Genomic DNA, 56,258 nt, shown 5'->3' with positions numbered 1-56,258 from the left:
AACAGCGGCAGTACGTGGCGCTTGACCTTGGCCACGGCACTGGCCAACGCGTCGCCTTCATGCCGGGCAGACGGAGCGAGGGTGTCGTTCACTTGTGGATCTCCCACTAATTGTTTTTGTGCGGGTCGAAGTTGTCTGACATGACAGTGGCACGGAGCATATGCGCAGCGAGGTTGTACGACAAGACGGTAAATGTCGCTTAAACAGCAAAATACAAGCTGATAGATGGCAATATTGTGTCGATCATGATGAAAACGCTTTTAACAGCCCTGTACCGTGCAAAGAAAAAACAGGCAAAAAAAATTTTTGGTGATTAACTTGTCGTACAAGCAGCCTTGACCCGGAAACCTCATGAATACTTCCCCAGCCAAACGCAGCCACAGCCGCGCCCACGACCTGGTGTCGAGCCTGACTCAGCAGATTCTGCTGGGCACCTTCAAGCCGGGGGACAAGCTGCCGTCAGAGAACACCCTGGTGCGCGAGCATGGCGTCAGCCGCACCGTGGTCCGCGAAGCGCTGTCAAAGTTGCAGGCCTCAGGCCTGGTGGAGCCGCGCCATGGCATCGGCACGTTCGTGATGGAACGCCAGGGCCAGGCGGGTTTGCGCGTGGGGGCAGAGAACGCCGCAAGCGTGCGTGACCTGCTTGAGCTGCGCATCGGCCTGGAAGGCCAGGCGGCCGCCCTCGCCGCCGTGCGCCGCAGTGACGAGCACCTGGCACGCATGCGCAAGGCGCTGGATGACTATCAAGACCTGGCGGCAGCCGGGGACAGCTGCATCGAGGCGGACCGGCGCTTTCACCTGTTGATCGCCGAGGCCACCGGCAACCTGTATTTCAGCGAGATGATGGCGCAGCTGGGCAATGGCCTGATCCCGCGTAACCGCATGGCCCTGGCCGAACGCGCCGGGGCCAGGCTGGCGCGGCATGCGTACCTGGCCAACCTCGAGCACGAGGCGGTCCTCAATGCCATCCGCCGGCAGGACCCGGATGCGGCTCGGGCAGCAATCTGCCTGCACCTGTCCAACAGCCGGGATCGATTGTTGCCGGACTGATAACTGACAGGTATTGCGCTTTCCCTTGTGGGAGCGGGTTACCAGGTCAGGCAGATCTTGCCGAAATGCCGGTTGCTCTCCTGATAGCGGAACGCATCGACGATCTGCTCCAACTCGAAATGCTTGTCCACCACAGGCCGCAAGCCATTGGCATCGATCGCCCGCACCATCGCCTGCTGCTGCGCACGGCTGCCCACCAGCACGCCTTGCAGGCGGACCTGCCGCACCAGTGCCTGCACCAGCGGCAGCTGCCCGGCCACGCCGGTGAGGATACCAATCAGCGAAACATGCCCGCCGATACGCGCGGCGATCATCGACTGCTCCAGGGTCGCCGGGCCACCCACTTCGATCACATGATCGACGCCGCGATTGCCGGTAAGCTCACGCGCCTTGTCGCCCCAGGCCGGGGTGCTCTTGTAGTTGATCAGGTGGTCGGCGCCGAGCGCTTTCAGGCGTTCGAGCTTGGCGTCGCTGGACGACGTGGCAATGACCGTCGCCCCCGCCAACTTGGCGAACTGCAGGGCGAAGATCGACACGCCGCCGGTGCCCTGCACCAGCACCGTGTCGCCGGGCTTGAGGTGGTCATCACTCATCAACGCACGCCAGGCGGTGAGGCCCGCCGTGGTCAGGGTGGCTGCCTCGGCGTGGCTGAAGCCTTGGGGCGCCAGGGTGAAGGAGGTAGCCGGCGCGGTTACCTGTTCGCGGGCGTAGCCATCGATGCCGTCGCCAGGCACCTGGGCAAAGCCTTCGACATTGGCCTGACCGTCGAGCCAGTCGGGGAAGAAGGTGCTGACAACGTTATCGCCTACCTTGAACTCGCTGACGCCTGCACCGACCGCGACCACTTCACCGGCACCGTCGGCCATGGGGATACGCCGCTCGGTCGGGCCCCACATGCCGCTGACCACGGCGAAGTCATGATAATTGAGGGAGCTGGCGTGCAGGCGCACAGTGATTTCACCGGCCTTGGGTGCGAGGGCTTCACGGGTGCCGACTTCGACCTTGTCGTAGCCGCCGCCGGGTTGCACATAGATGGCCTTGCTGGTCATGACTGGGCTCCATTCAGAGAAAGACTGGGGTTCAGCATAGCCAGTGTCGGCCCTTTCGCGGGTAAACCCGCTCCCACAGGTATCGCACAGCAATCAGGCCTGCAGCGCTCCTGTGGGAGCGGGTCTACCCGCGAACAGGCCCCCACAGGCGACACATGAGTCAGCCCAAAAGCACCCGCAATGCCCGGCAATCGGCAGCATGCCAATCCACCAGCTCAGGCCACGGGTTGTCCGGCAAATTCACCAGCACCGTGCGCGCGCCAGCGGCCCGCCCACAGTCCAGGTCAAAGCGGTAGTCCCCGACCATCACCAGCTCGCTGGGCGCCACGCCCCAGGCACTGGCAATCTTCAACAGCCCATCCGGGCTGGGCTTGGGCTCAGCCTCATCGCGCCCGAGAATATGCTCGACCTGGAAACAGTCGGCCAGGCCGATGGCCTCCAGCGTCACATGCGCCAGCTCCCGCGCATTGCGGGTCAGGATGCCCAGGCGGCAACCGCGCCCGGCCAGCTCACGCACCAGCTCCACCGCCCCGGTGGCCGCTGTCGAGGCTATTGCCAGGTCGCGCTCGTGCTCCAGCAGCCAGGCATGTTTGGCTGCCGATTCCGCTGCCGGCAGCGCTGCCAGGTGGGTAAGAATGTCGTGCTCGGCCGGGATGTCCAGCGCCACACGGATGGCAGCGAAATCGTGCACCGCTACAGTCAGGGTGCCGTCCATGTCGAACACCCAGTTGCGGACTTGGCCCAGGCTCATGCCCAGTCCTTGCGGTGGCGAATCAGCCCTTCCTGGGTCGACGACGCCACCAACTGGCCGGCGCGGTTGAAGATGCTGCCGCGGCAGAAACCACGGGCATTGCCGGCCCACGGGCTGTCGGTGGCATACAGCAGCCACTCATCCGCACGCAGGTTGCGGTGGAACCACAGCGAGTGGTCGAGGCTGGCGATCTGCATGTCACGCTGCCACACCGACTTGCCATGGGGCAGCAGCGACGTGGTCAGCAGGCCGAAGTCGGAGGCGTAGGCCAGCAGGTACTTGTGCAGTGCAGGTACGTCAGGGAGTGTACCGTCGGCGCGGAACCAGGCGTACTTCACCGGGTCGCCGGGCTGGGGGTTGAACGGGTCGCGCTCGGTCACCGGGCGAATCTCGATCGGCTTGGCGCACAGCACCTTGTCGCGGATGCGTTCGGGCAGCTTGTCAGCATGGGCGCTGGCCAGCTCGACTTCGGTGGGGAGGTTTTCCGGGCCGACCACGTCGGGCATCTGCACCTGGTGCTCGAAGCCTTCCTCGTCGTACTGGAACGATGCGCTGCAGGTGAAGATCGGCTGGCCCTTCTGGATCGCCGTCACCCGCCGGGTACTGAAGCTGCCGCCGTCGCGCACGCGGTCGACCGAGTACACCACCGGCAAACTGGCATCGCCCGGGCGCAGGAAGTAACCGTGCAGCGAATGCACGTGGCGCGCATCTTCGACCGTCTGGCTGGCGGCCGACAGCGACTGGCCCAGCACCTGGCCACCGTACAACTGGCGGAAGCCCAGGTCCTGGCTGCGGCCACGGAACAGGTTCTCCTCGATTGATTCGAGGCTCAACAGGTCGACCAGGTCGTCCAACACATGACTCATCGGGGGTTCTCCTAGCAAGGCATCACAGCTCTACGGCGCTCTCAGGTGGGAAATGATACAGGGTTTGCCATTGACGCCGTGCATGGCGGCTCATTCAGTGCGCAGGGTCTGTTCCCAATGTGCGCGGTCGATGCGGTACAGCACATGGGGGCGCAACGGGTGGCCGATGGGCAGGCGGGGGTGGTCGAAGCTGCCATTGACGTCCTGGACCATGCCAATGGCCTGCATGACTTTCTGCGACGGCAAGTTGCTCTCACTAGTGAACGACACCACCTCCTCCACGCGCAATTGGGCGAAAGCACAACGCAGGCAGGTCCACGCCGCCTCGCTCGCAAACCCCAGGCCCCAGTGGCGCCGCGCCAGGCGCCAGCCGATCTCTACGGCGGGGGCGAACGGCGCGTCGAAATTGACATTGAGCAGCCCCGTCATGCCGATGAACGCCCCGCTGTCCTTGCGCTCCAGAGCCCACAGGCCAAAACCGTACTCATTGAAGTGCCCACGGATCCTGCCAATCAGCGCCGCGGCCTCCAGCCGTGTCATCGGCGCCGGGAAATAGCGCATCACCTGCGGGTCGGCACACATCGCGGCGAACTCGCGCAGGTCGTCATCGTGCCATTGGCGCAGCACCAGGCGTGCGCTTTCCAGGTGAAGGATGGGGGTCATGGGGCGAGCTCCGGTTGTGCGGTGGGGCATTTAACAGCGTAGGCGCGGCCAGGTTTTTCACGCAACCGGCAGCGCCCAGAATGCAATTTTCACAACCCCTTCACCGGCCCCCGACAGACGGCTGCGCACACTGCCCCAATCCACCGCCGCGCCATTGGAGTGACGCATGCAACCTGGCAACACCTTGGGCCATCCCGCCATTCACGCCCGTCGCAAGCGACGCATGTCACGCAAAGCCTTCGGTGCCGCATTTGGCTTGTGCATGGTCATCGCGGCTGTGACCACCTGGCTGGCAACGAGGACCCATATCGTGGACCTTGGCAATGAGCAACAGTTGAGCGAAAGCGGCCTGCTGCAGGACTGGGCCGACGGTGCGGTGATCGTGATGATCCGCCATGCCGAGCGTTGCGACAGCGCGCCCGGCCCGTGCCTGAACGACCCCACCGGCATCACCGTGGCCGGCAGCGAGGCCGCCACGCGCGTAGGCCAAGGGTTGAAGCAACTGGGCCTGAGCAATGCCGATTTGCTCGCCAGCCCTAAAGTGCGCACCCAGCAAACTGCGCACTTCATCCTTGGCCAGAGCGTACCCAGCGAAGCCTGGCTGGAAAGCTGCGACAACCAATTCGCCAGCGAAGCGCTGGCACGCAAGCGTGCAGGGCACAACCTTGTGCTGGTGACCCACAATGGCTGCATCGACCATTTCGCCCGCCAGCAGCGCGTGGCCGGTGGTGAACGCGAGAGCAATTTCGCCAGCGCACTGTTCGTCTCGGTGGACGCCAACGGCAAGGCGCGGATCCTTGGCCGCTTGAACGAGCCGGACTGGCAACGCGTATTGGCCAGCGCAGGGAAATAACTGGCAAGATCAGCGCTGGCCCCGATTGCGAACTCCCCATGCCGTTGCCGCTGATCTACCACGAAGACTACAGCCCGGAATTCCCCGCCGAGCACCGCTTTCCGATGGACAAGTTCCGCCTGCTGCGCGACCACCTGGTGGGCAGCGGGCTGACCACCGACCAAGCCCTGCTGCGCCCGGACATCTGCCCCAACGATATCCTCGCCCTGGCCCATGACCGCAGCTACATCGAGCGCTACATGAACGGCGAACTGTCCCGCGAGGACCAGCGCCGCCTCGGCCTGCCCTGGAGCGAGGCCCTGGCGCGGCGTACCGTGCGTGCGGTGGGCGGCTCGCTGTTGACCGCCGAGATGGCGCTGCAGCACGGCATCGCTTGCCACCTGGCCGGCGGCACCCACCACGCCCACCATGACCACCCGGCCGGCTTCTGCATCTTCAATGACCTGGCAGTGATCAGCCGCTACCTGCTTGAAGCCGGCCGTGTGCACCGGGTGCTGATCTTCGACTGTGATGTGCACCAGGGCGACGGCACTGCGCGCATCCTCCACGACACCCCGGACGCCATCACCGTATCGCTGCATTGCGAGCAGAACTTCCCGGCACGCAAGGCCCACAGTGACTGGGACATCCCCCTGCCACGCGGCATGGGCGACACGGCTTACCTTAAGGTTGTGGAAGATGCGCTGAACTACCTGCTGCCGCTCTATCAACCCGATCTGGTGCTGTACGACGCCGGGGTCGATGTGCACAAGGACGATGCCCTGGGTTACCTGCAACTCACCGACCAGGGTCTGGCAGCGCGTGACGAAATGGTGATGCGCCACTGCCTGGGCCGCGATATCCCTGTAGTCGGCGTGATCGGTGGTGGCTATAGCAAGGACCGCGAAGCCTTGGCCAAGCGCCACGGCATTCTTCACCACAGTGCGGCACGGGTCATGGGTTGTTCACAATGACTGTGGAACCGCTTGTGGATAACCTGCGGGAAAGACGCTGCAGCCCTTTGCCAGCCTGGCCTGCAGAACACTGATCATTTTTTGTACAGTACTTCTGCCGGCCCTGCTGCGCTAGAATGGGCGGCCTTTTCCACAGCCTGCGGCCCACCATGCCAGAAAAATCCCCCGCAACCCCTCCCCTGGCCGTCGTCATTGGCGGCGGCCCAGCCGGCCTGATGGCCGCAGAAGCCATGGCCCAGGCGGGCCTGGCGGTGGAAGTGTTCGACGCCATGCCATCGGTGGGCCGCAAATTCCTGCTGGCCGGCGTTGGCGGCATGAACATCACCCACTCGGAAGCTTATCCACAGTTCGTTTCGCGCTATGCCGAGCGCGAAGGCCAGATTGACGGGTTGTTGCGCGACTTCGATGCCGATGCGCTGCGCCAGTGGATTCATGGGCTGGGGATCGAAACGTTTGTCGGTACATCGGGCCGGGTTTTCCCCACCGACATGAAGGCCGCTCCGCTGCTGCGCGCCTGGCTGAAGCGCCTGCGTGACAATGGCGTAGTTATCCACACCCGCCACCGCTGGCTGGGCTGGAATGCCGACGGTAGCTTGCGGATCGCTTATCCACAGGGTGAGTTGCAGGTCAAAGCCGACGCCGTGGTGTTGGCCCTCGGTGGCGCCAGTTGGGCAAGGCTGGGCTCCGATGGTGCCTGGCAGCCCTTGCTGGCCGAACGCGCTGTGGATATCTCGCCGTTGCGGCCGAGCAACTGCGGTTTCGAAGTGGAGGGCTGGAGCCAACTGCTTGTGGACAAGTTCGCGGGCGCCCCGCTGAAGAATATTGCGTTGAGCGTACCGGGCATGGCGCCGCGCAAGGGCGAATTCATCCTCACGGCGCAAGGTGTCGAAGGCAGCCTGGTGTATGCATGGTCGGCGCAGCTGCGCCAGGCCATCGAGCATGAAGGGCATGCCAGGCTGTTACTCGATCTGCTGCCGGACAAGCCTGTGGACAAAATTGCCCAGGCGCTGGCCAAGCCGCGGGGCTCGCGGTCGATGGCCAAGCATCTGCACAGCCAGCTGGGGATCGATGGGGTCAAGGCCGCGTTGCTGCGGGAACTGACGGATCAATCGACCTTTGCCGATCCTCAGGCGCTGGCGCAGGCGATCAAGGCCTTGCCGATCACGCTGGTACGGACCCGACCGCTGGACGAAGCGATCAGCAGTGCCGGTGGCGTGCGTTTCGAAGGGCTGGATGAAGGGTTGATGGTGCGCCGGATGCCGGGGGTGTTCTGTGCGGGCGAGATGCTGGACTGGGAGGCGCCGACCGGGGGGTATCTGCTGACGGCCTGCTTTGCCAGCGGGCTTCGTGCGGGGCAAGCTGCAGCACACTGGCTGAACCCCTGAGGCAGACATCGTCCATTGTGGGAGCGGGCTTGCCCGCGAAGCAGGCAATGCGGTGCATGGCACGGGCTTCGCCCGCGTTCGCGGGCAAGCCCGCGCCCACAGGTCCCGAAACTAAGGCTTACGCTTGCGCGGCCCGCCGTTGAAGCTTGGTACTTTACGCACGGCCTTCACCGCCGGCTCACCAGCCCCCGCCTCGGCACTGTCCATCCAGCGCCCCAGCCCGCGCTTGGCGCTGTTTTCTTTCGGCTTCTTGGGCTTCTTCGGCTTCTTGATCACCTGGCCGCTGGCATCGGTCATCGGTACCCGGTGCTCGGGGATGAAGTCAGGCTCTTCATGGCGCGGCAAGGTCTGCCGGGTGAGCACTTCAATCGCCGACAGCATCTGCACTTCATCGGCACACACCAGCGAAATCGCCTCGCCCTTGTTGCCGGCCCGGCCGGTACGGCCGATACGGTGCACGTAATCTTCGGCCACGATCGGCAGGTCAAGGTTGACCACCAGCGGCAGGTCGTCGATATCCAGGCCACGGGCTGCGACATCGGTCGCTACCAGCACCTGGACCTCCCGCGCCTTGAAGCTGTCCAGTGCGCGCTGGCGGGTAGCCTGCGGGCGATCACCGTGGATACCGTCGGCATTCACGCCTTCAGACAGCAAGCGCTCGACCAGCTGATCGACGCCATTGCGAGTCTTGGCGAACACCAGCACCTGTTTCCAGCGCTGCTTGCGCAGCAGGTGCATGAACAAGTCGGCCTTGCGCTTCTTGTCCACAGGCACCAGCCACTGCTTGACGGTGGTCGCCGCGGCGTTGCGCGGGCTGACTTCGATGCTCAGCGGGTCGTTCAGGGCCAGGCCCGCGAGCATGCGAATCTGCTCGGAGAAGGTGGCGGAGAACAGCAATGTCTGGCGCTTGCGCGGCAAAGCGGCATATACGGACTGCAGCTCCTCGGCAAAGCCCAGGTCGAGCATGCGGTCGGCTTCGTCGAGCACCAGGGTCTGCACCTGGTTGAACTTCACCGCGTTCTGACGGAACAGGTCGAGCAAGCGACCGGGTGTGGCGACCAGCAGGTCGACACCACGGCGCAGGCGCATCATCTGTGGGTTGATGCTGACCCCGCCATACACCGCGTAGGTGCTCAGTGGAAGGTTCTCGGCATACTCGCGCACGTTGTTGTGAACCTGCTCAGCCAGCTCGCGGGTCGGCACCAGCACCAGCGCGCGGATCGAATTGCTGGCGACTTTCTCACCTTCCAAGGCCAGGCGCTGCAGCACCGGCAGGGCGAAGCCGGCCGTCTTGCCGGTGCCGGTCTGGGCCGCGGCCATCAGGTCGCGACCGGCCAGCACCGCGGGGATGGCCTTGGCCTGGACTGGCGTCGGGGAGGTGTAGTCCAGCTGCTGCAAGGTACGCAGCAGGGGTTCGATCAGGCCGAGTTGGGCGAAATTCATGGCAATACCGTCAGGGGGTTCAGCGAAGGCGGCAAGTTTACCGCATCGCCCCTGGCTACTTGCAGATTTCGCCCTTCAACCCCTGCTCGGGCGCCTTGCGCCACTGCGGCAGGCCGATCAGCACCACTGCGCCGATGATCACCGCCATGGCCAGGCATTCTTCCGCACCGATCTCTTCGCCAGCAAAGACGATGCCCAGCAACACCGCCACAGCGGGATTGACGTAGGCATAGCTGGTGGCAGCGGCAGGGCGCACGTTCTTGAGCAGGTACATGTAGGCGCTGAAGGCGAGGATCGAACCGAACAGCACCAGATAGGCCAGCGCGCCCCAGCCAGCAACGCTCGGCATCTGCGTCATGCGCTCACCCGACAGCACGCTGCCCAGCAGCAATACCGCACCGCCTACCAGCATCTCGGCGGCACTGGCCATCGGCCCCTGGGGCAATGGCAGGCTTTTGCTCCACACCGAACCGAACGCCCACGAAGCCGCAGCAAACAGGATCAGCGCCGCGCCAATGGGGCTGGCCTGCAGGTTCGAGCCGAGGTTGAGCAAGCCGATGCCGATCAGGCCGAGGAAGATCCCGGCCCACTCCAGGCGCGAATTGCGGTGGCCGAACAGCAAGCCGAACACCAGGGTGAACAACGGCACCGTGGCCACCGCCAACGCCGCTACGCCCGATGCCACACCCGCATGCTCGGCCACGGTCACACCGCCGTTGCCGCAGCTGAGCAGCAGAAAGCCGATGGCACCTGCCGCACGCCATTGTGGCCAGGTCGGAGCCGGCACCCCGCGCCAGCGCAGAAAGCCGTACAGCAAGCCGCCGGCGATCAGGAAGCGCACGCCCGCCATCAGCATCGGCGGCCATGACTCGACCCCAATGCGGATGAACAGGTAAGTGGAACCCCAGACCAGGTACAAGGCCAGAAAGGCGCCGACGAGCAACAGCGGAAAGCGACGGGAGGCAGGCATGGCAGGCAACTCAAAAAATCCGTTTTCGGGTGACCGAGTTTAGGGCTGTGTTCAAGCAAAGATAAGTTACAAAACCGCTCCAAATGAGCGGCACACTTTTGCTGCGCTGCTCAGGCGAACTTGGCCAAGGTTTCGCGAACTTTCGCCGCAGGCGTTTTCTGCAGACGGCACAAGAGTTCGTGGGAAAGTTGCTGGACGCCATGGCTCTGGCGCAACACACCGGCCAGGTGTTGCAGCAGGTTGGCAGCCATTTCGGCATCGGCCATGGCCCGGTGCGCGGTACCGGTGTCCGGCAGCCCGGCCCAGCGGGTCAGGGTACCCAGCTTGTGGTTCGGCGCTGCCGGTAGCAGGCGCCGTGACAGCAGCAGAGAACAGGCGAAGGACTGCTGGCGGCTACGGCCGATGCGGCCCAGTTCGTAATCCCAGAATTTCTGGTCGAAGGCTGCGTTGTGTGCCAGCAGCGGGGTATCACCGACGAACTCGGCGACCTCGTTCATCACCCTGTCCACCGGCGGCGCACTGCGCAGCATGGCGGTGGTGATGCCGGTCAGCCCGGCGACGAAGGCTGGCACCGGCACGCCGGCGTTCATCAGGCTCTGATAGCGCTCGACAATACGCCCGCGTTCCAGCATCACCACTGCCACCTCGGTGGCGCGGCAGCCGGCGCCGGGTGAAATGCCGGTGGTTTCAAAGTCGATTACAGCGATACGTTCCACAAAAAACCTCAGTGCTTGAGCAACAGCGCGCCTTCGATGGGCACATAGCGGGTGGCGGCACGAATCAGTGACAACGCCGTCAGACCGGGGACGCCATAAACCACAGCCTCAGTGCCGTGGCGCTGGATGACCCGCTCCAGCAGCAGGTCGAAGTCACCATCACCGGAGGCCAGTACCACCTGGTCGACCCGGCTGGCCGCATCGATCACATCAAGGGTGATGCCCACATCCCAGTCACCCTTCGCCGAACCGTCGCTGCGCTGGATGAAAGGCTTGAGGCGGACGTCAAAACCCAGGTTGCGCAGGATCTGCTGAAACTGCTGCTGCTTGCTGTCGCCACGGTCGATGGCGTAGGCCACGGCCTCGACGATCTCGCCTTCGCGGCTGACGTCCTTCCACAATGCGGTGTAGTTGAAGTGGCAGCCGTGGGCCTGGCGCACGGTGTAGTAGAGGTTCTGCACATCGGCGAACAGCGCGATCTTTTTCACCTGAGAACCTCATGGTCTGGAAGAATTCGCGGGCAAGCCCGCTCCCACAGGTCAAGTGCACACTTGGAGGTTGCACGTACCCTGTGGGAGCGGGCTTGCCCGCGAAAGGGGCGCAAAGCGCCCCTGAAATGCCGCCAGTATGCCAGACCGGTCAGACGAACGTATCGTCATCCGAGAAGAAGCCACCGTCATCGTTGCCGTAGTCGGTATCGGTCCAGCCGCCCTGGTCGTTGCCCCAACCGCCGTTGTCGGCAACCTGCTGCTGCCCGCTCTGGTCATTCCAGCCGCCGCTGTCACTGGCCGGAACTGGCTCTTCCTTGATCACCTCGACCACTTCCTCAGGCTGCGAGTGGTGATTGAACAGGCTGCTGATGCCTTGCGCCAGCAACACGCCACCGGCAACCCCCGCAGCGGTCTGCATCGCACCACCCAGGAAGCTGCTGGCACCGCTACGCGCTGGTGCGGCGCCAAAGCCGGGTTGTTGCGGTTGTGCTTGTGCCTGCACTTGCGGCTGCGACTGGGAGAAGCCCGGCGCGCTCGGCTCACGCCAGCCACCACCCGACGTTACCGGCGCGCTGGCGCGCTGCGGCTGAGCTGGCTCCGGATTGCGCGCACCGGCACCGAAGATGCTGGAGAGGAACCCACCACCCCCATTGCCACTGCTGGCACGTGTCGCCTCAAGCTGGGCCCGCGCTTGCTTGAGCTCGGCCTCCAGCTGCTTGTTCTGTTCGTCCAGGCGCTTGATCGCGGCTTCCTGAACCAGAATCGCCTGGGCCATGTAGTAAGGCGCCGCCGGCTGCTGGCGGACGTGCTCCTCGATCCGTGCCTGCGCCTGCGCGTCACGTGGCTGGCTTGGGTCTTCGGCTTGCTTGATGCGGCCGAACAGGCCGTCGATCAGGGTTTGTTCATCAGTGTTCATTGGGCTACCTCATGGGCTAGCAGGACATCGGACATGGCAAAGATGGGGCGCTCGGGCGAAGGATTCAATCACTGCACGGGTGAAACTTTTTTCAGCAAGTGACAGCTCTGGGCTAAAGTTAGGCCCCTGTTTTTACTGTCTTGCGATGTTGACTGATGAATCCGCTGAGCGTTCTGCGCGACTCCCTGTACTTCTTCCGCCGCCACCTGGCCAGCATCATCCCGCTGTGCCTGCCGCTGGTGGTGCTCGAAGCCCTCATCACCCAGCTGCTGTACCGCCAACTGGGCGACCAGGCCTCGCCGGCCTACGGCATGCTGGTCAGCCTGTTGTTCTACCCGCTGTACAGCGCGGCGCTGATCCTTTACCTGGACACCCGCAGCAACGGCCAGGACATCCGCAAACGCGACCTGTTCGCCCGCGCTGTGCAGCTGTGGCCGCAACTGGCCCTGCTGATCACGATCAGCTCGCTGCTGATCATGGCCGGCCTGGCGCTGCTGGTGTTCCCGGGCGTGTGGATCATGATCAACCTGGTGTTCGCCGAATACCTGCTGGTGCTGCGCGGCCTGCCGGTGGTGCAGTCGATGCGCGAAAGTGCGCGCATGACCACCGGGCACTTCCTGCGCATCATGATCTGCGTGCTGGGTGTGCTGGCCCCGATCTGGCTGATCGACGGGCTGTTGCTGATGGCCTTCCCCGAGCCTGCACCGGGCGTCGAACTGGCCCTGGACAGCCTGAGTGGCTTCCTGCAGCTGTTCAGCACCGTGGTGCTGTATCGCCTGTTCATGTTGCTGGAAGGTGAAGCCGGGGCCTGAGGCATCTGGAAAAGTCTTCGTTCTGCTCGCACGCCCGACGGTAGCAATACCTGGACGGTGACACGCTGGTTTGCCACCTGCGCGAGCAGAGTGGGAATAAGATAAAGATCATCAACTATGCACCAAGCTACTGGGGTTACAACCACCCGCCGGTGACGCCGAACTTAAAGAAAGGCGAAGTCGCTACCTTCGCGCTTGAGCTGAGGCCCTGATGCAAAAGTGGAAGGCATGAAGCTCTGTACGATGAGCCTTGATACTCGGTGATAGCCTCCCTATGGACTCGCAAATACACGATAGTTATGCCGGGTCGTTCAGCGGCCAACGGTATGCAATTGCCACCGACAGGCATGTGCCCTGGGGCAAAGCAGGAGCCGCGATAAATGGTATTGGGGGATAACGCCCCAGGACGACTGGCTCGTGGCTGGCGGTTTACAGGACTCCATACCCCTGTATTTTGCTTTCGACTCCCAGACAGAAGACCGACTGCATTACCACATCAGCCTCTCTGGCAATGCGAATCCCCCAAGAAACTGGGTTTGAGCCTGAACGGTTACCTAGGCTTCTACCAGCGGTCGGAAGTGACCGATTACTGGAAGAGCGAACCGCTGGAGCTGTCGGAGCACGGCCTGATCTGTCACCTGCGTGATCATCAGGGCTACCGGGCGGGAGCCATCCTGGACACCCCGCATCACAACCACCAGACCCATTACCTGCTGAACACGAAAGACGGCGAAACGCTCACCTTCCTGCTCAAGCAAGATAGCTGAACACTGCGCTTCAGGTGCCGCGCGGCTTGGCCCGTGCGGTAGCCTCAGCCACCAATGGATCATCCGGCCAATAGTGCTTGGGGTACCTCCCCTTCAGATCCTTCTTCACCTCGGCATAAGTCGTACGCCAGAAGTTGGCAAGATCCTGGGTCACCTGCACCGGCCGCCGAGCCGGTGACAACAGGTGCAACTTCACCTGCTGACGACCATTGGCGATGCGTGGGGTGTCGGCCAGGCCGAACAGCTCTTGCAAGCGTACGGCAAGGATCGGTGGGTTCTCACTGTAGTCCAGGCGGATGTTCGAGCCGGACGGCACCGCCAGATGCGCCGGCGCCCATTCATCCAGGCGCTGTGGCAATGGCCAGGGCAGCAGATTGCGCAAGATCGATGAAAGGTCCAGCGCAGCGAAATGGCTCAGCCGCGAGACTTTGCCCAGGTAGGGTTGCAGCCAGTCTTCCAGGCTGGCCAGCAGGGCTTCATCACCCAGGTCGGGCCATTCGCTTTGCCCATCCTTGAGCAAGTCCAGCTGACGCAACAGTGCTACCCGCGCCTGCCACTGACGCAGCTCCGGGGTCCAGTTCAGCAGATTCAAGCCTTTGCGCCGTACCAGGCCAACCAGTGCCTGGGCGCGGGCTTCATCACTCAGGCCGGGCAATGGTTCGCGGCTGAGCACCAGTTCGCCGACCTTGGACTGGCGTTCGGCACGCAACACCTGCTCGCGCTCGTCCCAGTCGAGGATATCGACGTGCTCGACCTGCTCGGCCAGCACGCCATCGAGCAGCGCCGGGTCGAACTCGGCGGCCAGGTAGATGCGCTCTTCCCGCTGGCCTTGCCGGCTGCCCAGGTCGGCGATGACCAGCCACGGGCATTTCATCAATGCATCGACCTCGGCGAACAAGGCAGCGCGGCCATTGGCCATGCGATATTCAGCACCGCCCTCGCGCCGCTGCTGGGCGACTCGATCGGGATAGGCCAGCGCCATGAGGGCACCGAGCCAGCGTGGGTGATCGGGGTCGGCAACCGCTGCCCCGGGTTTGCCGCGCAGCAGGCCACGGTACTGGCGGGCGAGCTGCCGGGCGCGTTGCACGCCGCCCTGGCCTGCGCGGCTGGCCTTGCTCTCGCCACTGACCAGCGCCAGCCGGCTGTGCAGGTCGGCACCGCCACCGCGCTGGATATCGCGCTCGCCGAGCAGGGCCGCGACATCGCAGGCCATGCTCGCCAGCCCGAGGTCCTGGCCGCGAAGCAGCAGGTGGGCGATGCGTGGGTGGGCCGGCAATTCGGCCATGGCCTGGCCATGGTCGCTGAGGTTGTCGCGGCTGCCCGCCTTGAATGCGCCAAGGCGAGCCAGCAGGTCCTGGGCCTGGGAAAAGGCTGCCGCCGGTGGCTGGTCTAGCCAGCGCAGCTGATCAGGCCTGACGCCCCAGCGGGCCAGTTGCAGAGCCAGGCTGGCAAGGTCGGCCTGAAGAATCTCGGCGCTGCCGTGGGCAGCCAACTGGTCATGCTGGGCCTCGGACCACAGGCGGTAACACACCCCCGGCTCCAGGCGCCCCGCGCGGCCGGCCCGCTGGGTGGCGCTGGCACGGGAGATACGCTGGGTATCCAGGCGGGTCATGCCACTGCCCGGGTCGAAACGCGGCACCCGCGCCAGGCCGGCATCGATGACAACGCGCACACCCTCGATGGTCAGGCTGGTCTCGGCGATGTTGGTGGCCAGCACCACCTTGCGCAGGCCCTTGGCTGGCGGGTCGATGGCCGCGCGCTGGGCACTGAGGTCGAGTTCGCCGTGCAGCGGGCAAAGCAGAACTTCTGGTCGTTCCCCCAAGGCATCCTGCAGGCCTTGGTGCACACGGCGGATCTCGGCCTGGCCGGGCAGAAACACCAGCACGCTGCCAGGCTGCTCGGCCAACGCCAGCAGCACGTTATCCACAACCCGTGGCTCAATGAACTCGCCCGGCTGGAACGGCCGGCCCCAGCGGATATCCACCGGGTGCATGCGCCCTTCGCTGCTGACCACTGGCGCGTCGTCGAGCAAGCGCGACAGGCGCTCGCCTTCCAGGGTCGCGGACATCAGCAAGATTTTCAGCGGTGGGTCGTCACGCAACAGCTCGCGGCCATTGAGGCTCAGTGCCAGGGCCAGGTCGGCATCCAGGCTGCGCTCATGAAATTCGTCGAAGATCAGCAGGCCCACACCTTCAAGTGCCGGGTCGGACTGCAACCGGCGGGTGAGGATGCCTTCGGTGACCACTTCGATGCGCGTGTTCGGCCCGACCTTGCTGTCCAGCCGGATGCGATAGCCCACGGTTTCACCAACCTTTTCGCCCAGCTCGCTGGCCAGGCGCTCGGCCGCGGCCCGCGCAGCCAGGCGGCGCGGTTCGAGCATGAGAATGGTCTGCCCGGCCAGCCACGGCTCATTGAGCAACGCCAGCGGCACGCGGGTGGTCTTGCCCGCACCCGGTGGGGCTTCGAGCACGGCTTCGTCGCGGTTTCCAAGGGTTTGGCGCAAGGCAGGCAAGACAGCATCGATCGGTAAAGAAATCATGGTGGTCCTCGAACAGTCTGGCGAGTATAACGGCGAACCCAGCCTGCTCTATCATGGTCTTAGCTTCAGGTGCTGGCGCTTCGCTTGCCCTGCTGAACACCTTTCGGAGATTTACATGCGCATCCCATCCCGCGTCATTGGTGGGGCCCTGATCGTCACCCTGCTGACCCAGCTGACGGCCTGCGGCACCATTTTCTATCCCGAGCGCCGTGGCCAGATCGGCGGCAAGATCGACCCCGTGGTCGCCGCCATGGACGCCATCGGCATCCTGTTCTACGTGATCCCGGGCCTGATCGCCTTTGGCATCGACTTCGCCACCGGCGCCATCTACTACCGGGGCGGGCACACCGCCCAGGTCGACCCGGCAAAATTGCGCGATGCCGTCAGCCCGGATGGCAAGGTCGACAACCTCAAGCTGCAGGCCATTCTCGAAAGCGAACTGGGCCAGCGCCTGCCGCTGGATGACCCACGGCTGATCCAGCACCGCGGCAGCGCCGAGCAGCTGGCGGCCTTGGGCCTGGTACCTGCGGCCTGATACCCACGAGGACATCACCCTGGGCATGATTACCCCGGCAGAACACCAGCGATTACTGCGCCTGGCCACCCGCGCCTCACTGGCTGTGGCCAGCATCCTGGTCGTGAGCAAGGCGGTGGCCTGGTGGCTGAGCGGTTCGGTCAGCCTGCTGGCCGGGTTGACCGACTCGGCACTGGATGCCGTCGCCTCGTTCCTCAACCTGCTGGCTGTGCATTATGCCCTGCGCCCGGCCGATGACGACCACCGCTTCGGCCACGGCAAGGCCGAGGCCCTGGCCGGCATGGCCCAGGCATTGTTCATCGGGGTAAGCGCGGTGCTGATCGGGGTACAGGCTGTCGAGCGCCTGCAAACCCCGCAGCCGCTGGGTGACACCGCCATCGGCATCGGCGTGATGCTGCTGTCGCTGGCGCTCACCGTCGCCTTGCTGGCATTGCAGCGCAAGGTCATTCGCCTGACTGGCTCGACCGCAGTGCGCGCCGACTCGCTGCATTACCGCTCCGACCTGCTGCTCAATGGCAGCATTCTGCTCGCGCTGCTGCTGGCACGCTTCGGCTGGCCGCAACTGGACGCGCTGTTCGGTCTGGGCATCGCGTTCTACATCCTCTGGAGTGCACTGCAGATCGCCCGCGAAAGCACGGCGATTCTCATGGACAAGGAATTGCCCGCAGACATTGGCGAAGGGATGGTCGAACTGGTCCTGGGCATTCCTGGCGTAAAAGGTGTGCATGACCTGCGTACGCGGGTGTCGGGCAACCAATGGTTCGTGCAACTGCACCTTGAGTTACCCGGGCAGTTGCCGCTGCATGAGGCCCACGACTTGTGCGTACGGGCATCGGCAGTCATCCGCCAGCGTTATCCACAGGCGGATGTGATGGTGCATGCCGACCCGGTGTGATCTCTGTGAGAGCAACTGTCTTGCTCAATTTCTTTAAGCTGGCGCGATCCCCTGGGGGAGCCGCGCTTGCCGGCTTCAGTTGATGCTGTAGCCGCGGCCACTGAAGCAAGCGCCCAGCGCACGGCGGTAGTTGCTCGCCACCTCGACGGGCGGTGCATAGGGCGCCGTTGCCGGGTCGAAACCTGACTGGCTCACGGCCCAGCGGTGACACTGATAGCGGTCCTGGTCCTGCTGCTCCTGCCCTTGGCCGTACATCGGGTAGGCAATCACGTCATAGCTGTTGCCGGCCGGGGCTGCCGCTGGCAACGGTGCCGGTGCCATGGCGGGCGGGTTGACTACGACGTACTCCTGGCTGTCAGCCAGGTACTGGTAATAGGTGTCGGCCACCAGGAAGAACAGCGCTCCCCCCAGCCAGACCTCCCGCGCATAGGACGGCAGGTAGTTGACCCGCACGCCGTAGGGTGGGGTCACCACCACGTAGCTACCACCGTGCGGGCGGTACCAGTAACCACCGGAGTAGAAGTAGTCATGGCCGCGATACGGCACTTTCCAGTAGCGGTCCGGGAAGTGGTCAATGGTGTGCCCCGGGCGATACTGCGGCCCGGGGCCCCAGCCGTTACCGTGGCCGTCCGGGCGCCCCTGCCAGTCGCCACCGGGCCGTTGCCCCGGGCCGCCGGCTTGCCAGTGGCGATTGTCGCCATTGTGCCGAGGGATATCCTGGTAGTAGCCCTGCCGCGCGGGCTGGGTCTGCTGCACTTCGTCACGCGCGTTGAGTGAGCGGCCCGGCCCCCCCTCGTTGGCACGCCCCTCGCCCGGCCCTTCGGCCATGGCCCCGAAGCTGATGCTCAAACCCAGCAAACCAACACCTGCCAACTGCCAGATGCGCGACTTCATGTTGTTCCTCACGGTAAAGAAAACGGCAGGCTGCCAGTCTACCGCGCCGGCACCACAGGCAGATGAAATCGCGGCCATGAAAAAAGGGAGGCCATTGGCCTCCCTTTGAGAATTGTCGTCCGTGCTCGGCACTTGTGGCGCCGGCTCACCTCACAGCGTCTTCTGAAAGCTGTGTAGCCCGGGGGCCTGCAGATCCTGTTGGATGGCTGGCCGCGACCGCCCGCGTAGGGCGCGTCGCCGTGGACTGATGTCCGGGCAGTGATTCTGTAGGTAACGATACGGGAGAGGTAGCGGCAGAGGATTGCGAAAATTGCTCAGATAAATAGCACTTGCGCAATTTTTAACCCTGGATCGATAATTCACCGCAATTTGAACAGAAAAGGCCTTTTCCATGAGCAAACTTGACCGCTACGACCTGAGCATCCTCGCCGAATTGCAGCGTGACGCGCGCATCTCCAACCAGGAGCTGGCCGAACGCATCGGCCTGTCGCCATCGCCATGCTCGCGTCGGGTCAAGCAACTGGAAGACGACGGCTATATCTCGCGCCAGGTCGCCCTGCTCGACCGCAAGAAGCTTGGCCTGAGCCTGACCGCCTACGTGCTGATCGGCATGGACCGGCACACCCCGGAACGCTTCGAGACCTTCGAAGCCGCCATCCGTAACCTGCCGCAGGTGCTCGAGTGCAGCCTGGTCACTGGTATGGATGCCGACTATCAGCTCAAGGTGGTGGTGCCGGACATGGACCACTACCAGAAATTGCTACTAGGCAGCCTGACCCGCATCGAAGGCGTTACCAGCGTGCGCTCGAGCTTCGTGCTCAACCAGGTGCTGGCGAGCACCGAGCTGCCATTGACCCACCTGCGCTAAGCGCCGGCCCTCCCGCGTATAATCGCAAGCTCAGCCTGCCTGGAGAACACAGATGGATCCCGCCGTATTCGAAGAGTGGATGATGATCGTCCTGGTCACCGTATTGATCGGTTTCATGGGCTTCATCGTCTGGGACCTGGCGAAAAAATCCAAGGCCGGGCGCTTTGGCACGATGATCCTGTTCTTCGTGCTTGGGCTGGGGGTGCTGGCCTTCATCATCAAGAGCGTGGTGGTGGCGTTTCTCGAAGGGGTCTAAAGCTTTGGCGCCACTTCGCGCCAGCACCCCTGCTCCAGCCCATCCAATGCCCAGTCACCGATCCGCACCCGCACCAGGCGCAAGGTCGGCAAACCCACGGCAGCAGTCATTCGCCGCACCTGGCGGTTGCGCCCCTCGCGGATCACCAGTTCCAGCCAGCGGGTAGGCACACTTTTGCGAAAGCGTACCGGCGGATTGCGTGGCCATAGCTCGGGCTCGTCCAGACGCCGGGCTTCGGCGGGCAAGGTTGGGCCGTCATTCAGTTCCACACCATCGCGCAAACGCTGGATCTGTTCGTCGCTCGGCTCGCCCTCCACCTGCACCCAGTAGGTCTTGGGCAGCTTGTGCTTCGGGTCGGCAATGCGCGCCTGCAGCCCGCCATCGTTGGTCAGCAGCAACAAGCCTTCGCTGTCGCGGTCGAGCCGCCCGGCCGGGTATACACCCGGGATGTCGATGAAATCCTTGAGGGTCGCGCGCCCCTCACCGTCGCTGAACTGAGTCAGTACATCGAACGGCTTGTTGAACAGAATCAGGCGTGGCTCGGCCGGTGGCGCCTTGGCCTGGCGACGGGGGCCGGCAGGCCGCGCCTGGGGGTGGCGCGGCTTGGAACGGGGGGGCAGTGGCATGGATCCTCAGCGGAACGGCGGCTCATCGAAGCTGCGCAGTTTACGCGAGTGCAACGAATTGAGCTCGGTGCGCAGCAGGTCGAGGGCGGCGATGCCGATTTTCAGGTGCTGGCTGACCGCACGGTTGTAGAAGGCGTTGGCCGAACCCGGCAGCTTGATTTCGCTGTGCAGCGGCTTGTCGGAAACGCACAGCAAGGTGCCGTAAGGTACCCGCAGGCGATAACCCTGGGCAGCGATGGTGCCGCTCTCCATGTCCACCGCCACGGCGCGCGACAGGTTGATCAAGGGTCGCTCCTGGGCCCAGCGCAGCTCCCAGTTGCGGTCGTCGTAGGTCAACACGGTGCCGGTGCGCAGGCGCTTTTTCAGCTCTTCGCCACGCTCGCCGGTTACCTGCGCTGCGGCTTCCTGCAGCGCCAGCTGTACTTCAGCCAGCGCCGGGATCGGAATGTTCGGCGGTACCACGCGGTCGAGAATACCGTCGCGGCGCATGTAGGCGTGGGCCAGCACATAGTCGCCGATGGTCTGCGACTGGCGCAGCCCACCGCAGTGGCCGATCATCAGCCAGCAGTGCGGGCGCAGCACCGCCAGGTGGTCGGTAATGTTCTTGGCATTGGACGGGCCGACGCCGATGTTGACCAGGGTCACGCCATCGCCGTCGCCAGCGATAAGATGGTAGGCCGGCATCTGGTAGCGGTGCCAGACCACACTGGCCACCAGGGCTTGAGCTTCGCCGTGGTCCATGCCCTTCTCGATCATCACGTTGCCCGGCAGCACCATGCGTACGAAGCGCGGGTCTTCACGCAGTTGCTCAAGGCCATGGCTGATGAACTGGTCGACATAACGGTGATAGTTGGTCAGCAGGATCCACGGCTGCACGTGGCGCCAGTCGCTGCCGGTGTAGTGCACCAGGCGGCGTAGGGAGAAGTCCACGCGGGCGGCATCGAACAGCGCCAGCGGCAGGGTTTCGGCGTTGCCCCAGTCGTAGAGGCCGTCGGCAATGTTGTCGGTGGCCGCCGACAGGTCTGTGCTGGGGAACACCCGCGCCAGCTCGGCGGCGGTGATGCCGCTGCCAGCCAGCTCATCGCCCTGATCGACCACATAGGGGTACGGGATGTTCTGTTCGCTGACGCCGACTTCCACGGTCACCGTGTAGTCGTGCATCAACGGGCGCAGTTGCTCCAGCAGGTAACCGCGGAATGCCGCGGGCTGGGTGACAGTGACACTGTATGTGCCCGCTACCTGGACCTTGGCATAGGCGCGGGTAGTGGCAGCAACTTCGCCGTGGCTGTAGTAGGTCAGGCGCAGGGCCGGATAGCGGTACAAGGCGCGCTCGTCGGCATCCGGCTCGGTACGGTCCTTGAGGTAACGCTTGAGGGCCTGGCTCAGGGCCCCGGTGGCCTGTTCATGCAAGGCCGCCAGACGGTCGACGGCCTGTTCGGGGGTATCAACGACTACAAAAGCTTGGCTCACACTGGGCTTCCTGTCTGGACATGCGTTGTAAGCCATCTTGCCTGCCTTCTTGGGTAAATACATCCCCATTGATCGGTGTCGCCTTCTTCGCGGGCAAACCCGCTTTCACACAAGCTGCGCCACCTTCAAGGTCGGTGATAATCCGGTGGGTGCGAGTCTGCCCGCGAAGAAGGCAACTCAGCCTGCCCAGGCTGGTGTTGCCCGAGCCACCAGTGCCACGGCATCCACCCCGCGCGGCAATGCGCCATACACCCGCCCGCCACCGGCCAACCGGCTACCGATGAACGCATCGCTGACCACGGCATTACCCGCCTCCAGCAGCAGCTTGGCCTGCAGCGCCAGGGCGATGTCCTCGGTCAGCTGCCGTGCCCGGTACTGGATATCGCTGGTATCGGCAAACGCCCCTTTGAGGTTGCCGATATGCGCGGCCAGGCGTGGGTCACCATGCCCGTCGCCTAGCTCGGCGAACAGAGCATCGAGCACCCCAGGCTCCTTGGACAACGCGCGCAACACGTCCAGGCATTGCACGTTACCCGAGCCCTCCCAGGTCGAGTTGACCGGTGCTTCGCGGTACAGCCGCGGCAGGATGCTGTCTTCGACGTAACCCGCACCGCCCAGGCACTCGGCGGCCTCGTTGATCATTGCCGGCGCCCGCTTGCAGATCCAGTACTTGCCCACTGCCGTGACCAGCCGCGCGAAGTGCGCCTGCTGCGGGTCGTCGAGCTGCTCCAGGGCTTGCCCCATGCGCAGGCTCAGGGCCAGCGCCGCCTCGCTTTCAAGGGCCAGGTCGGCCAGCACGTTCTGCATCAGTGGTTGTTCGTTCAGCACCCGGCCACCGACCTTGCGATGGGCACAGTGGTGTGCAGCCTGAGTCAGCGCCTGACGCATCAGTGCGCTGGAGCCGACCATGCAGTCGAAGCGGGTCATGGCGACCATCTCGATGATGGTCGGCACGCCGCGCCCCTCCTCGCCGACCATCCACGCCAAAGCACCACGAAACTCGACTTCGCTGGAGGCATTGGAGCTGTTGCCCAGCTTGTTCTTCAGGCGCTGGATGTAGAACTGGTTGCGGCTGTCATCGGGCCGGTGGCGCGGCAACAAAAAGCAGCTCAGGCCTTTGTCGGTCTGCGCCAGGGTCAGGAAGGCGTCGCACATTGGCGCCGAGCAGAACCACTTGTGCCCGACCAGCTCGTAGGGCTGCCCCGGGCCGGCGCTGCCGACCGGGTAAGCGCGCGTAGTATTGGCGCGCACATCGGTGCCACCCTGTTTCTCGGTCATGGCCATGCCAATTGTCACCCCGGCCTTGTGCCGGTCGCCGACATTGCGCGGGTCGTACTCGCAGGCAAGGATCTTCGGCAGCCAGTATTCGGCCAGCTCGGGCTGCAGCCTGAGCGCGGGCACGGCAGCGAAGGTCATGGTCAGCGGGCAGCCGCTACCGGCTTCGGCCTGGCTGTGCAGGTAGGTCATCGACGCCCGCGCCACATGGGCTCCAGGCCTAGGCTCGGCCCAGGGCAATGAAGGCAGGCCGTGTTCGACGGCGGTGCGCATCAGCTCGTGATAGGCGGGGTGAAACTCGACCAGGTCGATGCGATGGCCGTAGCGGTCATGGCTGCTGAATTCCGGCTTGTGCGCATTGGCCAGGAAGCCTGCGGCCATCAGCGGCCCGCCCGCCAGGGCGCCATAGGCGTCGATCCGCGATTCGGCCCAACCGGCCCCGAAGCGCCGTGACCACTCCTGCAATGGCAGGTCGAGGCGATAGAGGTTGGCACCGTCGAGTGGCGGCGGCTGGTTGGTGACTTCGTGGGTTTCAGCGTACTGGTGCAGGTTCATCGGGAGCTCCTGGATCCGGGCATGCCTGAAAGGCCCAGTGAAGCACTCCCTGCGGGTCAGTCAAAGTGACATTAATGACTAAACATGTGGCGAGGGGGGAGACTCAGGTCTACCAAGGGCTCGCCACAAGGTCTCACAGGCGCCAAGCCCTCAAGGCATGCACCTAGAACCGCGTAACCCCCGAAACAGCTCTGCCCGGCGGCATCTGCACCTGGGCAATGGCCACATTCAAGGTCAGCTCAAACCGGCTCCCTAGCCCCCGCGTCGACTCATGAGACAGCTTGCCACCAAGCAACTCGGCGAGCTGCCGGCAGATCGACAAGCCAATACCCAGTCCGCCATAGCGCCGGGTCATCGAACCGTCGACCTGGAAGAACCGCTGGTAGAGGATCGCCTGGTCCAGGTCGTCGAAACCGATGCCGCTGTCGCTGATGGTAAAACTCAACGCGAGGCTTTCAGGGCCAAGGCGGCGACCGCGAACCTGCACCATCACCCCACCCTGGTGCGTGAACTTCAGGCCGTTGTCTACCAGGCAGCCCAGGCAGCGCGCCACTTTCTGCGCATCGCCCAGCAACTCGTCCGGCAACTCGGCGGGGATGTCCAGGCTCAGGTACAAGCCCTTGCCCAAGGCCGTTCCGGCATAGCCGGCACGCAGGTCCTGCAATGTGCGCCGCAAGCTGAACGGCATGGCCTGCGGGCGCATGCGGCCAGCCTGCAGTTCGGTCAGGGTGAGAATGTCGTCAACCATGTCCATCATGTCCTGGGCCGAACCGACCGCTGTGCGGTGGTACTGGGCCATCTCGGCACTCATGGGCAACGTGTGCATCAGTTCGAGCGAGCCGATCACGCCATTCATCGGCGTACGCAGTTCGTGGGTGACGGTGGCGAGGAATTCGTCTTTGAGGTGGTTGCTTCTGGCCAGTTGCTGGTTCATCTGCTCCAACGCCAGGCCTGTATCACGCAGGGTCTGCGCCTGCTGTTCGCGCATGCTGTTGATGCGATCAGCCAGGGCCAGCGACAGCAACGCGACTTCCAGCGCCGAACCCAACTGGCTGGCGTACATGGTGATGAACAGGTTGGGCAGGTAACCCAGCACCATCAGGGTGTTGACCAGCCCACCGAGCAGAAACGCGGTCCAGGCAATGATGAACCAGCGCGCCACGCGCAAGCCACGTACCCAGGCATACAAGCCGGCGGCAAAGATGCTTACGGTGAACAGCAAAGCCAGTACCGTGGCCATGCGCAAGGCGATGCCGTAGCGCATGCTCACCGACAGCACCATCACCAGCACGCCACCCAGCATCAGGAACTGCAGCAGCCGGTCCAGGCCGCGGCTGATATTGCCCAACTGCAGGAAGTGACGTGCGAACTGGCAACCGAACAGGCCCGCAGCGCCAATGAACAAAGGCGTTGCGGCGTTGGCCCACCACGGGCTGTCCGGCCAGAAATAGGCGACTCCCGCCCCGTTGACCGAAACCTGATAAAGGCCGAACGAGGCAATGTAGAGGATGTAGTAGAGGTAACTGACGTCACGCACGCTGAGGTAGATGAACAGGTTGTACACCGCCATCACCAGCAGCACGCCGTAGATCATGCCCAGCACATAAAGGCGGGTCGGCTGATCTTCCATGTAGGCCTCGGCGGACCACAACGCCAGCGGTGCCTGCACCGAACCCTGACTGTGCAGGCGCAGGTAGGCGGTGGTCGACTGCCCCGGCTGCAGGGGTAGTTCAAACAGGTAATTGTTCTGGCGTATCTGGCGGCTGTCGTAGGGCAAGGCGTCGCCGGTACGCTGGGCCAGGCGGAACTCGCCATCGCTGCCCGGCAAGTACAGCTCGATATGGTCCATAGGCGGGTATGCCAGCTCCAGCAACCACTGACGTGGCAATGCATTGGCAGAGGCGACGTAGTGCAGGTCGACCTTGAGCCAGAACACCGAATTCGAGTAGCCGGCGTTCAGCACATCCTCGCGATGCGTGCGGAAACGGCTGGCGAAAATGGGCGCGCTGACCTGGGCGATGCTGGCGCTGCCATCACGGTCCTCGTAGACCTGCATGACTTTGCCCAATGGAAGGTGCCGGGTCGCCTCGTCGAATTCGACGGCTCCAGCCAGCGCGGGCAGCAAGCCCAGAAGCATGATCAGCAAATAGCGCATACAGCCCCAGCATGGCCTGTCCGGTCGCGTCGCGATGGCCTCCAATCCTTTTGAGACGACGAAATCCGGCAGAGCCCGTTTGTCGAGTTATCCGAGCACTCTAGCATAGCTTTCAACCCTGGCGATGGGCCACTTCAATTTTTGGGTAAAAGCCTCTAAATCAATGCTTTCAGAGGTAATTGCCAATAAAATTTGACCGCTCGATCAACAAATCTCGTTTGTAGGACGATCCGCACAAATGGGTTTGGTGGTAAGCTCGCCGACCATGAATACCTACAGCTCCCGCCCCGTTGTCCTCTGTCTCTCCGGCCACGACCCAAGTGGCGGCGCCGGCTTGCAGGCAGATATCGAAGCCCTGATCGCCCAAGGCTGTCACGCTGCACCTACCGTGACCGCCCTGACCGTGCAGGATACCGTCAACGTTTCCGACTTCCGCGTGCTCGACCGCGAATGGGTCCTGGCCCAGGCCAATGCCGTGCTGGCCGACTCCACGGTCGCCGCCGTGAAGCTGGGCATGCTCGGCTCGATCGGCATGGTCGACACCGTCGCCGAGCTGCTCAGTGCCCACCCGCACCTGCCGCTGGTCTGCGACCCGGTGCTGCGTGCCGGTGGCGGTGGCCGCCTGGGCAAGGACGAAGTTGGCTATGCCCTGCGCGAACGCCTGCTGCCGCTGGCGACCATCGCCACGCCGAACCTGCCAGAAGCGCGCATCCTCGCCGAACTGCCTGACGGCACTGCCGACGAGTGTGCCGAAAAACTGTTGCCGTTCTGTAGACACCTGCTGATTACCGGTGGTCACGGCGACGAGGACGAAATCCACAACCGCCTGTACAGCCGCGACGGCCAGAGCCACACCTGGACCTGCCAGCGCCTGCCGGGCAGCTATCATGGCTCGGGCTGCACCCTGGCCAGCGCCCTGGCCGGTCGCCTGGCCCTTGGCGAGCAACTGCAAAGCGCGGTGAAAAGCGCCCTGGATTACACCTGGCGCACCCTGCGCGACGCCGAGCAGCTGGGCAAAGGCCAGTTCGTCCCGCGCCGCCTGCCCCTGGATTTCTGCTCCTGATACGAGGCTTTCAATGAAGCTACGCGGTCTGTACGCAATCACCGACAGCCAGCTGCTCGCCGGCCGTTTCCTGTCCCACGTCGAAGCCGCGCTGGAAGGCGGGGTGTGCCTGCTGCAGTACCGCGACAAGAGCGACGACGCCGCCCGCCGGTTGCGCGAGGCCGAAGCGCTGATGAAGCTTTGCGAGCGTTATGGCACACAACTGATCATCAACGACGATGCCGAACTGGCCGCGCGCCTGGGTGTCGGCGTGCACCTGGGCCAGACCGATGGCCCGCTGACACCGGCTCGCGCGCTGCTCGGCCGCCAGGCAATCATCGGCTCGACCTGCCACGCAAACCTCGAGCTGGCCGCCCAGGCCGCCAGCGAAGGTGCCAGCTACGTGGCCTTCGGCCGCTTCTTCAATTCCGTCACCAAACCGGGTGCGCCGGCCGCCAACGTCGACCTGCTGGAGCAGGCCCGTGCCCAGGTGAAACTGCCGATCGCCGTGATCGGTGGTATCACCCTCGACAACGCCGCCCCGCTGATCGCCCATGGTGCCGACCTGCTGGCGGTGATCCACGGCCTGTTCGGTGCCGACAGCGCGCAGGAAGTCACCCGCCGCGCCCGCGCCTTCAACGCCCTGTTCGCTTCCTGATTTCGAGAGAAGATCCCATGTCCCGTTCCGAAGACCTGTTCGCCAAAGCCCAGAAACACATCCCAGGCGGCGTCAACTCGCCGGTCCGCGCTTTCAAGAGCGTCGGCGGCACTCCGCTGTTCTTCAAGCATGCCGAAGGTGCCTACGTCGTCGACGAAGATGACAAGCGCTACGTCGACTATGTCGGCTCGTGGGGCCCGATGATTCTCGGCCACGGGCACCCGGAAGTACTGGACGCCGTGCGTAACCAGTTGCAGCACGGACTGTCCTATGGCGCGCCGACTGCGATGGAGACCGAGATGGCCGACCTGGTCTGCTCGCTGGTGCCATCGATGGAAATGGTACGCATGGTCAGCTCCGGCACCGAAGCGACCATGAGCGCCATCCGTCTGGCCCGTGGCTATACCGGCCGTGACGCCATCATCAAGTTCGAAGGCTGCTACCACGGGCACTCCGACAGCCTGCTGGTAAAAGCCGGTTCCGGCCTGCTGACTCAAGGCGTGCCGAGCTCGGCAGGCGTACCGGCGGACTTCGCCAAGCACACCCTGACCCTGCCGTTCAACGATATCGCCGCCGTCGAGAAGACCCTGGCCGAGGTCGGCCAGACCGTGGCCTGCATCATCGTCGAACCGGTGGCTGGCAACATGAACTGCGTGCCACCGGCGCCTGGCTTCCTCGAAGGCCTGCGCGAGCAGTGCGACAAGCATGGCGTGGTGCTGATTTTTGACGAAGTGATGACCGGTTTCCGCGTTTCGCTGGGCGGCGCCCAGGGTTACTACGGGATCAAGCCGGACCTGTCGACCTTCGGCAAGATCGTCGGTGGTGGCATGCCGGTGGGCTGCTTCGGCGGCAAACGCGAAATCATGGGCTGCATCGCCCCGTTGGGCCCGGTCTATCAGGCCGGTACGCTGTCGGGCAACCCGCTGGCAATGGCCGCTGGCCTGACCACCCTTAAGCTGATCAGCCGCCCTGGCTTCCATGACGAATTGAGCGCCTTTACCAGCCGTATGCTCGACGGCCTGCAGCAGCGCGCCGATGCCGCGGGCGTGCCGTTCGTCACCACACAGGCGGGCGCCATGTTCGGCCTGTATTTCAGTGGTGCCGACGACATCGTCACCTTCGACGATGTGATGGCCAGCGACGCCGAGCGCTTCAAGCGCTTCTTCCACCTGATGCTCGACGGTGGCGTGTACCTGGCGCCGAGTGCGTTCGAGGCGGGCTTCACGTCGATCGTCCATGGGGAGAAAGAGCTGCAGATCACCTTGGATGCTGCTGAAAAGGCCTTCGCCGCACTGAAGTAATGCAATAACTGTGTCGGCCTCTTCGCGGGCAAGTCGAGGCGCCGAACCGCCGCTCCCACAGAGGCCGGCACAGGCAATAAAAGGTCCTGCACAATCAGTTATCCTCCCCACCCGGACAGAATTTCGCGTAAAACTTTGTAAGGTTGGCGCTGCTTATCCCATAATGTGCCACCAGAGACATTGGCCGCAGCTTTGCAGAGGTAAGTCGATCCCCATGAACCGCACCGGCCGCGCCCTGACCTTGGGCTGCCTGTTGCTTCTTCAGCCCCTGCTGGCCCTGGCGGAGGGCGGTAACTCGTTGCTGATTCCGGCAACGGGGCGCTGCACGCTCAATGTTCAGCCAGAAGACCTGCAGAACGCGCTGAAAGCCTGCGAGGAAACAGCGGCGACCGGGGACGCCCAGGCACAGTTCGAGCTGGGCGAGTATTACTACACGCTGACGCCGAAAGACCTGAAAAAGGCCCTGGACTGGTTCGAAAAGGCCTCGCTGCAAGGCCACGCCGAAGCCCAGTACCGCCTTGGCGCCATGTTCTTCCATGGCGAAGGGGTCAAGGCCAACAACGTGCAGGCCTATATCCTGCTGAAGATGGCCGCGGTGAACGGCGCCGAAGATGCGCTGGACATGGCCGACGAAGTCTCCGAGCAGATGCCGCGCGACGAACTGGAGCACGCCACCCAGGTACTCGGCCAGATCTTCCGTAAATACCTGCTCGAACTGCAGAACGCCGAAGGGCGCACGCCGTTCTCGCCACTCCCCTGAGCCTTACTTCTCCGGCATCGGCATGGGGAACGGCATCACGTTGCCGCTGGCCTTGGCCTCGCTGATCTTGGCCGTACCCAGGCGTTCTACCTCATCGATGCGCACGATCGAATGCATCGGCACGAAGCTGCGGATCACCCCTTCGAACTGGTTCTTGAGTTTTTCTTCGCTCGGGTCGACCACCACCTGGGTGCGCTCGCCGAAAACGAACGCTTCGATTTCCAGAAAACCCCACAGGTCGCTCTGGTAGATCTGCTTGGCATACATCTCGAAGACCTGCCCCTGGTTGAGGAAGATCACTTTATAAATGGCGGGTTCGCGTTTGCTCATGTTCGGCGGGTTAACACATGCGTAAGAAATGGCGCGCATGATACCTGTTCCGGCCGCTTCGCGGGCAAACCCGCTCCCACAGGTTATCCGCAGCCCTCAGGGTGGCGCAGTAGCTGCGGGAGCAGGCTTGCCCGCGAAGGGGCCGGAACAGGCAGTACAGACCGTTGAACGTTTCAGTGCTTTCGCCACTGCCCTTCAAGGGTTATTCTTGAGTTCAACTCCATCGCCGTCGAGCGGCTAAAAACGACCTTGAACGCACCCATACAACCCCATCGCTTCATCCTCGAACCCTTCGAGGCCCACCGTTTCGCCAACTTGTGCGGCCAGTTCGACGAGCACCTGCGCCTGATCGAACAACGCCTGGCTATCGAAATCCGCAACCGCGGCAACCAATTCGAGCTGATCGGCGAACCCAAGACCACTTCCGCTGCAGAGCAACTGTTGCGCCGCCTCTATCGCGAGACCAAGGCCAACGACCTGTCGCCAGAAACCGTGCACCTGTATCTGCAGGAGTCGACGGTCGAAAACATCGACAATCCGGCAGTCAACGAGGTCAGCGTCTCGCTGCGCACACGCAAGGGCAATATTCGCCCGCGCGGCGTCAACCAGCAGCGCTACGTCAAGGAAATCCTGGCCAACGACATCAATTTCGGCATCGGCCCGGCCGGTACCGGCAAGACCTACCTTGCCGTAGCCTGCGCCGTCGATGCCTTGGAGCGCGAGCAGGTTCGCCGCATCCTGCTGGTCCGCCCGGCAGTCGAGGCGGGCGAAAAGCTCGGCTTCCTGCCGGGTGACCTGGCACAGAAGATCGACCCGTACCTGCGCCCGCTGTACGACGCGCTGTACGAAATGCTCGGCTTCGAGCACGTGGCCAAGCTGATCGAGCGCCAGGTGATCGAGATCGCCCCGCTGGCCTACATGCGTGGCCGCACTCTGAACAACAGCTTCATCATCCTCGACGAGAGCCAGAACACCACCCTCGAGCAGATGAAGATGTTCCTTACCCGCATCGGCTTCGGCTCGACAGCGGTGATCACCGGCGACATCACCCAGGTCGACCTGCCACGTGGCACCAAGTCGGGCCTGGCCCATGTGATCGAGGTGCTCAGGGACGTACCGGGTATCAGTTTTACCCACTTCCAACCCAAAGATGTGGTTCGTCACCCACTGGTACAGCGTATCGTCGAAGCCTACGACCGTTTCGAAGCCCGTCAAGCCAAGCCTGAGGCCAGCAACAAAGATGCTTGAACTTGACCTGCAACGGGCCACGGATGCCGCCGCCCCTGACGATGCTGCTTTCCGCCGCTGGTGCGAACTGGCATTGCGCCAGCGCACGGCCGACTCGGAAATGACCATCCGTCTGGTCGACGAAGCCGAAGGCCGCGAACTCAACCACACCTACCGGCACAAGGACTACGCGACCAATGTGCTGTCGTTCCCGGCCGATGTACCCGACAACCTGCTCGACATTCCGCTGCTGGGCGACCTGGTGATCTGCGTGCCGGTGGTAGAGCGCGAGGCCGCCGAACAGGGTAAATCGCTGGAAGCGCACTGGGCGCACCTGGTCATCCACGGCTGCCTGCACCTGCTCGGCTACGACCACATCGATGACGATGAGGCCGAGGAAATGGAAGCGCTGGAACGGGAATTGCTGGCAGAACTGGGTCACCCCGACCCCTACGCCGACGATGAAAACGAACTTCTCACACACTGATACACCAAGGATCACGAGAACCGCCATGAGCGAAGATCGATCGAGCAACGGGCAGAAGTCCTGGCTGGGTAAACTGACCCAGGCTTTTGCCCATGAGCCGAAAAACCGCCAGGAGCTCCTTGAGCTGCTGCGCGAAGCCCATCAGAACAAGCTGCTCGACAGCGAAGCGCTGACCATCGTCGAAGGTGCCATCCAGGTCGCCGACCTGCAGGTTCGCGACATCATGGTCCCGCGCTCGCAGATGATCAGCATCAAGGCGACCCAATCGCCGCGCGAGTTCCTTCCGGCCGTCATCGACGCCGCCCACTCGCGTTACCCGGTGATCGGCGAAAGCCATGACGATGTGCTCGGGATCCTGCTGGCCAAGGACCTGCTGCCGCTGATCCTCAAAGAGAACGGCGACAGCTTCAACATCAAGGACCTGCTGCGCCCGGCCACTTTCGTGCCGGAGTCCAAGCGCCTGAATGTGCTGCTGCGCGAGTTCCGCGCCAACCACAACCACATGGCCATCGTCATCGACGAATACGGCGGCGTGGCAGGCCTGGTGACCATCGAAGACGTGCTGGAACAGATCGTCGGTGACATCGAGGACGAGCATGACGTCGAGGAAGACAGCTACATCAAGCCGTTGCCAAGTGGCGACTTCCTGGTCAAGGCGCTGACCCCGATCGACAACTTCAACGAGTTCTTCGACAGCGAGTTCTCGGATGACGAGTTCGACACTGTCGGCGGCCTGGTGATGAGTGCCTTCGGCCACCTGCCCAAGCGCAACGAGACCACCGAGATCGGCGCCTACAAGTTCCGTATTCTCAATGCCGACAGCCGGCGGATACACTTGCTGCGCCTGACTCCGATCACCCGCTAAGGACAAACATGCGTTGGATCACCCGCCCCGGCTGGCCCGGTAACCTGCTGGCCCTGGCGGCCGGCGCATCGACCCTCCTGGCCCTGGCGCCGTTCGACATCTGGCCACTGGCCCTGCTGTCCATCGCCCTGCTCTACCTCGGCCTGCGCGAGCTCAGCCCGCGCCAGGCCATGTGGCGTGGCTGGTGGTTCGGCTTCGGCCTCTACGGCGCAGGCACCTGGTGGATCTACGTCAGCATGAACACCTACGGCGGCGCCTCGCCGCTGTTGGCGATCGTCTTGCTGCTGGCGTTCTTCGCCGCCCTCGCCTGGTTCTTCGCCTTGCCCACCTGGTTGTGGGCGCGCTGGTTCAGGCGTAATGAGGCGCCCCTGGCCGACGCCCTTTGCTTCGCCGCCCTATGGCTGTTGCAAGAGGCCTTCCGTGGCTGGTTCCTCACCGGTTTCCCTTGGCTATATGCCGGTTACAGCCAGCTGGATGGCCCGCTCGCAGGCCTGGCGCCGCTGGGCGGTGTGTGGCTGATCTCCTTCACCCTGGCGCTGAGTGCCGCGCTGCTGTGCAACCTGCACCGCCTGCGCGAACGCCCATCATTCCTCGCGGTCGCTGCGGTATTGCTGCTGGCGCCCTGGGTGATCGGCACGGCCCTCAAAGGCCACGCCTGGACCACGCCTGCCGGCGACCCACTCAAGGTCGCGGCCCTGCAGGGTAATGTCGAACAAGACCTGAAGTGGGACCCGGCGCACATTGATGCGCAGCTGGCGTTGTACCGCGACATGAGTTTCAGCTCCCGGCCTGTCGACCTGCTGGTGTGGCCGGAAACTGCCGTACCAGTGCTCAAGGACCAGGCACAGGGTTATATCGACGTGATGGGGCGCTTTGCCGCCGACCGGCATTCAGCGCTGATCACCGGCGTGCCGGTGCGTGAAGTGGTGCATCATCAGCGCCGCTACTACAACGGCGTCACCGTGACCGGCGAAGGCGACGGTACCTACCTCAAGCAGAAACTGGTGCCGTTCGGCGAGTATGTGCCCCTGCAGGACATGCTTCGCGGTGCGATCGAGTTCTTCAACCTGCCGATGTCGGACTTTGCCCGCGGCCCCGCGGACCAGCCACTGCTGCAGGCCAAGGGTTACCAGATTGCGCCGTTCATCTGCTACGAAGTGGTCTACCCCGAGTTCGCTGCAGGCCTGGCAGCACGCAGCGACCTGCTGCTGACCATCAGCAACGACACCTGGTTCGGTACCTCGATCGGCCCACTGCAGCACCTGCAGATGGCACAGATGCGTGCATTGGAGGCCGGCCGCTGGATGATCCGCGCCACCAACAACGGCGTGACGGCACTGATCGACCCGTTTGGCCGGATCACCGCAGAGGTGCCGCAGTTCCAGCGCGCAGTGCTGTATGGCGAAGTGGTGCCGATGCAGCAGCTGACGCCTTACCTGCAGTGGCGGTCGTGGCCGCTGGCTATTCTCTGTGTGCTGTTGCTGGGCTGGGCGTTGCTGGCCGGCAGGATTGCAAAAACAGTCTGAGCCGCCGCACACCGAGCGTGTAGGAGCGGCCCTTTCGCGACACAAGGCTGCTCCTACAACAACCACGCAGGCCGCGAGTCAGTAAAACAACCGATACCCCACCCATCCAGCCGCTTCATTGAGCAACTGGCCGCTCTGCCACATGGCTCGGCTCTCCGGCAGCAACCCGCCGAACGGCCGCGCATGATCGCGCCCCAAGAACCCGACCGGCGCTGGCACCACCTCAAACCCGGCCCGCTCGAAGCTCCAGCGCGAGCGCTGCATGTGCCACGCCTGAGTCACCAGCACCACCCGGCGTATGCCCAACGGCTGCAACACTTTGGCGCTCAACTGGGCATTTTCCCAAGTCGTGCGGCTGGCCTCTTCCTTCCACTTCACCTGCACCGCGAAATCCTCGCGAAGGCGGTCCGCCATCAGCTGCGCCTCGCTTGGCGGCGTACCGTAATGCAAGCCACCACTGGTCAGCACTGGCAACCCCGAGGCTTTCGCCAGCCGCGCGGCAAAACGCATGCGCTCGAGTGCAGTAGCCGTGGGCTGATCACCACCACCCCAGGCCGGATCGCCCCGCTCACGCCCAGCACCCAGCACGACGATGGCATCCGCCCTGCTGGCCAAGCCCGCCCAGTCGCTTGTCGGCAAAGGCGGCACGGTCTCCAGCAGGTGGGCAGACTGCTGCACCACCAGCGGCAAGCTCATCAACCACAGGCCACCCAACCCCATGGCAAAACACAGTGCAGCCAGCTGCGGCCGGCGGCGGCGCAACCACCACGCCGCAAGCAGCAGCAGAAACAGGATGCCAGGCGGCATCAGCCATTGTTTGATGAAAAAACGGATCGGCATCGACACACCTCCATGGAAGGCGTGCAGCCTATAGAGGATCGGCGCCGGTCAACAAGTGTGAACCGGCGCCGATCGTGGGAAGTGTGTTGTAGAACCGGCGCGCTAAGCCAGCGCCTGGCGTCCTGAACGGCTAGCGATGCGGCAGCGTCCTGGATCTCGCCGAGTTGGCGGGGCGTTTCTTGTCCTTGAGCCAGATAATCTTGGCCGTTGCCGGTTCCGCTTGTGGGAAACTTCCGGCGCAGGCATTGCGGCGTTCCGGGAGGGAATCCAGGTAAGCCTTGATCACTTCGAACTCTGCATGGCTCAGGCCACGCAACTCCAGCTCGGCTGGCATCTCGTCGCGTAATCTCACCGAGGTTCTGGCGACTTCCAGTGCCAGGCCAAGACGGTCGATCAGGCGTTCGTAAAGCTCCGGTTTGCTTGCGGGTAGCTGCGTCTCTCCCATCCGTTCACCTCATTGAAGATAAAGAATATCTCCCCCCACACCTGAGCTTAGCGTCGCTGCAAAAAGCAGCCAGATGCCGCGACCAGCGGGCATTCGCAATCAAGGTTTCCCACGATACGCAGCGCTGCTGTATGCTACGGCGTTCACTCTAAATGACACCGGAGTGCCGGACGCAGCGAGGTTCCGCTGCCTGGAACAAGGTCTCTTCTCTCTCAGCAAAAAGTAGCCATGCACGAACAATACACGCCCCGTGATATCGAAGCCGCCGCCCAGAACTTCTGGGACGAGCAACAATCGTTCGCTGTTACCGAACAGCCAGGCAAAGATACCTACTATTGCCTATCGATGTTCCCGTACCCGAGCGGCAAGCTACACATGGGCCACGTGCGTAACTACACCATCGGCGACGTGATTGCCCGCTACCAGCGCATGCTGGGCAAAAACGTCCTGCAGCCGATGGGCTGGGACGCTTTCGGCATGCCCGCGGAAAACGCGGCGATGAAGAACAACGTCGCCCCGGCCAAGTGGACATACGAAAACATCGACTACATGAAGACCCAGCTCAAGAGCCTGGGCCTGGCCATCGACTGGGCACGTGAAGTCACCACCTGCAAGCCGGACTACTACCGCTGGGAACAGTGGCTGTTCACCCGCCTGTTCGAAAAAGGCATCATCTACCGCAAGAACGGGACCGTGAACTGGGACCCGGCCGATCAGACCGTACTGGCCAACGAGCAGGTCATCGACGGCCGCGGCTGGCGTTCGGGCGCGCTGATCGAGAAGCGCGAAATCCCGATGTACTACTTCCGCATCACCGACTACGCCGACGAGCTGCTGGAAAGCCTCGACGAGCTGCCGGGCTGGCCTGAGCAGGTCAAGACCATGCAGCGCAACTGGATCGGCAAGTCGCGCGGCATGGAAGTGCAGTTCCCGTTCGACCAGGCCAGCATCGGCCACGAAGGCACCCTGAAGGTCTTCACCACACGCCCGGACACCCTGATGGGCGCCACCTATGTCGCGGTTGCTGCAGAGCACCCGCTGGCCACCCAGGCCGCCCAGGGCAACCCGGCGCTGCAGGCGTTCATCGACGAATGCAAGAGCGGCAGCGTGGCCGAGGCCGACATGGCCACCCAGGAGAAGAAGGGCATGCCCACTTCCCTGTTCGTCGAGCACCCGCTGACCGGCGAGAAGCTGCCCGTGTGGGTCGCCAACTATGTGCTGATGCACTACGGCGATGGCGCCGTAATGGCGGTGCCGGCCCACGACGAGCGCGACTTCGAGTTCGCCCACAAGTACAACCTGCCGTTCAAGGCCGTGGTACGCACCAGCGCGGGCGATGACGTTGGCAACGAGTGGCTGGCCGCCTATGGCGAGCATGGCCAGCTGATCAACTCCGCCGAGTTCGACGGCCTGGACTTCGCCGGCGCCTTCGACGCCATCGAAGCTGCCCTGATCCGCAAGGAGCTGGGTAAATCGCGCACCCAGTTCCGCCTGCGCGACTGGGGTATCAGCCGCCAGCGTTACTGGGGCTGCCCGATCCCGATCATCCACTGCCCGTCGTGCGGCGACGTGCCAGTACCAGAAGACCAGCTGCCGGTCACACTGCCGGAAAACGTGGTGCCGGACGGCGCCGGTTCGCCGTTGGCGCGCATGCCTGAGTTCTACGAGTGCAGCTGCCCGAAATGCGGTGCCGCGGCCAAGCGCGAAACCGACACCATGGACACCTTCGTGGAATCGTCCTGGTACTTCGCCCGTTACGCTTCGCCGAACTATGAAGGTGGCATGGTCGACCCGAAAGCGGCCAACCACTGGCTGCCGGTCGACCAGTACATCGGTGGTATCGAGCACGCGATCCTGCACCTGCTGTACGCGCGCTTCTTCCACAAGCTGATGCGTGACGAGGGCCTGGTCACCTCCAACGAGCCGTTCAAGAACCTGCTGACCCAGGGCATGGTGGTCGCCGAGACCTACTACCGTGTAGCCAGCAACGGCGGCAAGGACTGGTTCAACCCGGCCGACGTCGAAATCGAGCGCGATGCCAAGGCCAAGATCATCGGTGCACGCCTGAAGACCGATGGCCTGCCGGTGGAAATCGGCGGTACCGAGAAGATGTCGAAGTCGAAGAACAACGGCGTCGACCCACAATCGATGATCGACCAGTACGGCGCCGACACCTGCCGCCTGTTCATGATGTTTGCCTCGCCACCTGATGCGAGCCTGGAGTGGTCCGACTCCGGTGTCGAGGGTGCCAGCCGCTTCCTGCGCCGCGTATGGCGCCTGGCCCAGGCTCACGTCGCCCAGGGCCTGCCGGGCAAGCTGGATGTCGCCGCCCTGGACGACGCGCAAAAGGTCATCCGCCGCGCCATCCACGCTGCGATCAAGCAGGCCAGCACCGACGTGGGCCAGTTCCACAAGTTCAACACCGCCATCGCCCAGGTGATGACCGTGATGAACGTGCTGGAAAAGGCCCCGCAGGCCAGCGAGCAGGACCGTGCCTTGCTGCAGGAAGGCCTGGAAGCCGTGACCCTGCTGCTCGCGCCGATCACGCCGCACATTTCCCACGAGCTGTGGAAACAGCTGGGCCACGACCAGGCTGTCATCGACGCTGGCTGGCCGGCGGTCGACGAGAGCGCCCTGGTGCAGGACAGCATCACCTTGGTGGTGCAGGTCAATGGCAAGCTGCGCGGGCAGGTGGAAATGCCTGCCGCAGCCAGCCGTGAGGAAATCGAAGCCGCTGCCCGCAGCAACGAAAACGTCCTGCGCTTCATTGATGGCCTGACCATCCGCAAGGTCATCGTGGTACCGGGCAAACTGGTCAACATCGTCGCCAACTGATGGCAACGCCCACCCGCGGCCTCTGCGGGTGGGCGGTATCGGCCCACAAGGGAGCAACAACATGATCAAACGCAATCTGCTGGTAATGGGCCTGGCTGTGCTGCTCAGCGCCTGCGGTTTCCAGCTGCGCGGCACCGGCACCAACGAGCTGAGCGTCAAGGAAATGGACGTCAGCGCACGCAACGCCTATGGCCCGACCCTGGTTCAACTGCGCCAAGTGCTTGAGAACAGTGGCGTCAATGTGCACGCCGGCGCACCTTATCGACTGGTGCTGACCAACGAGCAGGAAAACTCGCGTTCGGCGAGCTACGCAGCCGGCAATGCTACTGCCGAGTACGAGCTCACCACCACGCTCAATTACAGCATCCTGGGCCTTAACAACCTCGAGCTGCTGAGCGACAAGGTAGAAGCACGCAAGATCTATGTGCGTGACGGCGGCAATATCACCGGCTCCGATCAGGAAGCCCAGCGTTCGCGCGAAGAAATGCGTCGCGATCTGGTGCAGTCGCTGGTCACTCGCCTGCAGATGTTGACCCCATCCCAACTCGACGAGCTGCAACGCAAAGCCGACGCACGCGCCAAGGCTGAAGCCGACGCGCTGGAGGCCGCACGCCGCCAGCAGGCGGAAACGCCGCAGCAGTCACCTATGGAAATCCCGGGCAACTAAGCCCGAGCGGGGCACTTCGGTGCCCCGCCTGCTCCCATGAAGCTCGCCCCCGCCCAACTCAACAAGCACCTGCAAGGCAGCCTGGCCCCGGTCTACGTGGTCAGTGGCGATGACCCGCTGCTGTGCCAGGAAGCCGCCGACGCCATCCGCAATGCGGCCCGCCAGCAAGGCTTCGACGAGCGCCAGGTATTCAGTGCCGACGCCAACTTCGACTGGGGTACCCTGCTGCAAGCGGGTGCCAGCCTGTCGCTGTTCGCCCAGCGGCGCCTGCTGGAGCTGCGCCTGCCGTCGGGCAAGCCCGGTGACAAAGGGGCTGCGGCGCTCATGGAGTATTGCGCCAGACCTGCCGACGACACTCTGCTGCTGATCAGCCTGCCCAAGCTCGATGGCAGTGCACAGAAGACCAAGTGGGGCAAGGCACTGATCGAAGGCGCCCACTGTCAGTTCATCCAGATCTGGCCGGTGGATACCCAGCAGTTACCGCAGTGGATCAACCAGCGCCTGTCCCAGGCCGGGCTGTCGGCCCAACGCGATGCCGTCGACCTGATCGCCGCGCGGGTCGAAGGCAACTTGCTGGCCGCAGCCCAGGAGATCGAAAAGCTCAAGCTGCTGGCTGACGGCAACCAGATCACCGTCGAGACAGTGCAGGCTGCGGTTGCCGACAGCGCGCGCTTCGATGTCTTCGGGCTGGTTGACGCCATCCTCAATGGCGAAGCAGCGCACGCCTTGCGCATGCTCGAAGGCTTGCGCGGCGAGGGTGTGGAACCGCCGGTGATTCTCTGGGCCCTGGCCCGCGAGTTGCGCCTGCTGGCCGGCCTGGCCCAGCAATTTTCCCAGGGTGTACCGCTGGACAAAGCCTTCAGCCAGGCTCGACCACCGGTCTGGGACAAGCGCCGACCACTGGTCAGCAAGGCTCTGCAGCGCCTCTCGGCGCAGCGCTGGGCACAGTTGCTGCAAGATGCCCAGCGTATCGATGCACAGATCAAGGGGCAGGCCGAGGGGTCGCCCTGGACCGGGTTGTCTCGCTTGTCGCTATTGATGGCAGGGCAAAGACTGGTGCTGCCTGCAGAATAGCCGGGGCTGCCATAAACACAATCAATTGGCTCCATCACCTTCCCAGGCCTAAAGTGCGCCCCGAAAGCCCCCAAGCCAGGAACCCCGCCATGAGCAAAAAGCCGAAAAAGCACGGCCCGAACAAGGCCAAGTCGATCATTGCCCAACCCCTCTTCCGCTGCCGCCAGGAGCGACCAGACAAGGGCAAAGGCAGCTACCGCCGCGAAGCCTTCCAATCGAGAGATTGGGAGGCTTCTTACTTTTTGGCCGCATGAAAGCATCGCAAGCGCAGGCATGGTATGGTCGGCACCTGACCTGCAATTCTGGATCTGTGCATGCTCTTGAGTCTTCTCCCCCGTTGGAAATCCCGCCAGCTACTCGCGGCCTCCAGCTTCATCCTGCTCGTCGCCTGCGCGGAAAAACCCACCGCCGCCGACGCCCTGCCGCTGGCACCCGCCCAGCCCGCGCCGGTAGTGACCCTGCCCAGCGCCACGCCTGACGTCAGCACCGAAATCCAGCCCCTGCAGACCTTTGCCGAATGGCAGGCGAACTTCCGCCTGCAGGCGCTCCAGGCCGGCATCGCGCCAAGCACCTTCGACCGCGCGTTCCTCGGCGTCACGCCAGACATGGACGTGATCAAGGCCGACCGCAGCCAACCCGAATTCACCCGCCCGGTGTGGGAATACCTTGATGGCGCCCTGTCGCCCCTGCGCGTGCGCAACGGCAAGAAACTGCTGGAACAGAACGCCGAGTTGCTCACCCGCATCGAACAGCGCTATGGCGTCGACCGCCAGGCGCTGGTCGCGGTGTGGGGCATGGAAAGCAACTTTGGCCAGTTCCAAGGCAGCAAGTCGGTGATCCGCTCGCTGGCCACCCTTGCCTATGAAGGCCGTCGCCCACAGTTCGCCCAGGACCAGCTGATCGCCGCCCTGCAGATCATCCAGCATGGCGACATCCAGCCTGAGGCCATGCGTGGTTCGTGGGCCGGCGCCATGGGCCAGACCCAGTTCATCCCGACCACCTACAACACCCATGCGGTGGATTTCGACGGTGATGGCCGTCGGGATATCTGGAACAGCACCCCCGACGCATTGGCATCGACTGCACATTACCTGCAGAGCTCTGGCTGGAAGCATGGCCAGCCGTGGGGCTTCGAGGTGCAAGTACCGGCAGGCTTCGACTATTGGCAGGCCGACGGCACGTTGCGCAAACCGGTTTACGAATGGCTGCAGATGGGCGTGAAGCTACCTGCGGGTACCCAGCTGCCGGCCGGCAGCAACCAGTTGTCGGCTGCCCTGCTGTTACCGGCCGGCGCTCGTGGGCCGGCATTCCTGGTACTGGACAACTTCCGCGCCATTCTCAAGTACAACAACTCGTCGTCCTATGCGCTGGCGGTGAGCCTGCTGGGTGATCGCTTCTCGGGCTGGGGTTTCATCAGCGGCAGCTGGCCGAAGGAAGACCTGCCGCTCAGTCGCAGCGAGCGGATGGAGCTGCAGAGCTTGCTGAATGCCAAGGGGCATGAGGCGGGCAACCCGGATGGCATCATCGGGGCCAATACCCGCAAGGCGATTCGCAATGCCCAGCAGGGGCTGGGGTGGCCGGCAGATGGCTACCCGACCCACAAGCTACTCGATAGCCTGCGTCAGCGCTGATGCCATTGGGGCCGCTTTGCGGCCCTATCCGACCGGTCCGGCGCCCCGCTCCTACAGGTCACGCGTTTCCTGTAGGAGCGGCCTTGCCGGGGCGCCGGACCGGTCGGAAAGGGCTGCGAAGCAGCCCGGCAGTTTCAAGCCCTGAACAGATCCTGCCCCAGCACCAGTGTCTGCTTCTCACTGTCCAGCCTCACCAAGGCCCCCAGCGGCAAACACACATTCGGATCACAATGCCCACTGCGCCACCCGGCCAGCACGGGCACACCCAGCGGCCCGAAGGTCTCTTCCAGCAGCGGCGCCAACGCCGCAACGCTAATTCCGGCAAAATCCCCTGCCAGCACACCCTTGATGCCTTCGAGCTTGCCTGCCAGGCGCAACTGGGTCAGCAATCTGTCCACCCGGTACAACGGCTCGTTGACGTCCTCGATGAACAGAATGCAGCCCCGCGTATCAATTTCCGCCACTGTCCCCAGCGTCGCCCCCAGCATCGACAGGTTGCCCCCCAGCAAGCGCCCGCTGGCAACGCCGGGCACCACGCAGCTCAAGGCGAAATCGGCCGGATGGACAATTTCCTCCCCCTCCCGCAAAAGCCCGCCCAATTGCACCAGCAGGGACGACTCGGTCGGCTGCAGCTTGGCACCCAACAGGTCGGCATTTAGCATCGCGCCGTGGAAGGTAATCAACCCGGTACGCTGGTAGATGGCCGTGTGCAACGCCGTGATGTCGCTGTATCCAACCAGCGGCTTGGGGTTGCGGCGGATCAAATCGAAGTCCAGCCGGTCGAGCAGACGCATGCTGCCATAACCACCGCGCATGCACAGAATTGCGTCGACAGCAGGGTCGGCAAAGGCCGCATGCAGATCCGCCAGGCGCTGTTCATCGCTACCAGCCAGGTAACCCTCGGCCTGATGAACGCCCGGGTAGATCCGGCAGCGGTAGCCTCGCTCGGCGAACCACTGGGCCGCCTTCTGCGCATCCAGGCGCGCCGGACCAGCCGGGGCGACGATGGCGAAGCAGGCACTGGCCGCCAGCGCCTTGGGCAAACGCGATTCCATGGTTTCAGCGCAATTCATCGCAGCTCCTTTCTATTCAGCAAAAACAAAAATGCCGATGCCGCCTCTCAGCGTGCATCGGCATGTTCAGCGAAGGCCCGGATCAGAGCTTGATCTTGGCTTCGTGAGCCTGCTGGTCGGCGTGGTAGGACGAACGCACCAACGGGCCGGAAGCGACGTTCTTGAAGCCCATCTTGTAGCCTTCCTCGGCGAACCAGGCGAAGGTATCCGGGTGGACGAAACGCTGCACCGGCAGGTGGCTGCGCGACGGCTGCAGGTACTGGCCAAGGGTCAGCATGTCGATGTCGTGCTCGCGCATGCGCTGCATCACTTCGATCACTTCCTCGTCGGTCTCGCCCAGGCCGAGCATCAGGCCCGACTTGGTCGGTACGTGCGGAACCATCTGCTTGAACTTCTGCAGCAGGTCCAACGACCAGTCGTAGTCCGAACCAGGACGCGCAGCCTTGTACAGGCGCGGTACGGTTTCCAGGTTGTGGTTGAACACATCTGGCGGCTCTTGCGCAGTGATTTCCAGGGCAACGTCCATACGGCCGCGGTAATCTGGCACCAGGGTCTCCAGTTGCACACCTGGCGACAATGCACGGATTTCACGAATGCAGTCGGCGAAGTGCTGGGCACCACCGTCACGCAGGTCGTCGCGGTCCACCGAAGTGATCACCACGTACTTCAGGCGCAGGTCGGCGATGGCCACCGCCAGGTTCTTCGGCTCGTCCAGGTCCAGCGGCTTCGGCCGGCCGTGGCCGACGTCGCAGAACGGGCAACGACGGGTGCAGATATCACCCATGATCATGAAGGTCGCAGTGCCACCGGAGAAGCACTCGCCCAGGTTCGGGCAGGACGCCTCTTCGCACACACTGTGCAGCTTGTGCTTGCGCAGCAGCTGCTTGATGCGGTCGACTTCTGGCGATACCGGGATGCGCACGCGGATCCAGTCAGGCTTTTTAGGCAGTTCGTCGGTGGGGATGATCTTTACCGGGATACGCGCGACCTTTTCGGCGCCACGCAGTTTTACCCCGGCTTCCACTTTCTTCGGCGCTGGGCGCGCGGTGGCATCCTGGGTAGGTATCAGGTTCGGCACGGCTTCTTGCACAGTTGTCATATTCAGTCGATTCCGCCCGTGAGGGTCGTCTGCTCAGCATAGTCGAGGTGCCTGACCAGCTGTCCGCGCAGCCTTGTCCTGACCTCGTCGAGTTCGATCGGGCCTGCCAGGTCGCGCAGCTGGGTCATGGCCAGCCCCGCATACCCACAGGGGTTGATTCGGCGGAATGGCGCGAGGTCCATGTCCACGTTCAGAGCAAGGCCGTGGAAGGAACGGCCATTGCGGATTCGCAGGCCGAGGGAGGCGATTTTCGCTCCGTCGACATAGACACCCGGCGCATCGGGCTTGGCCACGGCGCTGACGCCGTAGCTGGCGAGCAGGTCGATCAAGGTCTGCTCGATGCGGCTGACCAGCTCGCGCACGCCAAAACCCAGGCGGCGCACGTCCAGCAGCAGGTAGGCCACCAGCTGCCCGGGGCCATGGTAGGTCACCTGGCCACCGCGGTCGGTCTGCACCACCGGGATGTCGCCCGGTACCAACAGGTGCTCGGCCTTGCCAGCCTGGCCCTGGGTGAAGACCGCGGGATGCTCGACCAGCCAGATTTCGTCCTGGCTGTCCGGGCTACGCTGCTCGGTGAAGCGACGCATGGCCTCCAGCACCGGTTCATAGGGCTGCAGGCCAAGCTCGCGAATACCGAGGCAAAGGGACATCAGAGCACCATTTTCACGATGCCGGTGGCACGCAGGGCACTATTGATGTCATGCAGCTGGTTTTCGCTTTCGGCGACGATATGCAGCTGCACGGTGGTGTACTTGCCTTCCTTGCTCTGGCGCTCGGCCAGCGTGGAAAGGTCGACCTTGGCATGCTTGCTGAGGATCTCGATCACCGTGTCCTTGAAACCGACAACGGTGTCGCCGATTACCTTGATCGGGTAATCGGCGCAGGGGAATTCGATCTTGTGCGACTTTACGTCAGGTTCGCTCATGGCGGAAACGGCCTCGTAAGCCGTGGCAACAACAACGCCCCCGCAGGATGTGCGGGGGCTTGCAGGTCACGTATCAGTTGAACAACCCGTAGAAGAATAGACGGATGCTATCCCACATACGGCGGAAGAAACCACCTTCCTCGACGCCATCGAGGGCGATCAGGTCGGCGCTGTGAACCACGTTCTCGTCCAGTTTGACTTCCACTTTGCCGATCACGTCACCTTTGGCAATCGGTGCGGTGAGCTGCGGGTTCATGGTCATCGAAGCCTGCAGGCGCTTCAATTGGCCTTTAGGCATAGTCATGGTCAGGTCGTCTGCCAGGCCAGCCTTGACTTGGCTGGTCGCGCCCTTCCATACCGGTGCCTGGGTCAGCTCGGTGCCCTTCTGGTAGAAGGTCTGGGTTTCGAAGAAGCGGAAACCATAGGTCAGCAGCTTCTGGGTCTCGGCAGCGCGGGCTTGCTCGCTGTTGGTGCCGAACACCACGGCGATCAGGCGTTGGCCATCACGGACGGCCGAAGCCACCATGCAGTAGCCGGCTTCCTCGGTGTGGCCGGTTTTCAGACCGTCGACGGTCTTGTCACGCCACAGCAGCAGGTTGCGGTTCGGCTGCTTGATGTTGTTCCAGAAGAACTCTTTCTGCGAGTAGATGGCGTAGTGGGCCGGGTCGATGTTGATGATCGCACGGGCCAGCAGGGCCATGTCGTGAGCCGAGGAGTAGTGCTCCGGGTTCGGCAGGCCAGTCGGGTTCATGAAGTGGCTGTTGGACATGCCCAGTTCGGCAGCGGTCTTGTTCATCATGTCGGCGAAGGCATCTTCGCTGCCGGCGATATGCTCGGACAGGGCGACCGAGGCATCGTTGCCCGACTGGATGATGATGCCGTGCAGCAGGTCGCTGACGGTAACCTGGCTACCGACCTTGATGAACATGCGCGAACCACCGGTACGCCAGGCGTTCTCGCTGACGGTGACCGGGTCGTTCTCGCCAATCTGGCCACGACGGATGTCGACGGTGGCGATGTAGGCGGTCATCAGCTTGGTCAGGCTGGCTGGCGGCAGGCGCTCGTCACCGTTGTTCTCGACCAGCACGTTGCCGCTGGACGCGTCCATGAGTACGTAGGACTTGGCAGCCAGCTGCGGTGGTGCAGGCATCATCTGCTCTGCTGCGAAGGCAGCAGGCGTGAGCATCAGCAGTACGGGCAGGCAAAGTCGTTTGGCAAGGTTGGTGATGTTCATCCGTCTCTCGAAAATCGCTAATGGTCTGATGTTCCCTGGGCCACATCGTGTGCCCAGCGCCAGTCAGTCTAGTTTTAGTGGCCATGGCCGGCCCACCCCTGAACGGCTGAATCAGGGTGCGGCGTTATGCCGCTGCGGGCAAAAGCCGACATTGTACATGGCCGGGGCCGGCAATTCATGACAAAACCGACAGCTTGAGCGGCAAGTTTCCAGCTTCAAGCCACAAGAAAAAGCCAGCCCAGGATTGCGCCGCCCCTTCTTGCAACTTGCAGCTGCAAGCTTGCTGCTCAGACAGGTCAGTCTGTGACCAGCTTGGCCTGGCCAAGGTTCGCCAGGCGAATGCTGTTCTGTGCCTGCTGGATCTCGCCCTGGCTGCTGAACGGCCCCAGGCGCACGCGGTGCAGGGTTTGCTGGTTACGCACGATGGAGCTGATGAACACCGGTGCGCTGACCATGGTGCTCAGCTTGGAGCGCAGCAGTTCGGCGGCATCCGGGTTGGCGAAGGCGCCCACTTGAAGAACGTTGCCCCCGGTGTTGGCGGCCACACTGTTGCCGCCCACCTGCACCGGCACCACCGGCGCCGCGTGCTGCTGCGGCGGCGGGGTCCATTGCTCGACCCGCCCGGTGCTGGCCGGAATCGCCTGGGTCTGCGCGACCTGCGGCTCTTTGAGCATCAGCGGCGGCTGCTGGCCCTTTTGTGCCCACCATTGCTGCGGGTCGATGCCCTCGACCCGCACGTGCGCAGTACCGATCTCGGCGTAGCCGAGCTTCTTCGCCGCGGCATAGGACAGGTCGATGATGCGGTCGGAATAGAACGGCCCACGGTCGTTGACCCGCAGAATCACACTGCGGCCGTTGGCCAGGTTGGTCACCTTGACGTAGGCCGGCAGCGGCAGGGTCTTGTGTGCCGCGCTCATGCCATACAGGTCGTAGAGTTCGCCGTTGGCGGTGTTCTGGCCGTGGAACTTGGTGCCGTACCACGATGCGGTGCCCTCGGCGCGGTAATTGCGCGAGTCCTGCAGCGGGTAGTAGGTCTTGCCCAGCACCGTGTACGGGTTGGCCTTGTAGGCACCGGTGTGCACGGTCGGCGTGGCATCAGGGATCTTGTTGACGTCTACATCCCACCACGGCGCACCGTCCTTGTGGGCACGGTTGATGTCCAGGCCAGGCTGCGAACGGACGACGTTGCCACTGCTCTGGGTGGTCGGGCGACTGGAGGAACAGCTGACCAGCAGCATGCCAACGGTCATGCAGGTCAGCAGCTTGAAGGTGTTGGCAGAGATGATTGCGCGCATTACTTGACGCCCCGTACTTGGACCAGCTGTTGCGCAAGCTGATGAACCGCCATGGCATACATCACGCTGCGGTTGTAGCGAGTGATCGCGTAGAAGTTCTTCAGGCCCATCCAGTACTCGGGGCCGTTGTCGCCTTCCAGGCGGAAAGCGGTAACCGGCAGATCATCGCGCAACGCATCATGGCTCGACCAGCCCAACGCCCGCAACTCTGCGAAGGTTTTCGCAGGTTCGATACCCGTGGTCAGGCCAAGATCTGCCTGCGCACCACTGACCTGGGCACGGCTGACCACGCGCTCGCCGGCCACCCAGCCATGGCGCTTGAAGTAGCTGGCCACGCTGCCGATGGCATCGTCTGGGTTGTTCCAGATATTGATGTGGCCATCGCCGTCGAAGTCCACCGCGTAGTTGCGAAAGCTGCTCGGCATGAACTGCGGCAGGCCCATGGCACCGGCATAAGAACCCTTGAGGGTGAGCGGGTCGACCTGTTCGTCGCGGGCCAGTAGCAAGAACTCTCGCAGTTCCTTGCGGAAGAATTCCGCGCGCGGCGGGTAGTCGAATGCCAGGGTCGACAAGGCATCGATCACCCGGTAATTGCCGGTATTGCGGCCGAAGAATGTTTCCACGCCGATGATCGCAACGATGTACTGCGCCGGCACGCCATATTCTTGCTCGGCACGGGCAAGCACCGCCTCGTGCTGGCGCCAGAAGTCCACGCCACGGGCGATGCGCGCGTCGGTGATGAACATCGGCCGGTATTCCTTCCACGGCTTGACCCGTTCGGCCGGGCGCGAGATGGCATCGAGGATCGACTGCTTGCGCTGCACCTCGCGGAACACACCGTTCAATTGTTCGGGAGCAAACCCATAGTCGCGGCTCATCTGGAGAACGAACTCGGTCACCTGCGGCGAGCCGTCGTAATCACCGGCATGGGCCAGCTGTACAGCGCCGAACAGGCCCACCGCGCCGATCCACGGCGCACAACGGGCAGCCCAGTTACGCACTGCTTGCATGAAATTCTTCACCTTATTCAAACCTGCGCGATCCATTTGCGGTGCGTATGGATCGACATGAGAACGCCAAACGCTGACAGCAGCGTCACCAACGAAGTTCCGCCATAGCTAATGAAGGGCAGCGGCACGCCCACTACAGGCAACAGGCCACTGACCATACCGATATTGACGAATACATATACAAAGAAGGTCATGGTCAGGCTGCCCGCCAGCAGCTTGCCGAACAGGGTCTGCGCCTGCGCGGTGATCATCAGCCCGCGACCGATCAGCAGCAGATAGACGATCAGCAGCAGGCAAATCCCGACCAGGCCGAACTCCTCCCCAAGCACCGCGATGATGAAGTCGGTGTGGCTTTCCGGCAGGAAGTCCAGATGCGACTGGGTACCCAGCAGCCAACCCTTGCCGAACACGCCACCGGAGCCGATAGCCGCCTTTGACTGGATGATGTTCCAGCCGGTACCGAGCGGGTCGCTCTCCGGGTCGAGGAAGGTCAGTACGCGCTGCTTCTGGTAGTCGTGCATCACGAAGAACCACATCGCCACCGCTACGGGCACTGTCGCCGCAAGCACGCTGAGAATCCAGCGCCAACGCAGCCCCCCCATGAACAGCACGAATGCGCCAGAGGCGAGAATCAGCAGCGCCGTGCCCAGGTCAGGTTGGCGGACGATAAGAATGAACGGCACACCGATCAACACCAGGCTTATTGCCACGTGTTTCAGGTGCGGTGGCAAGGTGCGCTTGGAAAGGTACCAGGCGATGGTCGCCGGCATGATGATCTTGAGGAATTCCGAGGGCTGGAAGCGGATCACCCCGGGGATGTTGATCCAGCGCGTGGCGCCCATGGCGTTGTGGCCCATGACGTCCACCACCACCAGCAGGAACACCCCCACCAGATACGCCAGCGGCACCCAACGGGCCATGAAGCGAGGCTCCAGCTGGGCGATGACGAACATCGAGACCAGCCCGATGCCGAACGAGGTGGCCTGCTTGAGCAGCAGGTCCCAGTTCTTGCCACTGGCCGAATAGAGGACGAACAGGCTGCCGGCCGCGAGGGTCAGCAGGATGATCAGCAAGGGGCCGTCGATGTGGATGCGCTGCAGGAAGCTGGCGCGTCGACGCATCACGTCCTCGCTGGAGAGCATGCGATCGAAATTATTCTTCACTGGGCCGTTTCCTGGGCGACGGTGGCAGGCGCGAATTCAGTCTTGAGCCGGCCGCTCTCGTCGAGCAGCCAGGCGTCCATGATCTGCCGCACGACGGGTGCTGCAACGCCGGAGCCGGACTCACCGTTCTCGACCATCACCGAGACCACGATCTTCGGATCGTCGGCCGGGGCGAAGGCGACGAACAGCGCGTGGTCGCGGTGGCGTTCCTGGAGTTTGTTGCGGTCGTACTTCTCGCCCTGCTTGATCGCCACCACCTGGGCGGTACCGCTCTTGCCGGCGATGCGGTACTGGGCGCCGGCCGCAGCCTTGCGGGCGGTACCGCGGGCGTTGTGCATCACTTGCTCCATGCCGTGGGTGACCTTGGCCCAATCAGACTTGTCACGCAGGACGATGTCTTCCATCGGGTTGGGGTCCACCGGCGGCTGACCTTCGATGGTCTTGGCCAGGTGCGGGCGGTTCCACACGCCCTTGTTGGCGATCAGCGCGGTGGCCTGGGCCAGCTGCAGCGGCGTGGCCTGCATGTAGCCCTGGCCGATGCCGAGGATCAGCGTTTCCCCCGGGAACCAGGCTTGCCGGCGGGTAGCACGCTTCCACTCGCGCGACGGCATCAGCCCGGGTGACTCCTCGAACATGTCGAGGGCCACCTTCTGGCCGATGCCGAACTTGTTCATGTAACTGGACAGCCGATCGATGCCCATCTTGTGGGCAAGGTCGTAGAAGTAGGTGTCGTTGGAGCGCATGATCGCGGTGTCCAGATCGACCCAGCCGTCGCCAGTGCGGTTCCAGTTACGGTATTTGTGATCGTAGTTGGGCAACTGGTAGTAGCCCGGGTCGAACACCCGGCTACTGGCGTTGACCACACCACTGTCCAGGCCGGCAATGGCCACCGCCGGTTTGATGGTCGAGCCCGGCGGGTACAGGCCGCGCAGGACGCGGTTGAACAGCGGCCGGTCGATCGAGTCGCGCAGCTCGGCATAGGCCTTGAAGCTGATGCCAGTGACGAACAGGTTGGGGTCGAAGCTGGGCTGGCTGACCATCGCCAGCACCTCACCGGTACGCGGGTCGAGCGCCACCACGGCGCCACGCCGGCCACCCAGGGCGGCCTCGGCGGCTTCCTGCAGCTTGATGTCGAGGCTCAGCACGATGTCCTTGCCCGGCTTCGGATCGGTGCGCTTGAGCACCCGCAGCACACGGCCCCGGGCGTTGGTCTCGACCTCCTCGTAACCGACCTGACCGTGCAGCTCAGGCTCGTAGAAGCGCTCGATGCCGGTCTTGCCGATATGGTGGGTGCCGCTGTAATTGACCGGGTCGAGGGTTTTCAGTTCTTTCTCGTTGATCCGCCCGACATAACCGACCGAATGGGCGAAATGCGCACCCTGAGGGTAGTGGCGCACCAGCTGGGCGACGACTTCCACGCCGGGCAGGCGGAACTGGTTGACCGCCACGCGGGCAATCTGCTCTTCGTTGAGCTCGAACAGGATCGGCACCGGCTCGAACGGCCGACGGCCCTGCTTCATGCGCTTTTCGAAAATCGCCCGGTCATCCGCCGTCAAGTCCAGTACTTCGACGATGGTATCCAGCACTTCCTGCCAGTTACCCGCACGTTCGCGGGTCATGGACAGGCTGAAGCTTGGCCGGTTGTCGGCGATGATCACCCCGTTACGGTCAAAAATCAGGCCACGCGTAGGCGGAATCGGCTGCACATGCACCCGGTTGTTCTCCGACAGCGTGGAGTGATAGTCGTACTGGATGATCTGCAAGTAGTACAGCCGCGCAACCAGCACGCAGATGAGCAGTATCACCGCCACCGCGCCGACAACGACGCGGTTACGCACCAGGCGGGCGTCTTTCTCGTGGTCCTTGAGACGGATCGGCTGCGACATCGGACTGCTTACAGGCTCATTTGTGGTAAGGGTGCCCGGACAATACTGTCCAGGCGCGGTAGATCTGCTCGCCGATGAGTATCCTTACCAACGGGTGCGGCAGGGTCAGCGGCGACAGCGACCAGCGTTGCTCGGCGCGCGCACAGACCTCAGGCGCCAGCCCTTCCGGGCCGCCCACCATCAAATTCACCGTACGCGAGTCCAGGCGCCAGCGGTCCAGCTCGGTCGCCAGCTGCTCGGTACTCCAGGGCTTGCCATGGACCTCGAGGGTGACGATGCGTTCCCCAGGCTGAACCTTGCTCAGCATGGCTTCGCCCTCCTGACGGATCAGGCGGGCGACGTCGGCATTCTTGCCACGGGTGTTCAGCGGGATTTCCACCAGCTCGAGCGACAGCTCCTGGGGCAGGCGCTTGGCATATTCATGCCAGCCTTCCTCAACCCACTTGGGCATGCGCGAGCCGACCGCGATCAGGCGAAGACGCACGACGCTTCCTTATTCCCGGTCTTTGAGCTTGTCGGTGAAGTAGTCGCTGGCGTTTTCCGGGCTGTGGTGCTTGGCGTCGGCGGCACGGCTCTGCTCGGCGCCCATCCACAGGCGCTCCAGGTCGTAGAACTGGCGGGCAGCGGCGGTCATCATGTGAACGATGACGTCGTTCAGGTCCAGCAGCACCCAATCGCTGTCGCCCTTGCCTTCTTCGCCCAGTGGTTGCGCGCCTTGTTTCTTGACCGTTTCACGGACCTTTTCCAGCATCGCGTTGATCTGGCGGTTGGAAGTACCGGTAGCAATGATCATGTAGTCGGTCAGGCTGTGCTTTTCGCGCACGTCGATGACCTGAATGTCCTGGGCCTTGACGTCTTCCAGGGCGCTGATGGTCAGCTTGACCAGTTCTTCGCCATTGATTTTCTGCTTGCTCATATAAAACTCTTCAACTCGTTTGAATGAGGCGCCCTGGGGGCACCGTCAGTTAGGGGCACGATACAGTTCGTGCGCCTCGATGTAGGCCAGTACGGCGTCCGGCACCAGGAACCTCACCGATTTGCCGCTGGCCAGCAGCTGTCGGATCTGTGTAGCCGACACCGCAAGCGGCGTCTGCCAGACGAACGAAATATTCCCCGCCGGGCCGGACATGGCGGTGGGATCGCTCTCCGAGCGCGCAGCCAGCAGGTTGCGCAACTCGTCAGGGGGTTCAACGTCGGCATCCGGGCGTTGCAGCACCAGGATGTGACAGTGTTGCAGCAGTTCTTCCCAGCGGTGCCAGCCAGGCAGGCCGCAGAAAGCGTCCCAGCCCAGGACCAGGAACAGCTGGTCGTCGACGCCCAGCTCGGCGCGCAGCGACTCCAGCGTGTCGATGGTGTACGACGGCTTGTCGCGCTCGAGCTCGCGGGCATCGACGCTCAGGCAGGCTACGCCCTGCACCGCTTCACGCACCATGGCCAGGCGATCCTGCGCCGCCACTTGCGGGGTATCGCGGTGTGGCGGGCGGGCATTGGGCAACAGGCGCAGCTCATCGAGCCCCATGAACTCGGCCACTTCCAGCGCGCTGCGCAGGTGGCCGATGTGCACGGGGTCGAAAGTACCGCCAAGAATGCCGATGCGCCGGACTGCCTGGGCCTTGCTCAACTCAGCAGGACTCCTGACCGCGCAGCTGGCCGTCACCGATCACCACGTACTTCTCGCAGGTCAGGCCTTCCAGGCCGACCGGGCCGCGGGCGTGCAGCTTGTCGGTGGAAATGCCGATTTCTGCGCCCAACCCATACTCGAAACCATCGGCAAAGCAGGTTGGCGTATTGAGCATCACCGATGCCGAATCGACCTCGGCCATGAACTGACGGGCCTGACCCTGGTGTTCGGTGATGATCGAATCGGTGTGGTGAGAGCCGTACTGGTTGATGTGCTCGATGGCCTGGTCCAGGCCGTCGACAACGCGGATCGACAGGATCGCGTCCAGGTACTCGGTGTGCCAGTCGTCTTCAGTGGCCGGCTTGGCATCGATCAGCGCGCAGGTACGCTCGCAGCCCCGCAGTTCGACGCCCTTCTCCTGGAAGCGGCGGGCCATTTCTGGCAGAAAACCTTCAGCCACGCGCTGGTCAACCAGCAGGGTTTCCATCGCCCCACAGATGCCGTAGCGGTAGGTCTTGGCGTTGAATGCCACGCGCCAGGCTTTGTCCAGGTCGGCGTGCTCGGCCACATAAACATGGCAGATGCCGTCCAGGTGCTTGATGACCGGCACGCGGGCATCGCGGCTGATGCGCTCGATCAGGCCACGGCCGCCACGCGGCACGATGACATCGACGAACTCAGGCATGCTGATCAACGCGCCAACGGCTTCGCGGTCGGTGGTCTCGACCACTTGCACCACGGCAGCCGGCAAGCCCGCCGCAGCCAGGCCACGCTGGATGCAGATGGCGATGGCACGGTTGGAGTGGATGGCCTCGGAGCCGCCACGCAGGATGGTCGCGTTGCCCGACTTCAGGCACAGGCTGGCGGCATCGATGGTCACGTTCGGACGCGACTCGTAGATGATCCCAATCACCCCCAGAGGCACGCGCATCTTGCCGACCTGGATGCCCGACGGGCGGTAGCTCATGTCGCGGATGGCACCAACCGGGTCTGGCAGGCTGGCCACCTGGCGCAGGCCGGTGATCATGCCGTCGATGCGCGCCGGGGTCAGCGCCAGCCGGTCAAGCAGCGCTGGCTCCAGGCCATTGGCACGGCCGGCGGCCAGGTCCAGTTCGTTGGCTGCGGCAAGCTCGGCGCGCGCGGCATCCAGCGCATCGGCTGCGGCCTGCAGGGCGCGGTTCTTCTGCGCGGTGCTGGCACGTGCGATGACGCGGGAGGCCTGGCGAGCGGCGCGACCCAGGCGGGTCATGTAGTCAAGAACGGACTCAGTCATGGGTTCGGTGTCTTGGCGAAGGGGAAATCGGCTGATTATAACTGTCGCGCAGGTATACGCCCAGCGGCGGGTGGCGGATGGTAGAAAATGGCTCACACGTTTCCATAGGAAAGATGTAACCGCGCTTATCGAACTGTCCGGGTTCAGCCTCGATTAAGCTATTCGTTGCTATCATCCCGGCCTTTACTGCCACGAACCGCCAGCATGCCAGCCTCAGCCCCCTGCCCTGCACGCGCCCTCCCTGACAGCTTCTTCGACCGCGACGCCCAGACGCTGGCCAAGGCGCTGCTGGGCAAAGTCATTCGCCATCGCCACGGCAACCTGTGGCTGGCCGCACGGATCATCGAGACCGAGGCGTACTACCTGGCCGACAAGGGCAGCCACGCCTCGCTTGGCTATACCGAGAAGCGCAAGGCGCTGTTCCTTGATGGCGGGCACATCTACATGTACTACGCACGCGGCGGTGATTCGCTCAATTTCAGCGCCCAAGGCCCAGGCAATGCGGTACTGATCAAGTCCGCGTACCCTTGGCTCGATGCCATCTCTGGTGCCAACAGCCTGGCGCAAATGCAACTGAACAACCCCGATGCCAGCGGCAACCTGCGCCCGGCCGAACGCCTGTGCGCCGGGCAGACCCTGCTGTGCAAGGCCATGGGCCTGAAAGTGCCGCACTGGGACGCGCAACGCTTCGACCCTGAGCGCCTGTACGTGGAAGACTGCGGCATCGCCGTGCCGCGGGTGGTCCAGGCGCCACGCCTGGGCATCCCCCATGGTCGCGACGAGCACTTGCCGTATCGCTTCGTCGACGCCGATTTCGCCCGCTTCTGCACCCGGAACCCGCTGCGCCGGGGCCAAGTCGAAGGGCAAGACTTTTTCATACTCGAACAAGGAAGCTGAAACATGGGCCAATGGCTCGACAGCCTGACCGGCTGGCTCAGCGCCAACCCCCAGTGGCTTGGCGTGGCTATTTTTGTAGTGGCTTGCGTGGAGTGCCTGGCGATTGCCGGCATCATCGTGCCAGGCACGGTACTGCTGTTCGCCATTGCCGTGCTGGCTGGCAGTGGCGCATTCACCCTTGGGGAAACCCTACTGCTGGGGTTCCTCGGCGGCCTGCTCGGTGACGCGCTGTCGTACACCATCGGCAAGTACTTCCACCAGAACATCCGTCGCCTGCCGTTGCTGCGCCACCACCCGGAGTGGATTGGCAGCGCCGAGGCCTACTTCCAGCGTTACGGCATCGCCAGCCTGCTGGTAGGCCGCTTCATCGGCCCGCTGCGGCCGATGCTGCCAATGGTCGCCGGGATGTTCGACATGCCGTTGCCGCGCTTCATCGCGGTCAGCCTGGTGGCGGGTGCGGGCTGGTCGGTCGCCTACCTGCTGCCTGGCTGGGCTACCGGTGCAGCCATGCGCCTGCCGTTACCGGAAGGCTTCTGGCTGGATGCCGGGATCATCGCCGGCACCCTGGCGGTGCTGATCGGCCTGAGCCTGAACAGCAGTATCCGCGACCAGCGCCACGGAACGCGACTGATCGCAGGCTTGAGCTTCATCGCGCTGACGGCGCTGTTTCTTGGCTGGCCTTACCTGCACGAATTCGACCAAGGCGTGATGACCTTGGTGCAAGAGCACCGCAGCCGGGCCGTGGACGGGACCGTGGTACTCGTGACCCGCCTGGGCGACTTCAAGACCCAGTTCTTCCTGGGCGGCCTGCTCACCGGCTTGCTCTTGTTGGCGCGGCAATGGCGCCACGCCCTGTTCGCCGGCGGGACGCTGATCGCCACCGCGCTGGCCAACGGCTCGCTGAAATGGCTATTCGCCCGGGCAAGGCCCGAGGTATTGAGCGACCCGCTGACCAGCTACAGCATGCCCAGCGGGCACAGTTCGGCGTCGTTCGCGTTCTTCCTGACCTTGGCGGTCCTGGCGGGGCGCGGCATGCCGCCGCGCATGCGCCTGACCTGGGTGCTGCTGGGCTGCATCCCGGCACTGGCGATTGCCTTGTCGCGGGTCTACCTGGGGGCGCATTGGCCGACCGACATCATGGCCGGGGCCTTGCTGGCCTGTTGCGTGTGTGCGCTGAGCCTGACGCTGGTGCAACATCGCCAGCCGCTCACTGCACTGCCGCTGCGGGTGTGGTGGCTGGTGTTGCCGGCGTGTACCGCGTTGCTGGCGTTCTTTGCCATGCATGCGCTGCCTCACGCCCTGCTTCGATACCAGTATTGAGCTTGCCTGTACTGGCCTCTT

The 56,258-nt window shown here is 63.6% G+C and carries 57 protein-coding genes (1 of these 57 running past the window's edge); 25 read left to right on the top strand and 32 right to left on the bottom strand.

Going from position 1 to position 56,258, the window contains the following annotated elements:
- On the bottom strand, positions 1–92 hold the start of the coding sequence (locus APH27_RS05380) for an MFS transporter (RefSeq protein ID WP_027917728.1). It extends 1,261 nt beyond the left edge of the window; only the first 92 of its 1,353 coding nucleotides appear in the window; its start codon is at positions 90–92; its stop codon lies off the left edge, out of view.
- A 259-nt stretch (positions 93–351) separates the two neighbouring features.
- Here APH27_RS05380 and APH27_RS05375 point away from each other — a divergent pair, with 259 nt between their 5' ends.
- Positions 352–1,050, top strand: coding sequence for a FadR/GntR family transcriptional regulator (locus tag APH27_RS05375; RefSeq protein WP_027917729.1), 699 nt, complete (start codon positions 352–354; stop codon positions 1,048–1,050).
- 38 nt (positions 1,051–1,088) lie between these two features.
- Here the strand turns inward: APH27_RS05375 and APH27_RS05370 are convergent, their stop codons facing one another.
- From APH27_RS05370 to APH27_RS05355, 4 genes are all read right to left on the bottom strand, one after another.
- Complete coding sequence (locus APH27_RS05370) at positions 1,089–2,099, bottom strand: NAD(P)-dependent alcohol dehydrogenase (RefSeq protein WP_060484202.1); 1,011 nt, start codon at positions 2,097–2,099, stop codon at positions 1,089–1,091.
- Positions 2,100–2,259: 160 nt separating this feature from the next.
- Positions 2,260–2,850, bottom strand: a complete 591-nt coding sequence (locus APH27_RS05365; RefSeq protein WP_027917731.1) for an HAD family hydrolase — start codon at positions 2,848–2,850, stop codon at positions 2,260–2,262.
- Positions 2,847–3,716, bottom strand: coding sequence for an acyl-CoA thioesterase II (gene tesB / locus APH27_RS05360; protein WP_027917732.1), 870 nt, complete (start codon positions 3,714–3,716; stop codon positions 2,847–2,849). The genes APH27_RS05365 and tesB overlap by 4 nt, the downstream gene beginning before the upstream one ends.
- Before the next feature lie 90 nt (positions 3,717–3,806).
- Positions 3,807–4,379 (bottom strand): GNAT family N-acetyltransferase, encoded by a 573-nt coding sequence (locus APH27_RS05355; protein ID WP_054883940.1) that lies wholly within the window; start codon positions 4,377–4,379, stop codon positions 3,807–3,809.
- Positions 4,380–4,545: 166 nt separating this feature from the next.
- On the opposite strand from APH27_RS05355, the gene APH27_RS05350 reads away from it, so the two are divergent.
- The 3 genes from APH27_RS05350 to APH27_RS05340 all read left to right on the top strand — a co-directional run bounded on the left by APH27_RS05350 (position 4,546) and on the right by APH27_RS05340 (position 7,570).
- Positions 4,546–5,232, top strand: a complete 687-nt coding sequence (locus APH27_RS05350; protein WP_027917734.1) for an Ais protein — start codon at positions 4,546–4,548, stop codon at positions 5,230–5,232.
- A 38-nt stretch (positions 5,233–5,270) separates the two neighbouring features.
- Entirely contained in the window at positions 5,271–6,185 is a 915-nt protein-coding gene (locus APH27_RS05345; RefSeq protein ID WP_060484201.1) for a histone deacetylase, read from the top strand.
- Between the two features lie 149 nt (positions 6,186–6,334).
- Complete coding sequence (locus tag APH27_RS05340; protein ID WP_060484245.1) at positions 6,335–7,570, top strand: TIGR03862 family flavoprotein; 1,236 nt, start codon at positions 6,335–6,337, stop codon at positions 7,568–7,570.
- Between the two features lie 111 nt (positions 7,571–7,681).
- On the opposite strand, the gene APH27_RS05335 is transcribed toward APH27_RS05340, so the two are convergent.
- From APH27_RS05335 to APH27_RS05315, 5 genes are all read right to left on the bottom strand, one after another.
- Complete coding sequence (locus APH27_RS05335; protein ID WP_060484200.1) at positions 7,682–9,013, bottom strand: DEAD/DEAH box helicase; 1,332 nt, start codon at positions 9,011–9,013, stop codon at positions 7,682–7,684.
- Positions 9,014–9,068: 55 nt separating this feature from the next.
- Positions 9,069–9,983 (bottom strand): drug/metabolite exporter YedA, encoded by a 915-nt coding sequence (gene yedA / locus APH27_RS05330; protein ID WP_027917738.1) that lies wholly within the window; start codon positions 9,981–9,983, stop codon positions 9,069–9,071.
- Positions 9,984–10,093: 110 nt separating this feature from the next.
- Complete coding sequence (locus APH27_RS05325) at positions 10,094–10,699, bottom strand: PolC-type DNA polymerase III (protein ID WP_060484199.1); 606 nt, start codon at positions 10,697–10,699, stop codon at positions 10,094–10,096.
- A gap of 8 nt (positions 10,700–10,707) precedes the next feature.
- Complete coding sequence (locus APH27_RS05320) at positions 10,708–11,187, bottom strand: NYN domain-containing protein (protein WP_027917740.1); 480 nt, start codon at positions 11,185–11,187, stop codon at positions 10,708–10,710.
- Between the two features lie 151 nt (positions 11,188–11,338).
- Positions 11,339–12,106: a DUF2076 domain-containing protein gene (locus APH27_RS05315; protein ID WP_060484198.1), complete on the bottom strand. Its 768-nt coding sequence runs from the start codon at positions 12,104–12,106 to the stop codon at positions 11,339–11,341.
- A 155-nt stretch (positions 12,107–12,261) separates the two neighbouring features.
- Here APH27_RS05315 and APH27_RS05310 point away from each other — a divergent pair, with 155 nt between their 5' ends.
- A complete protein-coding gene (locus APH27_RS05310) occupies positions 12,262–12,918 on the top strand; it encodes a YciC family protein (RefSeq protein WP_027917742.1) in 657 nt (218 codons plus the stop codon).
- 536 nt (positions 12,919–13,454) lie between these two features.
- Positions 13,455–13,685, top strand: coding sequence for a hypothetical protein (locus APH27_RS27095; protein WP_371262698.1), 231 nt, complete (start codon positions 13,455–13,457; stop codon positions 13,683–13,685).
- 10 nt (positions 13,686–13,695) lie between these two features.
- On the opposite strand, the gene hrpB is transcribed toward APH27_RS27095, so the two are convergent.
- The gene (gene hrpB, locus APH27_RS05300) at positions 13,696–16,224 is read right to left on the bottom strand and encodes an ATP-dependent helicase HrpB (RefSeq protein WP_060484197.1); all 2,529 of its coding nucleotides are present in this window, start codon (positions 16,222–16,224) and stop codon (positions 13,696–13,698) included.
- 115 nt (positions 16,225–16,339) lie between these two features.
- Here hrpB and APH27_RS05295 point away from each other — a divergent pair, with 115 nt between their 5' ends.
- A complete protein-coding gene (locus APH27_RS05295) occupies positions 16,340–16,759 on the top strand; it encodes a hypothetical protein (RefSeq protein WP_027917744.1) in 420 nt (139 codons plus the stop codon).
- Positions 16,760–16,784: 25 nt separating this feature from the next.
- On the top strand, positions 16,785–17,654 hold the full coding sequence (locus APH27_RS05290) for a cation diffusion facilitator family transporter (protein ID WP_060484196.1): 870 nt from the start codon (positions 16,785–16,787) through the stop codon (positions 17,652–17,654).
- Positions 17,655–17,729: 75 nt separating this feature from the next.
- On the opposite strand, the gene APH27_RS05285 is transcribed toward APH27_RS05290, so the two are convergent.
- Complete coding sequence (locus APH27_RS05285; protein ID WP_060484195.1) at positions 17,730–18,548, bottom strand: DUF6515 family protein; 819 nt, start codon at positions 18,546–18,548, stop codon at positions 17,730–17,732.
- A 391-nt stretch (positions 18,549–18,939) separates the two neighbouring features.
- Here APH27_RS05285 and APH27_RS05280 point away from each other — a divergent pair, with 391 nt between their 5' ends.
- Complete coding sequence (locus tag APH27_RS05280) at positions 18,940–19,416, top strand: Lrp/AsnC family transcriptional regulator (RefSeq protein WP_003249795.1); 477 nt, start codon at positions 18,940–18,942, stop codon at positions 19,414–19,416.
- A 52-nt stretch (positions 19,417–19,468) separates the two neighbouring features.
- Positions 19,469–19,672, top strand: coding sequence for a DUF2788 domain-containing protein (locus APH27_RS05275; RefSeq protein ID WP_027917747.1), 204 nt, complete (start codon positions 19,469–19,471; stop codon positions 19,670–19,672).
- On the opposite strand, the gene APH27_RS05270 is transcribed toward APH27_RS05275, so the two are convergent.
- The 4 genes from APH27_RS05270 to APH27_RS05255 all read right to left on the bottom strand — a co-directional run bounded on the left by APH27_RS05270 (position 19,669) and on the right by APH27_RS05255 (position 25,753).
- Entirely contained in the window at positions 19,669–20,298 is a 630-nt protein-coding gene (locus APH27_RS05270; RefSeq protein WP_060484194.1) for a pseudouridine synthase, read from the bottom strand. The genes APH27_RS05275 and APH27_RS05270 overlap by 4 nt on opposite strands.
- 6 nt (positions 20,299–20,304) lie before the next feature.
- The gene (gene amn, locus APH27_RS05265) at positions 20,305–21,804 is read right to left on the bottom strand and encodes an AMP nucleosidase (protein WP_177331643.1); all 1,500 of its coding nucleotides are present in this window, start codon (positions 21,802–21,804) and stop codon (positions 20,305–20,307) included.
- A 141-nt stretch (positions 21,805–21,945) separates the two neighbouring features.
- Positions 21,946–23,598 carry an acyl-CoA dehydrogenase family protein gene (locus APH27_RS05260; protein ID WP_027917750.1) on the bottom strand — a complete coding sequence of 551 codons (1,653 nt, stop codon included), beginning with the start codon at positions 23,596–23,598 and terminating at the stop codon, positions 21,946–21,948.
- Between the two features lie 163 nt (positions 23,599–23,761).
- A complete protein-coding gene (locus tag APH27_RS05255; RefSeq protein ID WP_060484193.1) occupies positions 23,762–25,753 on the bottom strand; it encodes a hybrid sensor histidine kinase/response regulator in 1,992 nt (663 codons plus the stop codon).
- 265 nt (positions 25,754–26,018) lie between these two features.
- On the opposite strand from APH27_RS05255, the gene APH27_RS05250 reads away from it, so the two are divergent.
- From APH27_RS05250 to APH27_RS05235, 4 genes are all read left to right on the top strand, one after another.
- Entirely contained in the window at positions 26,019–26,816 is a 798-nt protein-coding gene (locus APH27_RS05250; protein WP_027917752.1) for a hydroxymethylpyrimidine/phosphomethylpyrimidine kinase, read from the top strand.
- A gap of 13 nt (positions 26,817–26,829) precedes the next feature.
- Positions 26,830–27,453, top strand: a complete 624-nt coding sequence (thiE, locus tag APH27_RS05245) for a thiamine phosphate synthase (RefSeq protein ID WP_027917753.1) — start codon at positions 26,830–26,832, stop codon at positions 27,451–27,453.
- A 17-nt stretch (positions 27,454–27,470) separates the two neighbouring features.
- On the top strand, positions 27,471–28,754 hold the full coding sequence (hemL, locus tag APH27_RS05240) for a glutamate-1-semialdehyde 2,1-aminomutase (protein ID WP_027917754.1): 1,284 nt from the start codon (positions 27,471–27,473) through the stop codon (positions 28,752–28,754).
- A gap of 214 nt (positions 28,755–28,968) precedes the next feature.
- Positions 28,969–29,514, top strand: coding sequence for a tetratricopeptide repeat protein (locus APH27_RS05235; RefSeq protein ID WP_060484192.1), 546 nt, complete (start codon positions 28,969–28,971; stop codon positions 29,512–29,514).
- 3 nt (positions 29,515–29,517) lie between these two features.
- On the opposite strand, the gene APH27_RS05230 is transcribed toward APH27_RS05235, so the two are convergent.
- Positions 29,518–29,844, bottom strand: coding sequence for a DUF1820 family protein (locus tag APH27_RS05230; protein ID WP_060484191.1), 327 nt, complete (start codon positions 29,842–29,844; stop codon positions 29,518–29,520).
- Between the two features lie 249 nt (positions 29,845–30,093).
- On the opposite strand from APH27_RS05230, the gene APH27_RS05225 reads away from it, so the two are divergent.
- The 4 genes from APH27_RS05225 to lnt are packed head-to-tail and all read left to right on the top strand — an operon-like array spanning position 30,094 to position 33,949.
- On the top strand, positions 30,094–31,092 hold the full coding sequence (locus APH27_RS05225) for a PhoH family protein (RefSeq protein WP_060484190.1): 999 nt from the start codon (positions 30,094–30,096) through the stop codon (positions 31,090–31,092).
- Positions 31,085–31,558 carry an rRNA maturation RNase YbeY gene (ybeY, locus tag APH27_RS05220; protein ID WP_060484189.1) on the top strand — a complete coding sequence of 158 codons (474 nt, stop codon included), beginning with the start codon at positions 31,085–31,087 and terminating at the stop codon, positions 31,556–31,558. Before APH27_RS05225 ends, ybeY begins: the two co-directional genes overlap by 8 nt.
- A gap of 25 nt (positions 31,559–31,583) precedes the next feature.
- A complete protein-coding gene (locus APH27_RS05215; RefSeq protein ID WP_027917759.1) occupies positions 31,584–32,423 on the top strand; it encodes an HlyC/CorC family transporter in 840 nt (279 codons plus the stop codon).
- A gap of 8 nt (positions 32,424–32,431) precedes the next feature.
- On the top strand, positions 32,432–33,949 hold the full coding sequence (lnt, locus tag APH27_RS05210; protein ID WP_027917760.1) for an apolipoprotein N-acyltransferase: 1,518 nt from the start codon (positions 32,432–32,434) through the stop codon (positions 33,947–33,949).
- A 78-nt stretch (positions 33,950–34,027) separates the two neighbouring features.
- Here the strand turns inward: lnt and APH27_RS05205 are convergent, their stop codons facing one another.
- Both APH27_RS05205 and APH27_RS05200 read right to left on the bottom strand, forming a co-directional pair.
- A complete protein-coding gene (locus APH27_RS05205) occupies positions 34,028–34,789 on the bottom strand; it encodes a YdcF family protein (RefSeq protein WP_027917761.1) in 762 nt (253 codons plus the stop codon).
- Between the two features lie 130 nt (positions 34,790–34,919).
- Positions 34,920–35,234 carry a hypothetical protein gene (locus APH27_RS05200; RefSeq protein WP_027917762.1) on the bottom strand — a complete coding sequence of 105 codons (315 nt, stop codon included), beginning with the start codon at positions 35,232–35,234 and terminating at the stop codon, positions 34,920–34,922.
- Positions 35,235–35,462: 228 nt separating this feature from the next.
- Between APH27_RS05200 and leuS the strand changes: the two genes are divergently transcribed.
- From leuS to APH27_RS05175, 5 genes are all read left to right on the top strand, one after another.
- Entirely contained in the window at positions 35,463–38,069 is a 2,607-nt protein-coding gene (gene leuS / locus APH27_RS05195; RefSeq protein ID WP_027917763.1) for a leucine--tRNA ligase, read from the top strand.
- A 61-nt stretch (positions 38,070–38,130) separates the two neighbouring features.
- On the top strand, positions 38,131–38,736 hold the full coding sequence (lptE, locus tag APH27_RS05190; protein WP_027917764.1) for an LPS assembly lipoprotein LptE: 606 nt from the start codon (positions 38,131–38,133) through the stop codon (positions 38,734–38,736).
- A gap of 36 nt (positions 38,737–38,772) precedes the next feature.
- Positions 38,773–39,810 (top strand): DNA polymerase III subunit delta, encoded by a 1,038-nt coding sequence (gene holA / locus APH27_RS05185; protein ID WP_060484188.1) that lies wholly within the window; start codon positions 38,773–38,775, stop codon positions 39,808–39,810.
- A gap of 89 nt (positions 39,811–39,899) precedes the next feature.
- Positions 39,900–40,064 carry an alternative ribosome rescue factor ArfA gene (gene arfA / locus APH27_RS05180; RefSeq protein ID WP_027917766.1) on the top strand — a complete coding sequence of 55 codons (165 nt, stop codon included), beginning with the start codon at positions 39,900–39,902 and terminating at the stop codon, positions 40,062–40,064.
- 60 nt (positions 40,065–40,124) lie between these two features.
- Positions 40,125–41,441, top strand: coding sequence for a lytic murein transglycosylase (locus APH27_RS05175; RefSeq protein WP_027917767.1), 1,317 nt, complete (start codon positions 40,125–40,127; stop codon positions 41,439–41,441).
- A gap of 134 nt (positions 41,442–41,575) precedes the next feature.
- On the opposite strand, the gene APH27_RS05170 is transcribed toward APH27_RS05175, so the two are convergent.
- From APH27_RS05170 to APH27_RS05110, 13 genes are all read right to left on the bottom strand, one after another.
- A complete protein-coding gene (locus APH27_RS05170) occupies positions 41,576–42,514 on the bottom strand; it encodes an LD-carboxypeptidase (RefSeq protein WP_060484187.1) in 939 nt (312 codons plus the stop codon).
- Positions 42,515–42,596: 82 nt separating this feature from the next.
- Entirely contained in the window at positions 42,597–43,613 is a 1,017-nt protein-coding gene (gene lipA, locus APH27_RS05165; protein WP_027917769.1) for a lipoyl synthase, read from the bottom strand.
- Between the two features lie 2 nt (positions 43,614–43,615).
- On the bottom strand, positions 43,616–44,263 hold the full coding sequence (gene lipB, locus APH27_RS05160) for a lipoyl(octanoyl) transferase LipB (protein ID WP_027917770.1): 648 nt from the start codon (positions 44,261–44,263) through the stop codon (positions 43,616–43,618).
- Positions 44,263–44,538 carry a DUF493 domain-containing protein gene (locus tag APH27_RS05155; protein WP_009685832.1) on the bottom strand — a complete coding sequence of 92 codons (276 nt, stop codon included), beginning with the start codon at positions 44,536–44,538 and terminating at the stop codon, positions 44,263–44,265. Before APH27_RS05155 ends, lipB begins: the two co-directional genes overlap by 1 nt.
- A 73-nt stretch (positions 44,539–44,611) precedes the next feature.
- A complete protein-coding gene (locus APH27_RS05150; protein ID WP_027917771.1) occupies positions 44,612–45,772 on the bottom strand; it encodes a D-alanyl-D-alanine carboxypeptidase family protein in 1,161 nt (386 codons plus the stop codon).
- Positions 45,773–46,068: 296 nt separating this feature from the next.
- Positions 46,069–47,067 (bottom strand): septal ring lytic transglycosylase RlpA family protein, encoded by a 999-nt coding sequence (locus APH27_RS05145; protein WP_027917772.1) that lies wholly within the window; start codon positions 47,065–47,067, stop codon positions 46,069–46,071.
- Positions 47,067–48,077, bottom strand: a complete 1,011-nt coding sequence (gene mltB, locus APH27_RS05140) for a lytic murein transglycosylase B (protein WP_027917773.1) — start codon at positions 48,075–48,077, stop codon at positions 47,067–47,069. The genes APH27_RS05145 and mltB overlap by 1 nt, the downstream gene beginning before the upstream one ends.
- 17 nt (positions 48,078–48,094) lie before the next feature.
- Positions 48,095–49,198 (bottom strand): rod shape-determining protein RodA, encoded by a 1,104-nt coding sequence (gene rodA, locus APH27_RS05135; protein ID WP_050437190.1) that lies wholly within the window; start codon positions 49,196–49,198, stop codon positions 48,095–48,097.
- 38 nt (positions 49,199–49,236) lie between these two features.
- Positions 49,237–51,126, bottom strand: coding sequence for a penicillin-binding protein 2 (mrdA, locus tag APH27_RS05130; RefSeq protein ID WP_060484186.1), 1,890 nt, complete (start codon positions 51,124–51,126; stop codon positions 49,237–49,239).
- Positions 51,127–51,142: 16 nt separating this feature from the next.
- Positions 51,143–51,610: a 23S rRNA (pseudouridine(1915)-N(3))-methyltransferase RlmH gene (gene rlmH / locus APH27_RS05125; RefSeq protein ID WP_008090421.1), complete on the bottom strand. Its 468-nt coding sequence runs from the start codon at positions 51,608–51,610 to the stop codon at positions 51,143–51,145.
- Positions 51,611–51,619: 9 nt separating this feature from the next.
- Positions 51,620–52,042: a ribosome silencing factor gene (rsfS, locus tag APH27_RS05120; RefSeq protein ID WP_027917776.1), complete on the bottom strand. Its 423-nt coding sequence runs from the start codon at positions 52,040–52,042 to the stop codon at positions 51,620–51,622.
- 45 nt (positions 52,043–52,087) lie between these two features.
- Complete coding sequence (gene nadD / locus APH27_RS05115; protein ID WP_027917777.1) at positions 52,088–52,747, bottom strand: nicotinate-nucleotide adenylyltransferase; 660 nt, start codon at positions 52,745–52,747, stop codon at positions 52,088–52,090.
- A gap of 1 nt (position 52,748) precedes the next feature.
- Complete coding sequence (locus APH27_RS05110; protein WP_060484185.1) at positions 52,749–54,020, bottom strand: glutamate-5-semialdehyde dehydrogenase; 1,272 nt, start codon at positions 54,018–54,020, stop codon at positions 52,749–52,751.
- Positions 54,021–54,224: 204 nt separating this feature from the next.
- On the opposite strand from APH27_RS05110, the gene APH27_RS05105 reads away from it, so the two are divergent.
- Positions 54,225–54,917, top strand: coding sequence for a DNA-3-methyladenine glycosylase (locus tag APH27_RS05105; RefSeq protein WP_027917779.1), 693 nt, complete (start codon positions 54,225–54,227; stop codon positions 54,915–54,917).
- A gap of 3 nt (positions 54,918–54,920) precedes the next feature.
- Complete coding sequence (locus APH27_RS05100) at positions 54,921–56,237, top strand: bifunctional DedA family/phosphatase PAP2 family protein (protein WP_060484184.1); 1,317 nt, start codon at positions 54,921–54,923, stop codon at positions 56,235–56,237.
- The last annotated feature ends 21 nt before the right edge of the window (positions 56,238–56,258 follow it).

This window comes from Pseudomonas sp. NBRC 111123 (assembly GCF_001320205.1).
Lineage (GTDB): Bacteria > Pseudomonadota > Gammaproteobacteria > Pseudomonadales > Pseudomonadaceae > Aquipseudomonas > Aquipseudomonas putida_J.
Note: the sequence above shows the minus strand (reverse complement) of the source record. Positions and strands in the feature narration are given on the sequence as shown.

Bases quoted from the DNA above. Each gene is read 5' to 3' on its own strand.
- ybeY (WP_060484189.1), top strand. From the start codon at position 31,085: ATGCTTGAACTTGACCTGCAACGGGCCACGGATGCCGCCGCCCCTGAC.
- APH27_RS05275 (WP_027917747.1), top strand. From the start codon at position 19,469: ATGGATCCCGCCGTATTCGAAGAGTGGATGATGATCGTCCTGGTCACC.
- hrpB (WP_060484197.1), bottom strand. From the start codon at position 16,224: ATGATTTCTTTACCGATCGATGCTGTCTTGCCTGCCTTGCGCCAAACC.
- APH27_RS05340 (WP_060484245.1), top strand. From the start codon at position 6,335: ATGCCAGAAAAATCCCCCGCAACCCCTCCCCTGGCCGTCGTCATTGGC.
- APH27_RS05295 (WP_027917744.1), top strand. From the start codon at position 16,340: ATGCGCATCCCATCCCGCGTCATTGGTGGGGCCCTGATCGTCACCCTG.
- APH27_RS05255 (WP_060484193.1), bottom strand. From the start codon at position 25,753: ATGCGCTATTTGCTGATCATGCTTCTGGGCTTGCTGCCCGCGCTGGCT.
- rodA (WP_050437190.1), bottom strand. From the start codon at position 49,198: ATGCGTCGACGCGCCAGCTTCCTGCAGCGCATCCACATCGACGGCCCC.
- APH27_RS05215 (WP_027917759.1), top strand. From the start codon at position 31,584: ATGAGCGAAGATCGATCGAGCAACGGGCAGAAGTCCTGGCTGGGTAAA.
- lipA (WP_027917769.1), bottom strand. From the start codon at position 43,613: ATGACAACTGTGCAAGAAGCCGTGCCGAACCTGATACCTACCCAGGAT.
- APH27_RS05250 (WP_027917752.1), top strand. From the start codon at position 26,019: ATGAATACCTACAGCTCCCGCCCCGTTGTCCTCTGTCTCTCCGGCCAC.
- APH27_RS05355 (WP_054883940.1), bottom strand. From the start codon at position 4,379: ATGACCCCCATCCTTCACCTGGAAAGCGCACGCCTGGTGCTGCGCCAA.
- amn (WP_177331643.1), bottom strand. From the start codon at position 21,804: ATGGCTTACAACGCATGTCCAGACAGGAAGCCCAGTGTGAGCCAAGCT.
- APH27_RS05170 (WP_060484187.1), bottom strand. From the start codon at position 42,514: ATGAATTGCGCTGAAACCATGGAATCGCGTTTGCCCAAGGCGCTGGCG.
- APH27_RS05290 (WP_060484196.1), top strand. From the start codon at position 16,785: ATGATTACCCCGGCAGAACACCAGCGATTACTGCGCCTGGCCACCCGC.
- lptE (WP_027917764.1), top strand. From the start codon at position 38,131: ATGATCAAACGCAATCTGCTGGTAATGGGCCTGGCTGTGCTGCTCAGC.
- APH27_RS05260 (WP_027917750.1), bottom strand. From the start codon at position 23,598: ATGAACCTGCACCAGTACGCTGAAACCCACGAAGTCACCAACCAGCCG.
- lipB (WP_027917770.1), bottom strand. From the start codon at position 44,263: ATGTCCCTTTGCCTCGGTATTCGCGAGCTTGGCCTGCAGCCCTATGAA.
- APH27_RS05150 (WP_027917771.1), bottom strand. From the start codon at position 45,772: ATGAACATCACCAACCTTGCCAAACGACTTTGCCTGCCCGTACTGCTG.
- APH27_RS05310 (WP_027917742.1), top strand. From the start codon at position 12,262: ATGAATCCGCTGAGCGTTCTGCGCGACTCCCTGTACTTCTTCCGCCGC.
- APH27_RS05235 (WP_060484192.1), top strand. From the start codon at position 28,969: ATGAACCGCACCGGCCGCGCCCTGACCTTGGGCTGCCTGTTGCTTCTT.
- APH27_RS05315 (WP_060484198.1), bottom strand. From the start codon at position 12,106: ATGAACACTGATGAACAAACCCTGATCGACGGCCTGTTCGGCCGCATC.
- yedA (WP_027917738.1), bottom strand. From the start codon at position 9,983: ATGCCTGCCTCCCGTCGCTTTCCGCTGTTGCTCGTCGGCGCCTTTCTG.
- tesB (WP_027917732.1), bottom strand. From the start codon at position 3,716: ATGAGTCATGTGTTGGACGACCTGGTCGACCTGTTGAGCCTCGAATCA.
- mltB (WP_027917773.1), bottom strand. From the start codon at position 48,077: ATGCAAGCAGTGCGTAACTGGGCTGCCCGTTGTGCGCCGTGGATCGGC.
- APH27_RS05335 (WP_060484200.1), bottom strand. From the start codon at position 9,013: ATGAATTTCGCCCAACTCGGCCTGATCGAACCCCTGCTGCGTACCTTG.
- mrdA (WP_060484186.1), bottom strand. From the start codon at position 51,126: ATGTCGCAGCCGATCCGTCTCAAGGACCACGAGAAAGACGCCCGCCTG.
- APH27_RS05105 (WP_027917779.1), top strand. From the start codon at position 54,225: ATGCCAGCCTCAGCCCCCTGCCCTGCACGCGCCCTCCCTGACAGCTTC.
- APH27_RS05280 (WP_003249795.1), top strand. From the start codon at position 18,940: ATGAGCAAACTTGACCGCTACGACCTGAGCATCCTCGCCGAATTGCAG.
- thiE (WP_027917753.1), top strand. From the start codon at position 26,830: ATGAAGCTACGCGGTCTGTACGCAATCACCGACAGCCAGCTGCTCGCC.
- hemL (WP_027917754.1), top strand. From the start codon at position 27,471: ATGTCCCGTTCCGAAGACCTGTTCGCCAAAGCCCAGAAACACATCCCA.
- APH27_RS05145 (WP_027917772.1), bottom strand. From the start codon at position 47,067: ATGCGCGCAATCATCTCTGCCAACACCTTCAAGCTGCTGACCTGCATG.
- arfA (WP_027917766.1), top strand. From the start codon at position 39,900: ATGAGCAAAAAGCCGAAAAAGCACGGCCCGAACAAGGCCAAGTCGATC.
- holA (WP_060484188.1), top strand. From the start codon at position 38,773: ATGAAGCTCGCCCCCGCCCAACTCAACAAGCACCTGCAAGGCAGCCTG.
- APH27_RS05285 (WP_060484195.1), bottom strand. From the start codon at position 18,548: ATGAAGTCGCGCATCTGGCAGTTGGCAGGTGTTGGTTTGCTGGGTTTG.
- leuS (WP_027917763.1), top strand. From the start codon at position 35,463: ATGCACGAACAATACACGCCCCGTGATATCGAAGCCGCCGCCCAGAAC.
- APH27_RS05350 (WP_027917734.1), top strand. From the start codon at position 4,546: ATGCAACCTGGCAACACCTTGGGCCATCCCGCCATTCACGCCCGTCGC.
- lnt (WP_027917760.1), top strand. From the start codon at position 32,432: ATGCGTTGGATCACCCGCCCCGGCTGGCCCGGTAACCTGCTGGCCCTG.
- rsfS (WP_027917776.1), bottom strand. From the start codon at position 52,042: ATGAGCAAGCAGAAAATCAATGGCGAAGAACTGGTCAAGCTGACCATC.
- APH27_RS05205 (WP_027917761.1), bottom strand. From the start codon at position 34,789: ATGCCGATCCGTTTTTTCATCAAACAATGGCTGATGCCGCCTGGCATC.
- APH27_RS05200 (WP_027917762.1), bottom strand. From the start codon at position 35,234: ATGGGAGAGACGCAGCTACCCGCAAGCAAACCGGAGCTTTACGAACGC.
- APH27_RS05175 (WP_027917767.1), top strand. From the start codon at position 40,125: ATGCTCTTGAGTCTTCTCCCCCGTTGGAAATCCCGCCAGCTACTCGCG.
- APH27_RS05345 (WP_060484201.1), top strand. From the start codon at position 5,271: ATGCCGTTGCCGCTGATCTACCACGAAGACTACAGCCCGGAATTCCCC.
- APH27_RS05110 (WP_060484185.1), bottom strand. From the start codon at position 54,020: ATGACTGAGTCCGTTCTTGACTACATGACCCGCCTGGGTCGCGCCGCT.
- APH27_RS05100 (WP_060484184.1), top strand. From the start codon at position 54,921: ATGGGCCAATGGCTCGACAGCCTGACCGGCTGGCTCAGCGCCAACCCC.
- APH27_RS05270 (WP_060484194.1), bottom strand. From the start codon at position 20,298: ATGCCACTGCCCCCCCGTTCCAAGCCGCGCCACCCCCAGGCGCGGCCT.
- APH27_RS05155 (WP_009685832.1), bottom strand. From the start codon at position 44,538: ATGAGCGAACCTGACGTAAAGTCGCACAAGATCGAATTCCCCTGCGCC.
- APH27_RS05230 (WP_060484191.1), bottom strand. From the start codon at position 29,844: ATGAGCAAACGCGAACCCGCCATTTATAAAGTGATCTTCCTCAACCAG.
- APH27_RS05375 (WP_027917729.1), top strand. From the start codon at position 352: ATGAATACTTCCCCAGCCAAACGCAGCCACAGCCGCGCCCACGACCTG.
- APH27_RS05370 (WP_060484202.1), bottom strand. From the start codon at position 2,099: ATGACCAGCAAGGCCATCTATGTGCAACCCGGCGGCGGCTACGACAAG.
- APH27_RS05365 (WP_027917731.1), bottom strand. From the start codon at position 2,850: ATGAGCCTGGGCCAAGTCCGCAACTGGGTGTTCGACATGGACGGCACC.